This window comes from Kitasatospora sp. NPDC051853 (genome assembly GCF_044452665.1).
Taxonomy (GTDB): domain Bacteria; phylum Actinomycetota; class Actinomycetes; order Streptomycetales; family Streptomycetaceae; genus Kitasatospora.
Genome location: NZ_JBITBY010000010.1, coordinates 111,035 through 167,230, shown reverse-complemented (window position 1 = coordinate 167,230; position 56,196 = coordinate 111,035). Strand labels below are relative to the sequence as shown.

Genomic DNA, 56,196 nt, shown 5'->3' with positions numbered 1-56,196 from the left:
CTCAGGTGAAGGTGGGTGGCCGAGGCAAGGCCGGTGGCGTGAAGCTCGCCACCGACCCGGCCGACGCCGTCGCCAAGGCCGAGGCGATCCTCGGTATGGACATCAAGGGCCACACCGTCAACAAGGTGATGCTGGCTCAGACGGCGGACATCAAGGAGGAGTACTACGTCTCCTTCCTGCTGGACCGCACCAACCGCACCTTCCTGGCCATGGCCAGCGTCGAGGGCGGCGTGGAGATCGAGGTCGTCGCCGAGGAGAACCCCGACGCGCTCGCCAAGATCCCGGTCGACGCCAACGAGGGCTGCACCCCGGAGAAGGCCGCCGAGATCGTCGCCGCGGCCAAGTTCCCGGCCGAGATCGCCGACCAGGTCGCCGACGTGCTGGTGAAGCTCTGGACCGTCTTCATCAAGGAGGACGCCCTCCTCGTCGAGGTCAACCCGCTGATCAAGTCCGGCGACGGCAAGATCATCGCGCTCGACGGCAAGGTCTCCCTGGACGAGAACGCCGAGTTCCGTCAGCCGGAGCACGAGGCGCTCGAGGACAAGGCCGCCGCCAACCCGCTCGAGGCGGCGGCGAAGGCCAAGGGCCTGAACTACGTCAAGCTCGACGGCCAGGTCGGCATCATCGGCAACGGCGCGGGCCTCGTCATGAGCACCCTCGACGTGGTCGCCTACGCCGGTGAGAACCACGGTGGCGTCAAGCCCGCCAACTTCCTCGACATCGGTGGCGGCGCCTCCGCCGAGGTGATGGCGAACGGCCTGGAGATCATCCTGGGCGACGCCGACGTCAAGTCGGTCTTCGTCAACGTCTTCGGCGGCATCACCGCGTGCGACGCGGTCGCCAACGGCATCGTGCAGGCGCTGGCCCTGCTCGAGGAGAAGGGCGAGGCGGTCACCAAGCCGCTGGTCGTCCGCCTCGACGGCAACAACGCCGAGCTGGGTCGCAAGATCCTGACCGACGCCAACCACCCGCTGGTGCAGCAGGTGGACACCATGGACGGTGCGGCCGACCGCGCCGCCGAGCTGGCCAACAAGTAAGGAAGGGGACTGAATCATGGCTATCTTCCTCACCAAGGACAGCAAGGTCATCGTCCAGGGCATGACCGGCTCCGAGGGCATGAAGCACACCCGTCGGATGCTCGCCTCGGGCACCCAGATCGTCGGTGGCGTGAACCCGCGCAAGGCCGGCACCACCGTTGACGTCGACGGCACCGAGGTGCCCGTCTTCGGCTCCGTCGCGGACGCCATCGCGGCCACCGGCGCCGACGTCACCGTGATCTTCGTTCCGCCGAAGTTCACCAAGGACGCCGTGGTCGAGGCGATCGACGCCGAGATCGGCCTCGCGGTCGTCATCACCGAGGGCGTTCCGGTGCACGACACCGCCGCGTTCTGGGCCTACGCCGGTTCCAAGGGCAACAAGACCCGGATCATCGGCCCGAACTGCCCCGGCCTGATCTCCCCCGGTCAGTCCAACGCGGGCATCATCCCGGCCGACATCACCCAGGCCGGCAAGATCGGCCTGGTCTCGAAGTCGGGCACCCTGACCTACCAGCTCATGTACGAGCTGCGGGACATCGGCTTCACCTCGGCCGTCGGCATCGGTGGCGACCCGGTCATCGGCACCACCCACATCGACGCGCTCAAGGCGTTCCAGGACGACCCGGACACCGAGCTGATCGTGATGATCGGTGAGATCGGCGGTGACGCCGAGGAGCGTGCCGCGGCCTTCATCGCCGAGTACGTCACCAAGCCGGTCGTCGGCTACGTCGCGGGCTTCACCGCCCCCGAGGGCAAGACCATGGGCCACGCCGGCGCCATCGTCTCCGGCTCCTCCGGCACCGCCCAGGCGAAGAAGGAGGCCCTCGAGGCCGCCGGTGTCAAGGTCGGCAAGACGCCGTCCGAGACCGCCCGCCTGGCCCGTGAGCTGATCTCCAAGTAAGGCTCACCGCACGGCAGTACGGCAAGCACCGAAGGACCCGCGCCCCCCGGCGTGGGTCCTTCGGCGTTGGCGGGACGGCTGCCCTGCAGGTGCGGCGGTCCCCGGTGGAGAGCCCTGCTGCCCGGTGATCAGGACCAGGTCATGTCGTACTGGACGACGACCTTGGTGGCGGGGGCGGCGGTGGCCGGGGTGCTCTGGGCGGCCAGGGCGGGGAGGGCGGCGGCGAGGGCGAGGGCGATGACCGCGGCAGCCTTGGCGACGGAGGAGCACAGCATGACGAGTCCTTACGGGAGCAGTGGTGTGTGGAGTGGCTCCGGAGTCCTGCGTCCCGCGGTGACGCTTTCGGCCTCCGGGCCGGCCGGCGGGGTGTCCCTTCCGGCGATCACTACTCTCGTCGCAGCTCAGGGCTGGTGGAAGGGGTCCACGGTGGACGGAAAGGGCCTTGGACCGTTCCGTCCACCGAGGCCGTAACCGGCCAGCCCGAGTTCCACGGCGGGGGCGATGAGCGGAGCGGCCGCCCGGCCGGGGCGCCAGCCGAGCAGGGTGGGGTGGGAGTGGACCGCCCGGTCGGCCAGACCGGCGGCCCGCTGCTCGGCCTGGTGCAGGTCATCGGCGATCAGGAAGAGTCCGACCACCGGGTGCGGCACCACCCGTTCGTGCACCACGACGTGCTCCAGCCGGTCCGACGGGCGCGCGGCCGCGCGGATCAGTTCGGCCGTGTCCGGGGGGAGTTCGCCTCCTTGCGCAGATTGCCGGAGTTCGACGTGGATGAGGTACATGGCGCCGACTGTGGCAGTACCTGAATCGGCTGAACAGGGGTGAAAGCTGGACGGTCTGGGCCTTGGCCCGAAGCGTCCAAACGTGATCGTCACATGACGGAGTGCCGTGTAATGATTTGCCGAATACTTCGTGGGAGAGCGATCTAGGTGGGGGAAATGCTCACGACTCTCGGACTCGATGCGGCTTCCGAAGCTGTCTACCGGACCATGTTGATACACCCGCAGGAGGGCGTGGCCGGTCTGGCGATGGCCGCCGGGCTCTCCGAGGAGGCCGTACGGGGAGCACTGGACGTCCTCAGCGAGCTCGCTCTGGTGCGGCCGTCCTACGAGCAGAGCGGGGCCCTGCGTGCCGTCTCGCCGGACGTCGGGATGGAGATCCTGATGTCCCGCCAGCAGGCCGAGCTGGCCGCCCAGCAACTGCGGATCGAGGCCTCCCGGGCAGCTGCCGCCCAGCTGATCGCCGAGTACTCGGAGATCCGCCCGGCCGCCGCGCACCCGGGTGTGGAGCAGTTGGTCGGGCTGGACGCGATCCGGGGCAAGCTCGCCTCGCTCACCAGGGAGGTCCGGGACGAGGTGATGACCTTCGCCCCGGGGGGCGGGCAGCCGCAGGAGAGCATGGTGGCCTCCCGGCCGCTCAACCAGGACCTGCTGGAGCGGGGTGTCCGGATGCGCACCGTCTACCTGGAGAGCTGCCGCAACCACCAGCCGACGGTGGAGCACGTCGAGTGGCTCGCCGAGCGCGGCGGCCAGGTCCGGCTGGCGCCTTCGCTGCCGACTCGGATGATCATCACCGACCGGTCCACCGTGGTGATCCCGGTGCACGGTGAGGACAGCGGAGCCGCCGCGGTGGTGCTCACCGGGCACGGGACGGTGACCGCGCTCTGCGCGCTGTTCGAGAACGTCTGGTCGACCGCCCAGCCGCTCGGCTCCTCCTCCGCCCCGGACGTCAACGGGCTCACCCCACAGGAGGCCACCGCCGTGCGGCTGCTGGCCGAGGGGTTCACCGACGAGGCGATCGGCAAGCGGCTCGGGGTCTCCCAGCGGACCGCCCGGCGGACCGCCACCGAACTGATGGAGCGTCTGGGCGCTCGCAGCCGCTTCGAGGCCGGGGTCAAGGCCGTCCAGCACGGCTGGCTGCCGAGCCGCCCCTGACCGGGGCCGCGCCGACCCGGGGGCCGGGCGGTTCCGGCGCTCCCCGGTGAGCCGCCGTCAGGAAGGCGGCAGCTCGTAGCGGAACGGGGCGTCCGCAGGGCCGCCGGGCCCGGCGGACGGGCAGAGCCGCAGCGGTGGGCAGGGCGCGGCGGGGACCGGTACCGGTACCGGCGGGAGCAGCGGTACGGCCGGGCCCGCCGCCGCGGGCGCCACAGGTGCCACGGGCGTTGCGGAGGCCACGGGTGTGGCGGGCGCGGCGACCGGCGGGGCCGGGGGCAGCACCGCCTCGGCCAGCGGGCCCGGGCCGGGGGTGGCCGGGGCGGCGTCGGCCGCCGGGGCGGGGTCGGGGGCCGGGCCCACTGGCAGTGGGCTGCCCGGCGTCGGGCCGCACCAGTGGCTGAGCAGGCCCGGCCAGACCGTGACGCCCGGCAGGGCGGGCCCCGCGCTCCCGCTGTCGGCGGTGGAGCAGACCGACGGGGGCGCGAGTGCGGGCTCCCGGAAGAGGGCTGACGGTCCGTTGCCCGCCAGGGTGGCCACGATGGCTCCCGTCATGCCCAGCGTGACCACCCCGGCGGCGGCCGTCAGCAGCCCGGACCGCAGCCGTCCGCGGGCCCGGAGCAGCCCGGGGGCGGGCGCCTTCGGCGCGGGGCAGCCGTGCACCGCCGCCCGGTGCAGCAGCCCGCCGAGGTGTTCGCCGAAGTCCTCCGCCGTCGGGTCGGGCCCGACCAGGGCCGGTACCGAGGCGGCCAGGGCGGCCCGCGCGCTGCGCACCCGCCCGGCCGCCGCGGCCGTACTGGACTCCACCTCGGCCGCCACCTCCTCGGCGGGCAGTCCGAGCGCGTCGTGCAGCACCAGGGCCCGCAGTTGAGGGCGGGTCAGGCGGCCGAGCGCCTTGAGCAGGTCGCGGTCGCGCGGGGTGAGGCCGTCCGGCGCGGGGGCCGCGGCGTCCGGGAGCGGGTGCACCCGGATGCGGCGCTTCGGCAGCCGCCACGGGTGGGACCGGCGCGGGCCGCCGCGGTGCCAGAACGCCTGCGCGGCCTCGAAGGCGTACGCGCGGGCCCAGGACTCCGGGTCCGGCAGGGCACCCACCTCCGGCCAGCGGCGGCCGGCCGCCGAGAGGGCCAGGTGCACGGCGTGCACGGCGCGGTGGCGGCAGGCGGTGAGCAGGAAGGTCTGTTGCACCAGCCGGGCGTGGGTGAGCGCGCAGAACTCCTCGAAGCCCTCCGGCCGCGGGTCCCGGACGGTCCCGGATTCGGCCACGGTCCCGGGGACGACCGTGGGTTCGGGGGCGGGTGTGACGGCGGCGGGCGCGGGCGCCGGGGCGAGCAGGGCGGCCGCGGCGGTGGCCTCCGCGCGGGTGTGCACGCCGAGCTTGCGCATCGCCCGGTGCAGGTGGGTGCGGGCCGTGCTGGTGGGGACGCCGAGGGCCTCGGCGATGGCCCGGGTGTCCCGGCCGGAGGCGAGCAGGGCGAGGGCGTGTGCCTCACGGGGCGTCAGCAGCCGGAGCAGCCGGGCCGGATCGGTGTGCGGACGTGCGGGCGCGGGGGAGGTCACCGCGCCTCCCGGGGCGGGGGGCCGGGCTGGACGCGGGCTCGGACCGGGACTAGGCACATAAGGCGATAATCCGGGACACGGCGGAGCTTCGCCTCTTCACGGGGCACAACGGGTGATCTTGGGAGCATGAGGCCCATGACGCAGCTGATGGGCCGTCCGATCCTGGGCCTGCCGGGCGAACTGGGAGTCCGCCCCTTCCTCGCCGACCTGCTGGCCGGAGTCCGCACCGCGCTGCTCACCCTGGCCCTGGTGGCCGTGCCGGTGCTGGCCCTCTGGGTGGTCACCCCGTACGCGGACGACACCGCCGCCGGGGCCGGGCGGGTGGCCGGCGCACTCTGGCTGCTCGGCCACGGGGCCCCGCTCACCCGGGGCCCGGCCGGCGTCCCGCTGACCCTCACCCCGCTGCTGCCCACCGTGGTCACCGCCGTGCTGCTGGTCCGTACGGGGCAGCGCCTGGGGCGGCGCGAACGCCTGCACTGGCGCGCGCCGTTGGCCGTGTGCGCCGGGTACCTGACGGTGGCGCTGGCCGCCGTCGCGCACTGCTCGGGGGAGGGGGAGCTGCGGGCCCGCCCGCTGCCCGACCTGGCGGCGGTCGCGCTGCTGGTGGCGGTCTCGCTCGGGGCGGGGGTCGGCTCGGTGAACGGCCGGCTGCGGCTGCCGGCCCGCCTCGGGCCGTCGGAGCGGTGGACCGGGTGGGTGCCGGAGCGGGCCCGGCCCGGCGGCGGCGGTCCGGCGGTGCTGCGGGCCGTGGCGGCGGGTGTGCTCGGTCTGGTCGGGGCGGGCGGGGCGGTGTTCGGCGGGGCGTTGCTGCTCGGGCTGGGCGCGGCGGGGCGGTCGGCGGCGGACTTCGGCGGCGGGCCCGCGACGGTCGGCGGGCTGACCCTGGCCTGTGCGCTGCTGGTGCCCAACGCGGTGCTCTGGGCCGCCGGTTACGCCCTCGGGCCGGGCTTCGCGGTCGGGACGGGCACGGTGGTCGCGCCGCTCGGGGCCCGGGTCGGGGAGGTGCCGGACTTCCCGCTCTTCGCACTGCTGCCGGAGAGCGGGGCGCCGGGGTGGTGGCCGGTGGTCTGCGTCCTGCCGCTGCTGGCCGGGCTGGTCCCGGCGGCCCTGCTCGGGCGGGCGGCCGTGCAGGGGGGATGGCACCCGGTGGCCACCGCGCTGGCCGCGCTGGGCAGTTCGCTGCTGGCCGGAGCCGCGGTGGGGCTCGCCGCCTGGGCCGCGGGCGGCGCACTGGCCGCCGACCGGATGGCCGACCTGGGGCCGGTCCCCTGGCAGTCCGCCCTCGCCGCCACCGCCTGGCTGGCCGTCACCACCGTCCCCGGAGCCCTGCTGGCCCGCACCTGGCCGGCCCTGACCACCCGTCACCTCCCGCGCGTCCGCCGGACCACCCACGCGGCGGTCGTCCGGCTCTCCGAGCTGGGCGTTCGCAGAACCGGGTGAGCGGCGGCACGTGCGACCGGCTCGCCCGCCCCGATCCAGCGCTGGGCCGCCTGCCGGACCCGCGCAGTGCCCCGGGCCCCCGGGATCACCGCCTCCGCACCGGCCGCGGCAGCACCCTCGGCGGTGGGCTACCGCCCCGGGTTGTACAGGTTGACGATGATGCTCGGGGCGAGGTTGTCGCAGCTGTCGGCGGCCTGGGCGGTCAGGGCCTCGCTGACGCAGGTCACGTAGTCCTGGTAGTAGAGCGTGACGCCCAACGAGGCCAGCACGAAGAGGACCGTGACGCCTCCCGTGACGAGGCCGCCGACCGCGGCGGGGGTCTGCGGGCGGACGGGCTGCGGCCCGGCGGCCGAGGGGGTGGCGTCGGGGTTGGGGCGGTGGTTGGCGCGCAGGGTGCTGATGCCCCAGTAGGCGGCCAGGGCGCCGAGCAGCAGGGCGACGTAGGGGATGCCGAGGACCACGCAGAACAGCCCGCCCATGCCGGCCATCAGCGCGTGCCGGGAGCGGCGCTGGACGGGGTCGTTGGGGTCGAACTTGGGCTGCGGCGGGGCCGGCGGCGGGGTGCCCCAGCCGTTGCCCCGGTGGCCGGGGCTCCAGGGGTGCGGCGGCGGGACCAGGCCGCGGTCGTCCTCGCCCTCGGGGGAGGAGGAGCCGGGCGGCGGGGTGCGCGGCTGCCAGGGCTGGTCGGGGGCATCCGCCGGCGGCGGCGCGAACGGGTTGCGCTCGCCGGTGTCGTCTCCGCTGCTCATCTGTCAGCCAAATCCTTCGTCGTGGTGGTCGGGCCGGGGGTGGAACCGGGGGCGGACCCGGGTGGGCCGGGTCAATGATCCCGCAGGGGTGTGCGGGAGTCACACGGGTGTGGTGGATCAGCGCGCCGCGAGATCCCCGTCTCAACTACGCGCGTAGCGTTGCCGGGCGGTTACGAGGGCCCTCCGACCAGCCGTTATCGTGGTGACGGTCGACGCCCGGACCAGTGCCTCGCCTGGCAGGTCATGACCCGTCGCGCCGCCCGGCACGCACTCTCGCCGCACCGGCCGAAAAGCCAAGTAGCTCCGCTACGAGGCCTCCCGGTCGGCACGCCGAGAGCACGCACCGAACGACGCTCCTCATGGGTCATAACCTGCCAGGCGAGGCACTGGTTCCCGGCCCGACCAGGCGCCGCCCGTAGTGGCCCCACCGACGGTGGACGTACCAGCGGGCACCCGACCGACGGAGATTCGCGCAGTGGCCGCTGCTTCCGCCCAGTCCACCCCGACCGAAGCCCCGACTGACGCCGTGCAGACCTTCCCGCCGCGGACCCCGGGCCCCACCCGTCTCGTGGTGCTGGTCTCCGGATCGGGCACCAACCTCCAGGCGCTGATCGACGCCGTGACCCCCGCCTACGGCGCGGAGATCGTCGCCGTCGGAGCGGACCGGGACGGCATCGCGGGCCTGGAGCGCGCGGAGAAGGCGGGCATCCCGTCCTTCGTGGAACGGATCAAGGACCACCCGGACCGGGCCGCCTGGGACGCCGCGCTGACCGCGGCGGTGGCCGCGTATGCGCCGGACCTGGTGGTCACCGCCGGGTTCATGAAGATCCTCGGCCCGGAGTTCGTGGCCGCCTTCGCCGGACGGATCGTCAACACCCACCCCGCGCTGCTGCCCGCCTTCCCGGGTGCGCACGGCGTGACCGACGCGCTCGCGTACGGGGTGAAGGTGACCGGCTGCACCGTCCACCTGGTGGACGGCGGCGTGGACACCGGCCCGATCATCGCCCAGGGTGTGGTCGAGGTCGAGGAGACCGACCACGCGGACGGCGGGGACGCCCTGCACGAGCGCATCAAGACTGTCGAGCGCCAGCTGCTCGTCGACGTCGTGGGCCGCCTGGCCCGCGAGGGTCACCGCATCGAGGACCGAAAGGTATGGATTCCGGCATGAGTGCCAGCTCCACCACGCCCCCCGTCTCGGAGAACGTCCGCCCGATCCGCCGCGCGCTGATCAGCGTGTACGACAAGACCGGTCTGGAGGAGCTGGCCCAGGGCCTGCACGCCGCCGGGGTCACCATCGTCTCCACCGGCTCGACCGCGGGCCGGATCGCCGCGGCCGGCGTGCCGGTCACCGAGGTCTCCGAGCTGACCGGGTTCCCGGAGTGCCTGGACGGCCGGGTCAAGACCCTGCACCCCCGGGTGCACGCCGGCGTGCTGGCCGACCTCCGCCTGGAGTCGCACCGCGCGCAGCTGGCCGAGCTGGAGATCGAGCCCTTCGACCTGGTCGTGGTGAACCTCTACCCGTTCACCGCCACCGTGGCCTCCGGCGCCACCCCGGACGAGTGCGTCGAGCAGATCGACATCGGCGGCCCGTCGATGGTCCGCGCCGCCGCCAAGAACCACCCCTCGGTGGCCGTGGTGGTCGACCCGGCCCGCTACGCGGACGTCCTGACGGCCGTTCAGGGCGGCGGCTTCGACCTGCTGACCCGCAAGCGCCTGGCCGGTGCGGCGTTCGCGCACACCGCCGCCTACGACGTCGCGGTGGCCTCCTGGTTCGAGGGCTCGGGCTACACCGAGGCCACCGAGGGCTTCCCCGCCTTCCTGGGCGCCACCTACGAGCGCCAGAACGTGCTCCGCTACGGCGAGAACCCGCACCAGCAGGCGGCCCTCTACACCGACGGCACGGGCGGCCTGGCCGGCGCCGAGCAGCTGCACGGCAAGGAGATGTCGTACAACAACTACGTGGACACCGACGCCGCCCGCCGGGCCGCGTACGACCACGCCGAGCCGGCCGTCGCGATCATCAAGCACGCCAACCCGTGCGGCATCGGCACTGGTGCGGACGTCGCCGAGGCGCACCGCAAGGCGCACGCCTGTGACCCGCTCTCCGCCTTCGGCGGCGTGATCGCGGTGAACCGTCCGGTCACCGTCGAGCTGGCCGAGCAGATCGCCGAGATCTTCACCGAGGTCGTCGTCGCCCCGGCGTACGAGGACGGCGCCGTCGAGGTGCTGGCCCGGAAGAAGAGCATCCGGGTGCTGCGCGCCCCCGAGGCCCCGGCCAACGCGGTCGAGGTCCGGCCGATCTCCGGCGGCGCCCTGCTGCAGCAGGTCGACCGGGTGGACGCCGCGGGTGACGAGCCGTCGACCTGGACGCTGGCCACCGGCGAGGCGCTCTCCGAGGCCGAGCTGGCCGAGCTGGCCTTCGCCTGGCGGGCCTGCCGGGCCGTCAAGTCCAACGCGATCCTGCTGGCCAAGGACGGCGCCTCGGTCGGCGTCGGCATGGGCCAGGTCAACCGGGTCGACTCGGCCAAGCTCGCGGTCGAGCGGGCCGGCGAGCGGGCGCAGGGCTCGTACGCCGCCTCGGACGCGTTCTTCCCGTTCCCGGACGGCCTCCAGGTGCTGCTGGACGGCGGCGTCAAGGCCGTGGTCCAGCCCGGTGGTTCGGTCCGCGACGACGAGGTCATCGCCGCCGCGAAGGCGGCCGGCGTGACGATGTACCTGACCGGGACCCGGCACTTCTTCCACTGAGTGCCCCCGGCCCGCCGCGCCGACTGAGCCGGCGACGCGCAACGGCCCCGCACACCGTGAGGTGTGCGGGGCCGTTGCGTGCGGTGCGTCAGTTCGCCTTGACGATCACGGTGCCCATGATCTTGTCGGCGAAGGTCTGCTTCTTCGCGTCCCACAGCGGCCACAGGAAGCCGATGCAGCAGACGTAGTCGAGCAGGTGCAGCGCCTCGCGGCCGAAGGCGGCGCCGAAGCTCAGCTTCTGGCCGTCCGACTCGCGGACCATGCGGATGTTGACGGCCTTCTGGCCCAGGGACTGGCCCATGGAGCTCTTCATCCAGGCCAGGATGGCCCATATGAGGACGGTGAAGAGGAAGTTGAAGGCGTAGTAGGCGCCGCCGCCACCGGTGGTCTCGAAGGTGCGGGTGGCCGCGTTGTACTCGGTCTTCGGCTGCATCGCGAACAGGATGATGGCGGGGATCAGACCGACCACGAGGCTGTCGATGATGCGGGCGACCACGCGGCTGCCCCAGCCCGCGTAGAAGTTCTGCACGTTGCCCGCGTTCGGGTAGCCGCCGCCGGGCTGGCCGTAGCCGGCCTGCGGCTGCTGCGGGTAGCCGTAACCGGGCTGGCCGGCCGGGGGCTGCTGCGGGTAGCCGTAGCCGGGCTGGCCCTGCGGGGCGCCCTGCTGCGGGTAGCCGTAGCCCTGCGGGGGCTGCTGGCCGTACGGGTTGTTCGGGTCGGGCGGGTAGCTCATCAATGCCTCCGTGGGCGGGATGGTGAGGTTGGGACGGGTGCAAGAAACCCTGGGACGGACGGGCAGTTGACGTGCCGACCGGGTGGGAGATTAGCGGAAGGGAGTGACACGATGGAGGTCACTTTCCGTCAGAAAGTCTTGGAACTACGGCAGCAGGAAGTCGTAACGGTGCAACTGCCAGAGCCAGGACACCGTTAAAGCGGTACCGATCAGGACATTCCGGTGACGGTTCGACAGCCCCCACCACCAGCGCCCCGGGCCGAGCGGCGCCAGCAGCAGGCCGAGACCGGCCACCACCGTCACGGGGTTGGCCAGCAGGGCGGCGGCGAGGTCGCCGTGCCCCGCCTCGATGAAGACCGTGGTGGATCCGCAGCCCGGGCAGGGGATCCCGGTGAAGCGGCGCAGCGGGCAGAGCACGCCGGGGTCGTGCGCGTCGTGCAGCAGTGCGACCGCCAGCGCGGCCACCGCCGCCCCGGCCGCGCGCACGGCGACCCGCAGCGCACCGCCGTGCGCCGTGCCGGCCGTGCCCGCCCAGCGGGTCGTCAACTGCTGGATCACTGGATGTAGTTCTCGGCGATGGTCTCGTAGAAGACCAGCCCGGCGATGCCGATCAGCAGGCCGAGGACGGACAGCACCATGCCGCCGATCGCCTGCGTGCGGCCGATGCCGGTGCGCTGGGCGCGGTTGAAGCCGGCGATGCCCAGGCCCAGGCCGACCGGGCCGAGCAGTGCGCCGTAGAAGCAGATGACGATCGAGGCGAAGCCCAGCGCCAGCGAGGCGGTGGCCATGCTGTTCGGCTCCGCCACCGGGCCGACCGGGGCCATCGGCGCCATCGGGTAGCCGGGCTGCTGGTAGGGCTGCTGGTGCTGCTGCGGGTACCCCGGAGCGGGGTACGGCTGGTGCGGGTGCGGCTGCTGCCCGTACCCGCCGTACGGATCAGGCGGCGGCTGCTGGTACGGATTGCTCACTGCTGCGGTCCCCCCGTGTGTCACGTCCCCTCATCGTGGTTGGGGCGTACCCGCCGTGTCCAGCCGTGCTCACCGTCCGTGCCGAAATGTGGCGCAACCGCAACCCGGGTGCCACGCGCCGGGGCACCGCTCCCGATCCGGGAGAATGGCGTCATGACTGCCCAGATTCTCGATGGCAAGGCCACTGCGGCCGCGATCAAGTCCGAACTCGCCGTCCGCGTGGCGGCCCTGAAGGAGCGGGGCGTCGTGCCCGGCCTCGGCACCCTGCTGGTCGGTGACGACCCGGGCAGCCGCTGGTACGTCAACGGCAAGCACCGCGACTGCGCCGAGGTCGGCATCGCCTCGATCCAGCGCGAGCTGCCCGCCGACGCCACCCAGCAGCAGGTCGAGGACGTGGTCCGGGAGCTCAACGCCGACCCGGCCTGCACCGGCTACATCGTCCAACTTCCGCTCCCCAAGGGCCTGGACCCGAACCCGGTGCTGGAGCTGATGGACCCGGCCAAGGACGCCGACGGCCTGCACCCGACCTCGCTCGGCCGCCTGGCCCTCGGCATCGACGGCCCGCTGCCCTGCACCCCGTACGGGATCATCGAGCTGCTCCGCCGTCACAAGGTGGAGATCGACGGCGCCGAGGTGGTCGTGGTCGGCCGCGGCGTCACCGTCGGCCGCTCGATCGGGCTGCTGCTCACCCGCCGCTCCGAGAACGCCACCGTGACGCTCTGTCACACCGGCACCCGGGACCTGTCCAAGCACCTGAAGCAGGCCGACATCATCGTCGCGGCCGCCGGTGTCGGTCACCTGATCAAGGCTCAGGACGTCAAGCCGGGCGCCGCGGTGCTCGACGTCGGCGTCAGCCGGGACGGCGAGGGCAAGATCCAGGGCGACGTGGAGCCCGGCGTCTCCGAGGTGGCCGGCTGGATCTCCCCGAACCCGGGCGGCGTCGGCCCGATGACCCGCGCCATGCTGCTCAACAACATCGTGGTGGCGGCCGAGCGCGCCGCGAACGGCTGACCCCGGTGGCGGCCATGCCAGGCCGGTCGCGACGGCGGCCGGTGAAGACCACGGGCACCCTTCCGCCCGAGGGTTCGGCCGCGGCGCTGGACCGCAGCCACCCGCTGCCGGTCCGGCAGTGGCCGATAACGCTGGTGCTCTGCCTCGCGGCGCTCGGCCTGGGCGTCACCTGGTTCGGCGACTTCAAGTACGGGCTGCTGCTGACCGGGGCCGCGCTGCTGGTCGGCGCCGCGCTCCGGCTGGTGCTGCCGGAGGTCGGCATGCTGGCGGTGCGCAGCCGCTTCACCGACGTCACGGTGCTGGGTTTCCTCGGCGCCGTGATCGTGCTGCTCACGCTGATCGCCCAGCCCGACCCCTGGCTGCGGCTCTCGGTGCTGGACAACTTCGGCCACTTCATCGGCCGTCAGCGCCGCTGAGGCCGCCGACGCGGCCGGACACGAAGGCCCCCGCCACGGCGGGGGCCTTCGTGCGTGCCCGTTGTGACGTATCAGCCAGTGCCGTGCTCACGCCCGGCGGCGGGCTTGCGATAACCTGACGCCCGGATCTCTCGATGTCGAGAGATCGTCCTCGGCTCCAGCGCGGGCGCGCGGTGGGGCGTGGCACCCTGGCGATCGCTGGAGTAGACAGAAAATGACTCGCACCCCCGTCAACGTCACCGTCACCGGCGCGGCCGGCCAGATCGGCTACGCGCTGCTCTTCCGCATCGCCTCGGGCCACCTGCTCGGCGCCGACGTCCCGGTCAACCTGCGCCTGCTGGAGATCCCGCAGGGCGTCAAGGCCGCCGAGGGCACCGCGATGGAGCTCGACGACTGCGCGTTCCCGCTGCTGCGCGACATCACCATCACCGACCAGCCGTCGGTCGCCTTCGACGGTGCCAACGTGGCCCTCCTGGTCGGCGCCCGCCCGCGCACCGCCGGTATGGAGCGCGGCGACCTGCTGCAGGCCAACGGTGGCATCTTCGGCCCGCAGGGCAAGGCCATCAACGACAACGCCGCCGACGACATCAAGGTCCTGGTGGTCGGCAACCCGGCCAACACCAACGCCCTGATCGCCCAGCGCAACGCCCCGGACGTCCCGGCCGACCGCTTCACCGCGATGACCCGCCTGGACCACAACCGCGCCGTCGCCCAGCTGGCCAAGAAGCTCGGCGTCACCGTCAACGACATCCAGCGCCTGACCATCTGGGGCAACCACTCGGCCACCCAGTACCCGGACATCTTCCACGCGCTGGTCAACGGCGAGAACGCCGCCGAGGCCGTCAACGACGAGAAGTGGCTGGCCGAGGAGTTCATCCCGACCGTCGCCAAGCGCGGCGCGGCCATCATCGAGGCCCGCGGCGCCTCCTCGGCCGCCTCGGCCGCCAACGCCGCCATCGACCACGTGCACACCTGGGTCAACGGCACCGCCGAGGGCGACTGGACCTCGATGGGCATCGTCTCCGACGGCTCCTACGGCGTCGAGCCGGGCATCATCTCCTCCTTCCCGGTCACCTGCAAGGACGGCAAGTACGAGATCGTCCAGGGCCTGGAGATCTCCGAGTTCTCCCGCAAGCGGATCGACGCCTCGGTCCAGGAGCTGGTCGAGGAGCGCGACGCGGTCCAGGAGCTCGGCCTGATCTGAGCCGTGCTCACCTGAACGGCCGGGCCGCCCCGCACGGGGCGGCCCGGCCGGCTCGTTTCCGGGAAGCGCGGTCGTATGCTGCCTGCCGTGACCCTCGCCCTGTTCCTGCTCGTCCCGCTGGCCGCCCTGCTCGCCGAACTCTGCCGCCCGTTCGCCCGGCTGCTCGGCTACGTCCGCGGCCTGCGCGGGGAGCAGCCCGGGCCCAGCTCCGAGGAGCTCCGCGACCTGGTCGCCGCCAGCACCGAACTCGGCCACGACGAGCGGGAGTTGATCGCCGACGTGTTCGCCGCCGGGGAGCGCCGGCTGAGCGAGGTGATGGTGCCGCGCACCGAGGTCACCTTCCTGGACGCCGACCGCCCGCTGGCCGAGGTGCGCGAGCAGGCCAGCCGGGCCCCGCACTCCCGCTACCCCGTCACCGAGGGCTCCTACGACGCCGTGGCGGGCTTCGTGCACGTCCGCGACCTCTACGGCGCGCGCGGCGAACAGGCCTGCCTGGTACGGGAGTTGGCCCGGCCGGTGCGGCTCTTCCCGGCCACCAAGCGGGTGCTGGAGGCGATGAGCGAGATGCGCCGCGAGGGCCACCACCTGGCCATCGTGGTCGACGAGTACGGCGGCACCGCCGGGATCGTCACCCTGGAGGACCTGGTCGAGGAGGTGGTCGGCGAGATCCGGGACGAGTACGACGCCCTGGACACCACCGCCACCCGGCGGCTGGCCGGCGGCGGGATGGAACTGGACGGACTGCTCAACCTCGCCGACTTCGCCACCGAGACCGGCGTCACCCTTCCGGAGGGCCCCTACGAGACCGTCGCGGGGTACCTGGTCAGCGAGCTCGGCAGGCTCCCCGGCACCGGCGACCAGGTGGCCACGGAGGCCGGGCTGCGGCTCGCGGTGGCCAAGCTGGACGGCCGCCGGATCGAACGGATCAGGGTGAGCGCGGTCACAGTGTCCGAGGCTCCGGGGGCGGATGTTTCCTGAGCGGTCGGTGAAGCTGGAACAATGGCGCCCATGGTCAACGCAGCGGTCACCGGTCCGGCCAAGGACCGTCCTCGGGTCCTCTCCGGCATCCAGCCCACCTCGGGCTCCTTCCACCTGGGCAACTACCTCGGCGCGGTGCGCCAGTGGGTGGACCTCCAGGAGGCCAACGACGCCTTCTACATGGTGGTCGACCTGCACGCGATCACCGTGCCGCAGGACCCGGCGACCCTGCGCGAGAACACCCGGATCTCGGCCGCCCAGCTGCTGGGCGCGGGCCTCGACCCGGAGCGCTGCACCCTCTTCGTGCAGTCCCACGTGCCCGAGCACGCGCAGCTCGGCTGGGTGATGAACTGCCTGACCGGCTTCGGCGAGGCCAGCCGGATGACCCAGTTCAAGGACAAGTCCTCCAAGCAGGGCGCCGACGGCACCACGGTCGGCCTGTTCACCTACCCGATCCTGCAGATCGCCGACATCCTGCTCTACCAGGCGGACGCCGTCCCGGTCGGTGAGGACCAGCGCCAGCACATCGAGCTGACCCGCGACCTCGCCGAGCGCTTCAACACCCGGTACGCGCCCACCTTCACCGTGCCGAAGCCGTACATCCTCAAGGAGACGGCGAAGATCCAGGACCTGCAGGACCCGACCGCCAAGATGAGCAAGTCGGCCGCCTCGCCCAAGGGCCTGGTGAACCTGCTGGACGACCCCAAGGTCAGCTCGAAGAAGTTCAAGAGCGCGGTCACCGACACCGACACCGTGGTGACCTACGACGAGGAGAAGAAGGCCGGCGTCTCCAACCTGCTGCGCATCCACTCCGCGCTCAGCGGGCAGTCGATCGAGCAGCTGGTGGCCCACTTCGAGGGCAAGATGTACGGCGCGCTCAAGACCGAGCTGGCCGAGCTGTTCGCCGACTGGGTCACCCCGTTCCAGGCCCGCACCCGGACCTACCTGGACGACCCGGCCGAGCTGGACCGCGTGCTGGGCCTGGGTGCCGAGAAGGCCCGCGAGGTGGCCTCGCAGACCCTGGCCACCGTCTACGACCGCATGGGCTTCCTGCCCCCGAAGCGCTGACGGACACCCGGCCGATGGACACCCGGACCGCGCCCGATGGTGACGAGCTCCCCGAGGAGCTCGTCACCATCGGCGTGGCCGTGCACGTGCCGGAGCCCTACGGCACCGCGATCCAGGACGCCCGGGCCGCCCTCGGCGACCCGGCCGCCCGCTCCATACCCACCCACGTCACCCTGCTGCCGCCGACCGAGATAGCCGTCGCCCGGCTGGCCGAGGTCGAGGCCCACCTGCACGAGGTGGCCGCCGGGTACCGGCCGTTCCGGATGCTGCTCCAGGGCAGCGGCTCCTTCCGCCCGGTCTCGCCGGTGGTCTTCGTCAAGGTCGAGGAGGGCGCCCAGGAGTGCCGCGGCCTGGAGGCCGCCGTCCGCTCCGGCCCGCTGGCCCGCGAGCTCGCCTTCCCGTACCACCCGCACGTCACCGTCGCCCACGGCCTGGCCGAGGAGGGGCTGGACGAGGCCCAGGCCAAGGTCCGCTCCTTCCACGCCCGGTTCGCGGTGACCGGCTTCGCGATCTCCCGCTTCGGCGCGGACGAGGTCTGGCGCCCCTGGCGCAGCTACGCCTTCGGCACACCGGAGAGCCGGGGCTGATCCCCCGTCAGCCCCTGTCGGCTCCCGTCAGCCCCCGGCGGCCCCGAGGGCCAGCATCCGGTCCACCACCCGGGCCGCCGCCCCGCCGTCGTCCAGCCGGCAGTGCACCGCCCGGAAGCGCTCGTACGCGGCGGCCTGACGCTCCGTCGGCCCCCGTCCGTCGGCCAGCGCGCGCAGCGCGGCCACCACCTCCGGCGAGGTCGGCAGCAGCGGCCCCGGGGCCTCGGCCTCCAGGTCGAAGTAGAAGCCGCGCAGGGTGTCCCGGTAGTGCTCCAGGTCGTAGGTGAAGAAGAGCACCGGGCGGCCGGTGACGGCGAAGTCGAAGACGATCGAGGAGTAGTCCGTCACCAGCACGTCGGCGGCCAGCAGCAGGTCCTGCGGGTCGGGGTAGTCGCCGACGTCGTACAGGAAGCCGTCCCCGGCGCCGGGCAGCGGCTCCGCCACGTGCGAGTGCGGGCGCACCAGCAGCACGTGGTCCCCGCCGAGCGCGGCCCGGGCGGCCGCCACGTCCAGCCGCAGGCCCAGGCGGAAGCCGTCGCCGTTGGCCCGCTGCTGGTCCTCCCGCCAGGTCGGCGCGTAGAGCACCACCCGCTTGCCGTCGGGGAGGCCGAGGCGGCGGCGGACACCGGCCGGGTCCGTGCCGGCGGCCAGCACGTCGTTGCGCGGGTAGCCGCTCTCCAGCAGCTCGCCGTCGTAGCGGAAGGCCCGGCGCAGGATCGGGGTGGCGAAGGCGCTGGGGGAGACCAGCAGGCTCCACTGCGGCACCTCGCGCTCCAGCGCGGCCAGGTAGCCGGCGTCGGCCAGCCAGGGGTTCGCCACGTCGTGGGCGATCCGCTTGAGCAGCGAGCCGTGCCAGGTCTGCACCACCACCTGGCCGGGGCGGCGCCGCAGGAACGGCGGGAAGTGCGTGTTGCCCACCAGGTAGCGGGAGGTGGCCAGCGCCTCGTACCACTCGGGTCCGTGGGCGCGCACCGGCCGCACCCCGGCGGGCAGCTGGGCCCGGGCGTCGTCCACCACCCAGAGGTGCTCCAACGGCAGCTCCCGGCGGGCGAGTTCGGCGTGCACCGCGCGCGGTGAGTCGGCGTAGCCGCGGCCGCCGAAGACGTCGTAGAGCACCGCCTCGCGCAGCGGCCGGCGGCGGGCGGCCGGGTACGCCCCGGTGCGCAGCCGGTGCTGCGCGTACGCGCTGCGCTCGGCCGGGGCCAGCACCGGGGTGGAGTCCAGGATCAGGGTGTCGTGCCAGCGGCTGCGCAGCCGCACCCGCTTGTCCCCGCCGGCCGGGAAGCCGGCCGCCGGGCCCAGCCGGACCTCGGCGGGCAGTGCGGCCAGGGCGGGGCCGGTGAGCTGGAGCGGCCGCTCGGCCGAGCGGTCGCCGGCCGGCCGCAGCCGCAGCTCCCAGATGCCGCGTCGGAGCGGCCGGCGGGCGCGGTCCGAGCCGGTCACGGTGGCGGGCACGGTGAGGGCGGTGCCGCGCTCCACCGGGGTGCGGACCTCGCCGGTGCCGTTGGCGTGCCGCAGCACCAGCTCCAGCGGGCCGTCCCCGGGCAGCTCGGTGCGGACGGCGAGCCGGAAGCCGTCCTCGACCGGGGTCACCGCGTCCACCAGCACGGCGCCCGGCTGGAGGCAGAACTGCGGGTAGCCGTCGGCCAGTTGCTTGACCGTCAGGGCGCCGCCGGCCGGGTGGGCCAGCAGCAGGCCGCCCGGGGCGGCGCGGTCGTCCAGCACCGGCCGCTCGGTGGAGCCGTCCGGCCGCAGCAGCTCGCCGTCCCAGTGCTCGGTGTCGGCGCCGCCGCCCGGAGTGAGCGCCTCGAACGGCAGCCGGACGGTGAACTCCCGGCCGTGCGGGCTGACGGGGTGCCGGCTCTCGCCGCCGCCCTGCCGGTGGCGCAGCCGGTACACGGTGCCCTCGGGCACGTCGTGCGCCCAGCCGGAGAGCTCCAGGCCGCCCGGCACCGGGCGCAGCCCGGTGAGGCGGCTCCAGACCCGGTGCAGCTTCACGGTGAGGCCCCGCTCGGTGAAGCGCACCAGCAGCCGGACGTCGCGGTCCACCCAGTGCGCGGGCGGGTACTCGCCGGAGCCGCACCAGTGCGGGCCGGGCGAGCCCTGTTCGCGGCGCAGCCCGGTCAGGCCCACCGCGACCGGCAGCACCGCCTCGACCAGCCACTCGGCGTCCGGCCAGCCGCCGTCCGGCTCGCGCAGCCGGGCCGGGTCGAGCTCCGCGGTGAAGGCCGCCCAGTCGTGGTTGTACTCCTCCTGGCCGCTCTCCTCGGTGACCTCGGGGCAGTACAGCTGACGGGTCCTCAGCCGCAGCGGCTCCTGCCCGGGCCGGGTGAGGCGCACGGTGGCCAGCGCGCTCAGGTGGCGTGCGGTGTCCCGGTCCCCCGGGTGGGCGGAGCAGGTCAGCTCCAGCCGGCCGTCGGTCCACCGGACCTCGCGCAGACCGTACGAGGACGGTGCGGGCGGGTACTCCGCGTCCGGCCCGTGGCGGCGCTGGGCGACCACGCCGGCGGTGCGGAGAACGGACAAGGGGGCGCCTTCCGGGAGGGAAGATCCCATCCCATACCGGGCGAAAACCGCAGGTCAACCTCGTCCGGCCGGGGACGCCCCCGATTCACCCGGGGCGGTGGAAAGCGTCGAACCGGCCTTCGACCGAGGTCGAAGGCCGGTTCGAGGTGAGGGGGCGTCAGCCCTTGAGCAGCGCGTCCACCACCCGGGCGGCGGCCTTGCCGTCGTCCAGGTCGGAGTACTTCTGCTTGAAGGTGGCGTAGGCGTCCGCGTACTCCGCGGCCACCGAGTCGACCTTGCCCAGGGCCTCGACCAGCTCCTCGGAGGTCCCCAGCAGCGGGCCGGGCGCGTCCGCCTCGAAGTCGAAGCTGAAGCCGCGCAGGTTGTCCCGGTAGTGCTCCAGGTCGTAGGCGTAGAAGAGCACCGGGCGGCCGGTGTTGACGAAGTCCACCAGCGCCGAGCTGTAGTCCGTCACCAGCACGTCGGCGATCAGCAGCAGTTCGGCCATGTCCGGGTAGGTGGAGACGTCCCAGACGTAGCCGTTCCCGGCGCCCGGGACCTGACCGCACATCACCGCGTGGGTGCGGACCAGCAGTACCTGGTCCTCGCCGAGCGCCGCGCGGGCGGCGTCCAGGTCGATCCGCAGGTCGGGCTGGTACCCGCCCTGCGGGCGGCGGCGGTCCTCGCGGAAGGTGGGCGCGTAGAGCACCACCTTCTTGCCCTCGGGCAGGCCGAGCCGCTCACGGACCTTCTCGGCGGTCTTCTCCCGGTCGGTGGAGAGCAGCACGTCGTTGCGCGGGTAGCCGGTCTCCAGGATCGGGCCCTGGAAGCGGAAGGCGCGGCGCATCACACCGGTGGAGAAGGTGTTCGGCGAGACCAGCATGCTCCACTGGGCGACGTCCCGGTCGAGCTCCTTGAGGTACCCGGCGTCGGTGAACCAGACCTTCTCGAAGTCGTGGCCGATCCGCTTGACCGGGGTGCCGTGCCAGGTCTGCAGGACCACCTGGCCGGGGCGCCGGACGAAGAAGTCGGGCATGTGGGCGCTGGTCACCACGTACTTGGCGGTGGCCAGGGCCTCGAACCACTCCGGGCTCCACTGCCGGACCGCCTCGGCGGTGGACGGCAGGTCGGCCTGGAGGTCGTCGTTGGTCCACAGGTGGCGCAGCGGGGCGCCCCGGTGGACCAGCTCCTCGTGGATCGCCCGCGGCGAGTCCGCGTAGTGGTTGCCGAAGCCCACGTTGTAGAGCACGGTGTCGGTCAGCGGGGAGAGCTGGGCCCGGGCGAAGGCGTTGCGCTGCTGCCGCTGGCGGTAGCCGCTGCGCTCCTCCGGGAGCAGGTCGGGGTGCGACTCCAGCGAGAGGTGGTCGTAGCCGCGGCGCTCCAGCACCACCCGGCGGCCGCGCGCCTCGATCTCCAGCGGGAGCGAGCCGTGGACCTCCGTGGCCAGCATGACGCTGGGCCAGAGCGAGCCGTCGGCGGCGCCGACCGGGCGGAAGAAGACCTCCCAGGTGCCCTTGTGCAGCGGCACGTCACCGGCGAAGGAGGCGGTCGGCACGGCCGGCAGGGTGGCGCGGAACCGGCCGTCGGTGATCTCGACGGGGTAGGCGTGCTCCTCCTCGCGCCAGTTGTGACGGAGCACCAGCTCGTACCGGTGGGTGCCGGACAGCGGCAGGTGACCGCTGAGCAGGAAGCCCTCGGCCTCCCGGGACGGGACGATGCCGTCCACCACCGGCTGGAGCACCTGGTCGGCGAACTGCAGGTGTCCGCCGGGGGAGGACTTGGAGTGGAAGGCCCGGGCGCCGTTCTGGTACGCCACCTCGATGTGCTCGAAGGGCTTCCGGTCGTCCAGCACTATCGGCGCCACCAGCTTGCCGCCCAGGTGGATGTCGCAGCTCCAGCGGTCCCGCAGCCGCTCCTCGGCGGCCGGGTCCAGCGCGTCCCAGGCCTCGCGGACCTCGGCCAGGTCGGAGAGCGGGAAGGTGGAGGAGAACTCCGCCTGGCCGCCGACCGGGGCGGAGAACTCGATCGGGACGAACAGCTCGCGGTCCGACTCGGTGTGCAGCAGCCGCAGCCGGGCCGTGGCCAGGTCGGGGCCGGCCGTCACCCGGCCGGTCACGGTGACCGTGCCGTCGAGCTCACTGACCGTCAGGAGCCGGGCCCGGACCTTCTCCACCTTGAGGTAGAGGTGGCCCTGGTTCAGCCACGGCACGATCCGGACGTCGTGGTCGACCCACTGCGAGGGCGGGTTCTCGGCGCTGTCCGCCCAGCCGCCGGAGATCCGGCCCTTGTAGACGCCGCCCTTGCCGGCCCCGGCGATCAGCACCCGCCAGTGGCCCTCCTTCCACTGACCCCGGTGCTTGAGCCGCTTGGGGTCTATGGCGACGGTGAAGCCGGCCCAGTCGCAGCTGTACAGGTCGTGGGAGGAGGAGGCGGTGGCCTCCGGGCTGTACATGGTCTTGGTGGGCACGGCCACCACCCGGCGGCCCTTGGCCTCGCGCAGCACCAGCACCTTGACCATGTCGTGCCGGTTCTCGGCGCCCAGGTGCTCGGGGAAGGCGTGGCCGGTCAGCCGGAGCCGGCCGGCCTCCCAGGAGGTCTCGTACAGCCGGCTGCGCATCACCAGCGCGTTGTCCAGCCGCAGCACGTCGGCGGGCACGCTCTTGCGGCCGCCGCGCAGGAACGGGTAGTCGGCGTACGGGCGGAGCAGGCCGCGGGCCGGGGCGGCGCCGTTGCTGTCCTTCTCGAACTCCATCTGGTCGATGAACTCGGACATCCGGTTCGCCACCGTCAGGTGGTACTTCAGGCGCAGCGGCGCGCGCAGCTTGCGGACCTGCTCCGGGCCGATCGCCCGCAGCAGCCGGGAGACGTGCACCTGGTAGGCCTCGCGGTACGGCTCGTCGCCGTCCAGCACCGACCAGAAGAACATCGGGATCTCCTCGACGAGGTTGTTCTCGTCGTAGGAGCGCAGGTACTCCTTGAACCGCGGCTCGGGCCGGGCCTGCAGCCAGGCGCGGACCAGCTCCATGGACTTGACCCGATCGATCAGGCCCTTGGGGTTGAAGCGCATCTGGGTGATCGACATCTCGCCGACCTCGCGCTCGCGCCAGTGGTAGATCGGCTCGGAGAGCACGTCCACGCTCTTGGCCAGGTAGTGGTGCGGCACGCTGACCGGGGCGTCCTCGTAGAGGATGCCCTCGGGGTAGAGCACGCCGGCCGCGTCGAAGAAGGAGCGGCGGTAGACCTTGTTCCACGCGGTGCGGTCGGTGACCAGCGCCGGGATCTCGGTGATGTGGGTCTTGAGCCTGGTCTCCCGGAACGGCTTCACGTGCCCGCCGGACTGGTAGTAGCCGACGGCGCGGAAGCGCAGCACGTTGCCGGTGGCGAAGTCCGAGCCGGTCTCGTCCAGGGTGCCGATCATCAGCTCGTAGGCGCTGGGCGGCAGGGTGTCGTCGCTGTCGACGAAGTTCAGGAACTCGCTGTCCGGGTCGATGTGGCGGTAGCCGGTGTTGCGGGCCGCGCCGAGGCCCTTGTTCACCTGGCGGACCAGGCGGAAACGGGAGTCCTTGGCGGCGTACGCGTCCGCGATGGCGGCGCTGCCGTCCTTGGAGCCGTCGTCCACCATCACGCACTCGAAGTCCGTGAAGGTCTGTGCGGCGATGGAGTCCAGGCACTCCTCGAGGTAGCGCTCGACGTTGTAGATCGGGACGACGACGGAGAGGCGGGGGGCCATCGGCTGCGCGGGCCTTTCATCGGGGACGTGCGATCGGCGGGTGCCCGGGGGAGGACAGCAGCCGGGCACACAGCTTCGGCGCGATTCTACCGTCCGGCTGTACGACTCCCGGTTGGGCGGTGCGCGTCGCCCCGTCAATCCGGCGGCCGGAATGTCACCCGTACGGGAGGGTCACCCGGACGGCCCCGGGTCGTTGCTCCGGACAGACCGCCCCCGGCGGTCCGCCGCAGTGTCGCGAGGAGCAGCCGATGAGCACCGTCACCCCCACCGAGCCGGCCCGCCTGGAGGAGGTGCCCGGCTGGTTCTGGGACGAGGACCGGCACTCGTTCGAGTGGCTGCTGGAGCGGCAGGAGCGCACCGGGACGCGCGGGGACCTGCTGGAGCTGGGCGCCTACCTCGGCCGCAGCGCCATCGTGATGGGGCGTCACCTGCGACCGGGGGAGCGGTTCACGGTCTGCGACCTCTTCGACTCCGAGGCCCCGGACGAGGACAACACCGCCGAGATGGCGATGTCCTACCGCCGGACGCTGACCCGGGAGGCCTTCGAGGTCAACTACCTGGCCTTCCACGACGAGCTGCCCGAGGTGGTGCAGGCGCCGACCTCGGTGCTGGCCGACGGCCGGATCCCGGCCGGCAGCTGCCGCTTCGTCCACGTGGACGCCTCCCACCTGTACGAGCACGTGGCCGGCGACATCCAGGTGGCCAGGGCCGCGCTCGCCCCCGAGGGGGTGCTGGTGCTGGACGACTACCGGGCCGAGCACTGCCCGGGCGTGGGCGCGGCGATCTGGGAGGCGGTCTTCGCCCACGGCCTGCGGCCGGTGCTGCTGACGGAGTGCAAGTTCTACGGCACCTGGGGCGATCCGGCGGAGCTCCAGGAGGAGCTGCTGGCCACCGGCGGCGGGGCCGAGGGCTGCTGGCTGAACGTGGACACCATCGGCGGCCACCGGGTGCTGCGGCTCGACGGCAAGCCCACCCGGCTGCCCGCCTTCCCGCTGCCCCGCAACGCGCCGCCCGCCCCGGAGCCGGTGGACCGGGCGGCCGCCGAGGCCGCCGCCGCTGCCGAGGCCGCCGCTGCCGAGGCGCTGCGGGCCGCCCAGGACCTGGCCGAACGCCGGGCCCGGGCCGCCGCCGCCCGCCGGCCCGCCGTGGTGGCCCGGCGGGCGGCGGCCGACCTGCTGCCGCCGGTGGTCACCGCGGCCATCCGCCGTGCCCGGCGGCGCGGCTGACGGGGCGTCGGACCGCCGGACCGGCCGCCGGGCGGGTATACAGGACCCGGCCGTACACGGCCCCGGCCCGGACCGACCGGGGCCGGCGCAGGATGAGGTGGCGGCGTGGACTTCCTGACCAGACTCCCGGTGGTCGGCCCGCTGGTGGCCCGGCTGCTGCGCAGCCGCCCCTGGCTGGCGTACGCGCACATGAACGAGGTGCAGGGCAACCGGCTGGCCGGGGCGGTCACCTTCTTCGGCTTCCTGGCGCTCTTCCCGCTGCTCACGGTGGCCTTCGCGATCGCCGTGAAGACCCTCTCGGACAGCCGGGTGGAGCAGCTCCAGGACGACATCGCCGAGCAGGTGCCCGGCCTCTCCGACGCCCTCGACCTGCCCGCCCTGGTGGCCAACGCCGGCACGGTCGGGGTGATCAGCGGGGTGCTGCTGCTGGTCTCCGGCCTCGGCTGGGTGGACACCATGCGCGGCTCCGTCCGGGAGATCTGGCGGCTGCCCCAGGAGGACGGCAACCCGGTGCTGCGCAAGCTCTGGGACTGCGCCGTGCTGCTCGGCCTCGGCGTGGTGACGGCGGTCTCGCTGGGTGCCTCGGCGGTGGCCACCACGCTGGCCCGGCGGGCCGCCGACTGGCTCGAACTGGACGGCGTGGGCTGGCTGTTGACCGCGATCGGGTTCGTGATCGCGGTCGGCGCCGACTTCGTGCTGTTCAGCTACCTGCTCGGCCCGTTCCCCCGGATCACCGACCACCTGGAGCGCCGCGCCCTGGTCACCGGGGCGCTGATCGGCGCGGTCGGCTTCGAGCTGCTCAAGCTGCTGCTCTCCTCCTACCTGGGCTCGGTGGCCGGGAAGAGCCTCTACGGGGCCTTCGGCGTGCCGGTCGCCCTGCTGCTCTGGATCAACTTCGTCTCCCGGCTGCTGATGTACTGCGCCTCCTGGACGGCGCTGGCCGACCCGGACGCCGCCAGGGCCCGGACCAGGGAACGGGCCGCCGCCCTGCTGGAGTCCGCCGAACCGGCAGGCGCCGCCGAAACCTCCTGAAGGCCCCCTGCCGCAACGGCCGGGATGTGGCTAGGATCACGCCACGCTTGCCCGGCCACCGTGCGGGCGAGCCCCACCTGCAGCGGTTACCCCCGTCCGCGGCATCCCCCTGGAGACATTCGTGATCAGCGCCGATCCAAGCTCCACCAGCACCACCGACGGCACCACCGACACGTCCGAACTCCCACCCCCGCCGAGCAGCCTGGACGACGTGCCGGGCTGGTTCTGGCGGGTCGACCAGGAACTCTTCGGCTGGCTGCTGGCCCGCCAGTCGGCCAACGGCATCAAGGGCGACCTGCTGGAACTGGGCAGCTACCTGGGCCGCAGCGCGATCCTGATGGGCCGTCACCTGCAAGCGGGGGAGCGGTTCACGGTCTGCGACCTCTTCGACTCCGAGGCCCCGGACGAGGACAACACCGCCGAGATGGCGATGTCCTACCGCAAGACCCTCACCCGCCGCGCCTTCGAGGCCAACTACCTGGCCTTCCACGACGAGCTGCCGCAGGTCGTGCAGGCGCCGACCTCGGTGCTGGCCGACGGCCGGATCCCGGCCGGCAGCTGCCGCTTCGTCCACGTGGACGCCTCCCACCTGTACGAGCACGTGGCCGGCGACATCCAGGTGGCCAGGGCAGCCCTGGTCCCCGACGGCCTGGTGGTGCTCGACGACTACCGCTCCCCGCACACCCCCGGCGTCTCGGCGGCGGTCTGGGAGGCGGTCTACGTGCACGGCCTCAAGCCGGTCTGCCTGACCCCGGAGAAGTTCTACGGCACCTGGGGCGACCAGGAGGCCGTCACCCGGGACCTGCTCGCGCGGGACTGGCGGGCCGAGGGCTTCCGCCTGGACGAGGAGCACATCAACGGCCACACGGTCCACCGGCTGGCCTGGGACGACCAGGCCGGACCGTCCGGCTCCAGGGCCGGGGCCACCGGGGCCGGGGCGGCCCGGCAGCAGCGCTCGGCCGTCCGCCGGCTGGCGCTCGACCTGCTGCCGCCGGTGCTCACCCGGGCCGTCCGGCGCGCGCTGCACTGACCCGCCGGTACCGCCACCAGCCGGCCCCCGCCAGCGCGGCCAGCACCACCAGCCCGAGGGTCGGCCAGCCCGGGCCCCCGTCCGTTCCGGCGGGGGCCCCGGCCCGCTCCACCGGCGCGGCCTGCGGCGGCTGGTCCGGCCCCGCGGCCGCCGGGGCGTCCCCGCCGACCAGCTGCCCGACCGGCGTCACCTTCCCGGCCGCCGCGAAGCCCCAGTCGAGCAGCGCCGCGGTCTCCTCGTACACCTTCGGGAGCGAGGCCGGGTGCATCACCGTCACCAGCAGGGTCCGGCCGCCGCGTTCGGCCGCGCCGGTGAAGGTGGCGCCGGCGTTGGTGGTGTAGCCGTTCTTCACCCCGAACAGCCCCGGGTACTTGCCCAGCAGCCGGTCGGTGTTGGCGATCCCGAAGGAACCGCGCTGCCCGGTCGCCTTGTCCACCGCGCCGGGGAACTGCGCGTCCCGGGTGGAGCAGTACGCCCGGAAGTCCGGGTTGCGCAGCCCCGCGCGGGCGAACAGGGTCAGGTCGTAGGCCGAGGAGAGCTGCCCGTCCACGTCGTAGCCGTCCGGGGTGACCACGCTGGTGTCCAGCGCCTGCAGCTCCCGCGCCCGGGCCCGCATCTGGGACACCGTCAGCTCGATGCCGCCGTTCATGTGCGCCAGCACCCGCACCGCGTCGTTGCCCGAACTCAGGAACACCCCGCGCCAGAGGTCGTCCACCCGGTAGTCCAGGTCCTCCTTGATCCCGACCAGGCTGCTGCCGTGCCCGGAGCCGAGCAGCTCGGCGTTGGTGACCCGGTGGACGGCGTTCCGGTCCAGCCTGGGCAGCACCGTGTCGGCGAACAGCATCTTCAGCGTGGAGGCCGGCGGCAGCCGCCAGTGCGGGTTGTTCGCCGCCAGCACCTCGCCGCTGCCGGCGTCCGCCACCAGCCAGGACTGCCCGGTCAGCCCGCCCGGCAGGGCCGGCGCCCCGTCCCGCGGCGCGACCTGCACACCCGTGCGCCCGAGCAGCTCCCCGCCCACCGTCGACATCCCCGGCGGCGGCTCCTGCCCGGGCAGCGCGGCGGTGCAACAGAGCGCGGCGAGGGCCACCGCGGCCAGGCGGTACGTGGACTGACGGACGTTCGGCACCAGCGGAACGTACCCGCCCCGCCCGCCGCCCCGTCCACCACGCCGTCGGCCTCCCCCGAACGGGCACCCGCCGCTGGGCCGTCCGGCCCACTCCGCATACTGGGACCGACCCCCCGAAAGGACGCCCCGTCATGAAGCTCGGCCGCCTCGCCTCCTGGTTCCTCACCGCCTTCGGCGTCTGGTCCCTGTTCATCTGGACCACCTTCGTCAAGAACCTCTGGAAGGACTCCGGCGGCCAGGCCTTCGTCAACGGCGACCACTCCCAGCCCACCGCCTTCTTCTGGGTCCACCTCCTGCTCGCCGTCACCTCGCTGGTCCTCGGCCTCGCCATCGGCACCCTGGGCGTCCGCAGCCTGCGCGCCCTGCGCCGCGGGTAATCGCGTTGCCGCTGTCGTAGGCCGCTGCCAGGATCTCCGCCGGGTGCGTGCACGGCGCACCCCGCCGCTCCTGGGGGAACCTCCGCATGTCCTTTTCCCGACGGTCTCTCGCCGTCGCCACCGTCCTGGCCGCGGCCTTCCCGGCCCCGGCCGCCTTCGCCGCCGGGCACGACACCGTGACGGCCGCCTGCACCGCCGACTGGCTCGACTCCGCCACTCCGACCCTGACCGGCACCACCACCGGGGCCGCAGCCCGCTTCGGCCTGTGGGACGTGACGACGGACCAGAAGCTGGTGGACCGTCAGGTCGACGCCACCGACGGCAAGCTGGCCGTCACCACCGACGCGCTCGCCGACGGGCACCGCTACGAGTGGCGGTTCTGGCCGCAGGGCGGTGGCAGGCCGACCGCCAAGTGCGGCTTCGGGGTCGACACCACCGCTCCGATCGCCTCGGTGGAGTCCACCGACTTCCCGGCCCAGGGCGCCAACAAGTTCGCGGGGCAGAAGGGCGTCTTCACCTTCCGCGCCACCGAGACCGGCTCCGGTGTGGCCTGCTACAAGTACGTGCTGGACGGCAGCCTCGGCGTCGGCGGCTGCGACACCACCTCGGTCCCGGCCGGCCCGGACGGCTCCGCCGCGCTCACCCTCAAGCCCAAGGACTGGGGCACCCACGTCCTGCGGGTCCAGGCCGTCGACCGCGCGGGCAACGTCACCCAGCCGACCGTCTACACCTTCTACGCCCCGTGGAACCCGAACGCCCCCAAGTCCTACGGTGACCTGGACGGCGACGGTGTCCCGGACATCGCGCTCCCCGACGCGGCCGGCAACCTCCAGGTGATCAGCACGGACGCGGCCACCACCGAGCCGACCTTCACCTACCCCGCGTACACCGCCCCGGGCGGCACCGGCAGCTGGGCCGACCTGGAGCTCACCCACGGCGGCTGGGCCGACGGCCGGGAGCCGGTGGACGAGCTGATCGCCCGCAAGCCCGGCAGCACCGGTGGCTACTACCTGTACCGCAACGGGCTCAGCGCCAACCAGCGCTCCCCGATCTACGACTACCTGCCGGACGCCGAGGGGCTCGTCTGGTTCCGGACGGAGCAACTGGTGGCGATCGGCGCGGGCACCCGCTCGGCCCAGGACCGGCAGTTGCTGGCGGTGGTGGAGGGCCGGCTCTGGCGCCTCTCCCCGGACAGCTGGGGCGACCTGGAGGCCACGCCGGTCTCCGCCCCCGGTGCCTGGACCGGCCGGCAGCTGATCGGCCCCGGCCCGGACGCCGCGGGCAACCTCGCCGTCTGGGCCCGGGAGAAGGCCACCGGCACGCTCCGGGCCTACGCCGTCCCGCGCGACGCGGCGGGCACGTACGACTTCGCCGCCCTCGCCGACCCGGCGAACGGCACCGTGCTCGGCAGCTTCCCGCTGGACCGCTACCCGACCCTGGGCAGCGTCGGCGACACCGATGGTGACGGTGCGTCGGACCTCTACGCGGTGACCGCCGACCGACACCTGCTCCTCTTCAGCGGGGTCACCGGCCCCGAGGACCGCGGTCTGCTGAAGTGACGAACGGCTGAGGGCCCGTCCGGTGCGCACCGGACGGGCCCTCAGCCGTTGTTCAGCGGATCAGAAGCGGCGGGTGACCAGCGCCCGCTTCACTTCCTGGATCGCCTTGGTGACCTCGATGCCACGGGGGCAGGCCTCGGAGCAGTTGAAGGTGGTGCGGCAGCGCCACACGCCCTCGCGGTCGTTGAGGATCTCCAGGCGCTGCTCGGCACCCTCGTCGCGCGAGTCGAAGATGAAGCGGTGCGCGTTGACGATGGCGGCCGGGCCGAAGTACTGGCCGTCGTTCCAGAACACCGGGCAGGACGAGGTGCACGCGGCGCACAGGATGCACTTGGTGGTGTCGTCGAAGCGCTCGCGGTCCTCGGCGGACTGCAGGCGCTCCCGGGTCGGGTCGTTCCCCTTGGTGATGAGGAACGGCATGACGTCCTTGTACGCCTGGAAGAACGGGTCCATGTCCACGATGAGGTCCTTGAGGACCGCGAGGCCCTTGATGGCCTCGATCGTGATCGGCTTCTCCGGGTTGACGTCCTTGATCAGGGTCTTGCACGCCAGCCGGTTGCGGCCGTTGATCCGCATGGCGTCGGAGCCGCAGATGCCGTGCGCGCAGGAACGGCGGTAGGTGAGGGTGCCGTCCTGCTCCCACTTGACCTTGTTGAGGGCGTCGAGGACGCGCTCCTTCGGGTCCATCTCCAGCTGGTAGTCGACCCACACCGGGTCCGGCAGCTCCTCCGGGTTGAACCGGCGGATCCGCAGGGTGACGGTGATCAGCTTGGTGCTGCCGGCCTCCACCGCGTCCAGGGCGGCGGAGTGCTGCTCCACGGTCGGAGTGCTCATCAGTACTTACGCTCCATCGGCTGGTAGCGGGTCGTGACGACCGGCTTGTAGTCCAGGCGGATCGAGGTGCTGCCGTCGGCGGCGACCTCGCGGTAGGCCATGGTGTGCTGCATGAACTTCTCGTCGTCGCGGGTCGGGAAGTCCTCGCGGTAGTGACCGCCGCGGGACTCCTCGCGGGCCAGCGCGGAGACGGCCAGGACCTCGGCCAGGTCGAGCAGGTTGCCCAGCTCGATGGCCTCCAGGAGGTCGGTGTTGTACCGCATGCCCTTGTCCTGGATGGCGACGTGCTTGAAGCGCTCGCGCAGCGCGGCGACGTCGGCCACGGCCTGCTTCAGGGTCTCGCCGGTGCGGTAGACCATGGCGTTGGTGTCCATGGTCTCCTGCAGCTCCTTGCGGATCTGCGCGACCGACTCGGTGCCCTCGGACTCGCGGAGGCCGTCCACCATGTCCTGGACGAACTGGCCCGGGTTCTCCGGGAGTTCGACGTAGTCGTGGGCCTCGGCGTACTCCGCGGCGGCGATGCCCGCGCGGCGGCCGAACACGTTGATGTCCAGCAGCGAGTTGGTGCCCAGGCGGTTGGCGCCGTGCACCGAGACGCAGGCGACCTCACCGGCGGCGTACAGGCCGGGGACGATGTCGGTGTTGTTCGACAGCACCTCGCCCTCGACGTTGGTCGGGATGCCGCCCATGGCGTAGTGCGCGGTCGGCTGGATCGGGATCGGGTCCGTGTAGGGCTCGATGCCGAGGTAGGTCCGCGCGAACTCGGTGATGTCCGGGAGCTTGGCGTCCAGCTGCTCCGGCGGAAGGTGCGTCAGGTCCAGGTAGACGTGGTCGCCGTCGGGGCCGCAGCCGCGGCCCTCGCGGATCTCGGTGTAGATCGCGCGCGAGCAGACGTCACGGGACGCGAGGTCCTTCATGACCGGGGCGTAGCGCTCCATGAAGCGCTCGCCGTCCTTGTTGCGGAGGATGCCGCCCTCGCCGCGGGCGCCCTCGGTGAGCAGGATGCCCATCCGCCAGATGCCGGTCGGGTGGAACTGGAAGAACTCCATGTCCTCCAGCGGCAGGCCCCGGCGCCACGCGACGGCCTGGCCGTCGCCGGTCAGGGTGTGCGCGTTCGAGGTGACCTTGAACATCTTGCCGGTGCCGCCGGAGGCGAACACCACGGCCTTGGCCTGGAAGACGTGGATCTCGCCGGTGGCCAGCTCGTAGGCGACCACGCCGGAGGTCTTGCCGTCGACGATGAGCAGGTCGAGGACGTAGAACTCGTTGAAGAACTCGACGCCGTGCTTGACGCAGTTCTGGAACAGCGTCTGGAGGATCATGTGACCGGTGCGGTCGGCCGCGTAGCAGGAGCGGCGGACGGGCGCCTCACCGTGGTTGCGGGAGTGACCGCCGAAGCGGCGCTGGTCGATCCGGCCCTGCTCGGTGCGGGAGAAGGGGAGGCCCATCTTCTCCAGGTCGAGGACGGCGTCGATGGCCTCCTTGCACATGATCTCGGCGGCGTCCTGGTCGACCAGGTAGTCACCACCCTTGACCGTGTCGAAGGTGTGCCACTCCCAGTTGTCCTCCTCGACGTTGGCGAGGGCGGCGCACATGCCGCCCTGGGCCGCGCCGGTGTGGGACCGGGTGGGGTAGAGCTTGGTCAGCACCGCGGTGCGGCTGCGCTGGGTCGACTCGATGGCCGCGCGCATGCCCGCGCCACCGGCGCCGACGATGACGGTGTCGTACTTGTGAATCTGCATCAGGTCTTCGTCGCCTCTGGCCGGCCGATTAGATGTTCGGGTCGAAGGTGAAGATCACCAGGGTGCCGAGCAGGACCGTGAAGACGGTCGCGGCGCCCATCAGGGTCTTCAGCCACAGCCTGGTGGAGTCCTTCTCCGCGTAGTCGTTGATGACCGTGCGCATGCCGTTGCTGCCGTGCAGCATGGCGAGCCAGAGCATCAACAGGTCCCAGCCCTGCCAGAACGGCGAGGCCCAGCGGCCGGCCACGAAGGCGAAGTTGATCTTCGACACGCCGCCGTCGAGCACCAGCATGATCAGCAGGTGACCGAGGATCAGGACGACCAGCAGGACACCCGACAGGCGCATGAACAGCCAGGCGAGCATCTCGAAGTTGGTGCGGGTACGCCGAGGGGTCTTCTTGGTACGCGCACGGGCTGGCTCGACGACGAAGGCGTCGGCCGGGTTGCCGGTGCCCAGGCCCTGGCCCGTGTGGGCCTGGAGCGAGGGGACCACCAGGGTCTCGTTGGTCTCAGCCATCGCCGATCACTTCCCGAACCAGGAGAGGAGGGTGTGCTCGAGGATCGGGTAGAAGGCACCCGCCATCAGCACGACCCAGACACCGACCACGGTCCAGAGCATCTGCTTCTGGAACTTCGGGCCCTTGGACCAGAAGTCCACCGCCACGACCCGCAGACCGTTCAGCGCGTGGAACAGGATGGCGGCGGTCAGGCCGTACTCCATCAGGTTGACCAGCGGGGTCTTGTAGGTCGCGATGACGGTGTCGTACGACTCGGGCGACACCCGAACCAACGCGGTGTCGAGGACATGGGCGAACAGGAAGAAGAAGATGAGGACGCCGGTGACTCGATGAGCCACCCAGCTCCACATGCCTTCCCGGCCGCGGTACAGCGTTCCAGCCGGCACGGAAAAACCCTCCGGAAGCGGATCGGGGGCTCGGCCGGCTTCGGTGTCGGTCAGCCCGGCCGGTACGGTCCCCCGGCCGCCAGCATCCTATCGACGCCGTGTCGTGAACCGCCTCCGGGGGTGTCAGGTGTGATCGATCAGGCACGCACGGCCTAATCCGAGGCCCTCCGGGCGGTCCTCCTGACGCCCCGTCTCGTTCCCGGCCTCCCGCCCCCGCGCCCCGGATCCTGAGGCGGACCGGGCGCGGGCGGGGCGCGGACGGGGCGGCGTCACCCTGACGGATGAATCGCCGGGCGGTTCGGCCGGGGCCGGCGGCTCAGGCGCCGACCAGGTGCTCCAATCGGGTCAGGGCGATCCGCCGGAGCTCCTCGGCGGCGACCAGCCGCTCCTCGTCCGGCTCGTTGGCGAGCCGGGTGCGGACGGAGGTGAGCACGGTGTCCAGCATCTCCTCGGGGGCGATGCCGTCCAGGCAGACCACGAAGACGTGCCCGTACCGGGCCTCGTACGCGGCGTGCGCGGCCCGCAGGGCGGTGTGCGCCGCCTGGCTGCCGGGGGCCCGCATGCCGAGCAGCGGCTGCGGCATCCAGCTCTCGTCCGCCAGGGCCTCGGCCAGGTCGGCCGGACGCAGGTCGTAGGAGGCCTCGCTGGCGGCGGCCAGCAGGGACTCTATGTCGGGGTACGGGCGGTGGGCGGTGAGCCGCAGCGCCCAGCGGTGGCTGCCGCAACAGGCCAGCAGGGCCTCCTCGGCAGCGCCGGGGTCGGCCTCGTTGAAGCGGTGAAGCCCGAGCAGGGACGGCACCAGCAACGGCTGTTCGAGCTGTTGCGGCGGGATGTCGCTGGCCAGCGGGTCCTCCTCGTGAGGGCGGGAAGGGGGGATGCTCCAGAGACGAAACGTAGGTGCTCAGCGGCCCTTGACAGGACCAGCCGGCCGGGCCCGGAGGCTGGCGTCTCGTGGACCGCCCGGGCAGCGGCACCACGGTAGTTGAGGGTTCGTCAGTTGAGGAGAGGTCGCGTCGAATTCACCCGATCGAGCTATCAAGTCGTAACGTTGTCATGCTCGTTGAGGAGAGCCGCCAGCGCCCGCCCGGCGCCGGGCGGCCCTCCCGTGCTGGTCATGAGCGGTTCAGGACGTCCGGTGCACCTTGTGGTTGGCCGCCTGGGCGCGCGGCCGGACCACCAGCAGGTCGATGTTGACGTGCGAGGGGCGGGTGACCGCCCAGGACACGGTGTCCGCGATGTCCTCGGAGGTGAGCGGCTCGGCCACGCCCGCGTAGACGGCCGCCGCCTTGGACTCGTCGCCCCGGAAGCGGGTGACCGCGAAGCCCTCGGACTTCACCATGCCGGGCGCGATCTCGATCACCCGGATCGGCTCGCCGTTCAGCTCCAGCCGCAGGGTCGCGGCGATGGTGTGCGCGGCGTGCTTGGCGGCCACGTAGCCGCCGCCGCCCTCGTACGCGGTCAGCGCGGCGGTCGAGCTGAGCACCAGCACGGTGCCGTCGCCGCTGGCCCGCAGCGCGGGCAGCAGCGCCTGGGTCACGTGCAGCACGCCGAGCACGTTCACCTCGTACATCGCCAGCCAGTCGGCCGGGTCGCCGGCCTCCACGCTCTCGGCGCCGATCGCGCCGCCCGCGTTGTTCACCAGCACGTCCACCGGGCCGACCTCGGCGGCGAAGGCGTCCACCTGCGCGCGGTCGGTCACGTCCACGGTGTAGGCGCGGCCGCCGATCTCCTTGGCCAGCGCCTCGATCCGCTCGGTCCGGCGGGCGGTCACCACCACCTCGAAGCCGTCCGCCGCCAGCCTCCGGGCCGTCGCCGCACCGATGCCGCTGCTGGCACCGGTGACCACGGCCACCTTCCGCTCGGTCATGTCCACTCCCTACTGGTCCGGTCGTCTGCCGGTCGGATCATGTCAAAGGGGGCCGCTGCGCCGCTCGGTGGATCAGGGGGTGGATAGGGGGTGCGCCCCCTTGGGGTAGGGGGTGCTGGTGCGCCACCGTTGCACTGCCCGCGTCCGAGCCCCTGGAGGTAACCCGTGGCAGACCGTCACACCGAGTCCGGCATCCCGATCCGGCCGGTCTACGGCCCCGAGGCGCTGGAGGGCTGGAGCGCGCGGGAGCGCCTCGGCGAGCCCGGGCGGTACCCCTTCACCCGCGGCGTCTACCCGACGATGTACACCGGGAAGCCGTGGACCATGCGGCAGTACGCCGGCTTCGGCACCGCCGCCGAGTCCAACGCCCGCTACCGCCAGCTGATCGCCAACGGCACCAACGGCCTCTCGGTCGCCTTCGACCTGCCGACCCAGATGGGCTACGACTCGGACGCCCCGCTCGCGGCCGGCGAGGTCGGCAAGGTGGGCGTGGCGGTCGACTCGGTCGAGGACATGGCGGTGCTGTTCGGCGGCATCCCGCTGGGCGAGGTCTCCACCTCGATGACCATCAACGCGCCCGCCTCCGTCCTCCTGCTGCTCTACCGGCTGGTCGGCGAGAGCCAGGGGGTGGCCCCCTCCGCGCTCACCGGCACGATCCAGAACGACGTGCTGAAGGAGTACATCGCCCGGGGCACCTACATCTTCCCGCCCAAGCCCAGCCTGCGGCTGGTGGCGGACGTGTTCCGCTACTGCCGGGCCGAGATCCCGCGCTGGAACACCATCTCCATCTCCGGCTACCACATGGCCGAGGCGGGCGCCGACCCCGTGCAGGAGATCGCCTTCACCCTGGCCAACGGGATCGAGTACGTCCGCACCGCCGTCGCGGCCGGGATGGCGGTGGACGACTTCGCGCCCCGGCTCTCCTTCTTCTTCGTGGCCCGCACCACGCTGCTGGAGGAGGTGGCCAAGTTCCGTGCCGCGCGCCGGATCTGGGCCCGCGTCATGCGCGAGGAGTTCGGCGCCGAGAACCCCAAGTCGCTGATGCTGCGCTTCCACACCCAGACCGCCGGGGTCCAACTCACCGCCCAGCAGCCGGAGGTGAACCTGGTCCGGGTCTCCGTGCAGGCGCTGGCCGCGGTCCTCGGCGGCACCCAGTCGCTGCACACCAACAGCTTCGACGAGGCCATCGCGCTCCCCACCGAGAAGGCGGCCCGGCTGGCCCTGCGCACCCAGCAGGTGCTGGCGTACGAGAGCGACGTGACCTCCACCGTGGACCCGTTCGCCGGCTCCTACGTGGTGGAGTCGCTGACCGACGAGGTGGAGGCGGCGGCGCTCCAACTGATGGGCCGGATCGAGGACATGGGCGGCGCGGTGGCCGCCATCGAGCGCGGCTTCCAGAAGGCCGAGATCGAGCGCACCGCCTACCGGGTGCAGCAGGAGACCGACTCCGGCGAGCGCACCGTGGTCGGGGTCAACCGCTTCCAGCTGGACGTGGAGGAGCCGTACGAGCCGCTGCGGGTGGACCCGGCGATCGAGGCCGAGCAGGCCGCCCGGCTGGCCAAGCTCCGTGCGGGGCGCGACAGTTCGGCGGTGGAGCGCGGGCTGACGGCGCTGCGCAGGGCGGCCGCCGGGAGCGAGAACGTGCTCTACCCGATGCGGGAGGCGCTGGCCGCGCGGGCCACCGTCGGGGAGGTGAGCGACGCGCTGCGCGAGGTCTGGGGCACCTACACGCCGTCCGAGCGGTTCTGAGGCCGGGCGCCTGAGGGTGGGTCAGGCGCCGTGTCCCGTGCCGGGGTCGGGTCGTTGCACAGGACAGTGATCACCGGGAAGGCGGAAACGGTATGTCATACCCACCTGTGCGGCCGGTATGCACCCATCCGGGGACCGATCTGACAGAAGTCGGGCCAAAAGCCGTTCACCGGCCTAGTCTTGTTGAGGTGAACGATCCTCAGCCCGGCGCCCGGGCCACCCTCACGCCTGCCCGTCCCGGCTCCGATCTGCGGGCGCGGGTACGGGCCTACCAGGCGGAGTTGATCGCCTTCCGGCGCGACCTGCACCGGCACCCCGAGCTCGGCCGGCAGGAGTTCCGCACCACCCGGCTGCTCCGCGAGCGGCTGCTCGCCGCCGGGCTGACCCCGAAGGTGCTGCCGGGCGGTACGGGCATGACGGTGGACATCGTGCCGCCGGGCACCAAGTCGGGCACCCCGTTCCTGGCCTTCCGCGCCGACATCGACGCACTGCCGATCGACGACGCCAAGACCGAGGCCCCCTACCGCTCCACCCTGCCGGGCCGGGCGCACGCCTGCGGGCACGACGTGCACACCTCGGTGGTGCTGGGCACCGCGCTGGTGCTGGCCCAGGCCGCCCGCACCGGCGAGCTGACCCAGCCCGTCCGGCTGGTCTTCCAGCCGGCCGAGGAGGTCATGCCGGGCGGGGCGCTGGACGTGATCGAGGCCGGCGGGATGAAGGACGTCGGGCGGATCTTCGCGGTGCACTGCGACCCCAAGGTCCAGGTCGGCCGGATCGGCCTCAAGGTCGGCGCCATCACCTCCGCCTGCGACCGGCTCACCCTCCACCTGGACGGCCCCGGCGGTCACACCGCCCGCCCGCACCTGACCACCGACCTGGTCACCGCGGTCGCCCGGCTCGCCGCCGACCTGCCGCCCGCCCTGTCCCGCCGGATGGACCCGCGCTGGGGCGTCAGCCTGGTCTGGGGCCGGATCGCCTCCGGCTCCGCGCCCAACGTCATCCCCCAGCACGCCGAACTCGAGGGCACCGTCCGCTGCCTGGAGCTGGCCGGCTGGCGCGAGGCCCCCGACGCCCTGGAGGAGCTCACCGGCAGGCTCGCCGAGACCTACCGCGCCAAGTGGTCCCTCGACTACCACCGCGGCGTCCCCCCGGTGGTCAACGAGCAGGTTTCGATCGCCCAGCTCGAAGCCGCCATGACCGGCCGCTTCGCCGCCGGCAGCGGCCCCGTCGTGGAGGACACCGAGCAGAGCCTCGGCGGCGAGGACTTCTCCTGGTACCTCGAACACGCCCCCGGCGCCCTCGCCCGCCTCGGCGTCCGCGCCCCGCACGAGACCACCGTCCGCGACCTCCACCAGGGCCGCTTCGACGTGGACGAACGCTCCATCGCGGTCGGCGTCGAACTCTTCTGCTCCCTCGCCCTGGAGTACGGGCGAGTCTGAGACGGAGGTCACTCCGGCGGCGTAGAGTGGCCGCCTCACTACCACCGGGTAGTGACATGAGGGTGCGTCAAGCGTGGTCTTTTGTCCGGTTCGTCCTGACATAGGACCACGTTTTGATAACAACCCGAATGCTCGTTGGAGCCGTGACACAACCGTGTTCTACGCGCGTTACGGTGGCGCTCGACCACGCCAAACGGGTGTGTGAGAAGGAGATACTCCCTTGCGCCGTTCCATGAAGCTCGCCGCGGTTGTGCTCACGGGTTCCCTGGGCATCGCCTCGCTCGCCGCTTGCGGCGCAAAGAGCACCGACAACAACACCTCCAGCAGTGCCGCTGCCGGTGCCTCCGGCATCAAGGTCGGCATGGCCTACGACATCGGCGGCCGTGGCGACCAGTCGTTCAACGACTCCGCCGCCCGTGGCCTGGACAAGGCCAAGTCGGACCTCGGCGTCGCGGTCACCGAGGCCGAGGCCAAGACCGGTGAGGCGGAGGCCGACAAGGAGACCCGCCTGAAGAGCCTGGTCTCCTCCGGCTACAACCCGGTCATCGCGGTCGGCTTCGTCTACCAGGCCGCCGTCGAGAAGGTCGCCAAGGACAACCCGAACGTCAAGTTCGCGATCATCGACTCGGGCTCGGCCACCCAGCCGGCCAACGTCACCTCGCTGACCTTCTCGGAGCAGGAGGGCTCGTACCTCGCGGGCGTCGCCGCCGCTTCGAAGAGCCAGACCAAGAAGGTCGGCTTCATCGGTGGCGTGCAGTCCGAGCTGATCAAGAAGTTCGAGGCCGGTTACCGCGCCGGTGTCGCCTCGGTCGACCCGAAGACCGAGGTCCTCACCACCTACCTCACCACCCCGCCGGACTTCTCGGGCTTCAACGACCCGGGCAAGGGCAAGGACGCCGCCCAGGGTCAGCTCGACAAGGGCGCGGACGTCATCTACACCGCCGCCGGCTCCTCCGGCAACGGCGCCATCGAGGCCGTCTTCAACGCGAAGAAGTGGGCCATCGGCGTCGACTCGGACCAGGCCGCCCAGCCGGCCCTGGCCAAGTACAAGGACCGCATCCTCACCTCGATGGTGAAGAACGTCGACACCGCGGTGTTCACCTACATCAAGTCCATCAAGGACGGTTCGCCGCTCACCGGGACGAAGAACTTCGACCTGAAGGAGAAGGGCGTCTCGCTGGCCACCACCGGCGGCTTCATCAACGACATCCAGGCGAAGCTGGACGCGGCCACCGCGCAGATCACCTCGGGTGCCACGAAGATCCCGACCACCGTCGGCTGACACCCCCTCAGCCTGCCGCCGGTCCACGCGTCCGGCGCGCATGATTGAGCATCAGGGTGGGGCCCGGCGGGGCGCGCGAACGCGCTCTGCCGGGCCCTGTCCCGTTCCACCCGCACGTACGCGCGCCCCCGCCCGCGTACGCACGCCATCTCCAGCGCAACGACGCGCCCCGTGACCTCCAGGAGATCGCCATCACCGCTTCCGACCCCGCCCCGACCCCCCAGGGCGGCAACCCCAGCGCGGGGACGGCGTCACCGGCCGTCGAACTGCGCGGCATCACCAAGCGCTTCCCGGGCGTCGTGGCCAACCACGACATCGACATCACCGTCGCCCGCGGCACCGTGCACGCCCTGATGGGTGAGAACGGTGCCGGCAAGTCGACCCTGATGAAGATCCTCTACGGCATGCAGAAGCCGGACGAGGGCACCATCGCCATCAACGGCGAGCAGGTCGAGTTCAACACCCCCGGCGACGCCATCGCGCGCGGCATCGGCATGGTGCACCAGCACTTCATGCTGGCCGACAACCTGACGGTCTGGGAGAACGTGGTCCTGGGCGGCGAGAAGCTGCACGGGATAGGAGCCAAGGCCAAGGCGAAGATCCGCGAGATCTCCGACCAGTACGGCCTGGGCGTGCGCCCGGACGCGCTGGTCGAGGACCTCGGCGTGGCGGACCGTCAGCGCGTCGAGATCCTCAAGGTGCTCTACCGGGGCGCCAAGATCCTCATCCTGGACGAGCCCACCGCCGTCCTGGTGCCGCACGAGGTGGACGCGCTCTTCGACAACCTGCGCGAGCTCAAGGCCGAGGGCGTCACCGTCATCTTCATCTCGCACAAGCTGCACGAGGTGCTCTCGGTGGCCGACGCGATCAGCGTGATCCGCCGCGGCACCACCGTCGGCGACGCCGACCCGCGCACCGTGACGGCCCGTCAGCTGGCCGAGCTGATGGTCGGCGCCGAGCTGCCCTCGCCGGAGAGCCGCGAGTCCACCGTCACCGACACCGTGATGCTGGAGACCGCGGGCCTGCGGATCGCCAAGCGCGACGCCGAGGGCATCGAGCGCGTGGTGCTGGACGACGTCTCGCTGCGCATCCGCAAGGGCGAGGTGCTCGGCATCGCCGGTGTCGAGGGCAACGGCCAGGCCGAGCTGGTCGAGGCCATCATGGGCATGCTGCCGCTGGACGCGGGCACCGTCGCGCTGGACGGCCAGGACCTCAGCCGGACCCTGACCCGGGCCCGCCGCGAGGCCGGCATCGGCTACATCCCGGAGGACCGGCACAAGCACGGCCTGCTGCTGGAGGCCCCGCTCTGGGAGAACCGGATCCTCGGCCACGTCACCGAGGCCCCCAACTCCAAGGGCGTGCTGCTGGACCCGGCCGCCGCCCGCAAGGACACCCAGCGGATCGTCGAGGAGTACGACGTCCGCACCCCCGGCATCGAGGTCACCGCGGCCTCGCTCTCCGGCGGCAACCAGCAGAAGCTGATCATCGGCCGCGAGATGAGCCACGCCCCCAAGCTGCTGATCGCCGCCCACCCCACCCGTGGCGTGGACGTCGGCGCGCAGGCGCAGATCTGGGAGCAGATCCGCTCCGCCCAGCGCGAGGGCCTCGCGGTGCTGCTGATCTCCGCCGACCTGGACGAGCTGATCGGGCTCTCCGACCACATCCGGGTGATCTACCGCGGCCGCCTGGTCGCCGACGCCGACCCGGCCACCGTCACCGCCGAGGACCTGGGCACCGCGATGACCGGTGCGGCCAGCGGCCACATCGAGTCGGACCCGGAGGCCGTCGCCGAGGCCCAGGCCTTCGCGGCCGAGATCACCGACGCCGCGCCGCCCACCACAGAGCAGCCCAGCGACGACACCGCCACCGACGACGCGCAGGCGGGGGAGTAACCCACATGACCAGTCCCAACCCCGTGGCCGCGAAGCCCGCGGCCAAGCGGTTCGACGCCGAGAAGATCCTGCTCGGCCTGGCCGCCCCCGTGCTGGCCATCCTGCTCTCGATGCTGATCTGCGTCGTCCTGCTGGCGGTCTCCGGCAAGGAGCCGTTCAAGGCCTTCCAGGTGATGTTCGACTACGGCACCGCCTCCGACGGCCAGGTGCTGACGCTGAACCGCGCCACCGTGTACTACCTCGCCGGTGCCGCCGCCGCGTTCGGCTTCCGGATGAACCTCTTCAACATCGGCGTCGACGGCCAGTACAAGCTGGGCGTGCTGTTCGCCGCCTTCGTCGGCAGCCAGGTCGACCTGCCGTCCTTCCTGCAGATCCCGCTGCTGCTGGTGACCGCGATGCTGGTCGGCGGCATGTGGGCGAGCATCGCCGGTCTGCTCAAGGTCTACCGGGGCGTCAGCGAGGTCATCTCGACCATCATGCTGAACGCCATCGCCACCGCGGTGGTCGGCCTGCTGCTGGTGCCGGGCGTCTTCGCGCCGGACAAGGGCAGCACCACCAACTCGATCCAGACCGAGCCGATCTCGCAGTCCAGCCACTTCGTCACCTTCGAGACCGCCGGTGGCACCCTCTGGGGCTTCATCGTCATCGCGGTCCTGGTGGGCGTGCTGTTCCAGTTCACCCTGAACCGCACCCGCTTCGGCTTCGACCTGCGCGCCACCGGCCGCTCGGAGTCCGCGGCGACCGCCTCGGGCGTGAACGTCAAGCGCATGATCATCACCTCGATGGTGGTCTCCGGTGCCATCGCCGGACTCATCGGCCTGCCCGAACTGATGTCCAGCTCCTACTACTTCGGGCAGGGCATCCAGCCCGGCCTCGGCTTCATCGGCATCTCGGTCGCCCTGCTCGGCCGCAACTCGCCGATCGGCGTCGCCTTCTCGGCGCTGCTGTTCGCCTTCCTCGACGTCTCCGGCACCCAGCTGCCCCTCCAGGGCGACTACCCGCAGGAGATCGTCAACGTCATGCAGGGCACCATCGTCATCTGCGTCGTCGTCGCCTACGAGCTGGTGCGCCGCTACGGCCTGAAGCGCCAGCAGCAGAAGGTCGGCGCCGAGCTCGCCGCCCAGGCCGCCGCTGCCAAGAAGGAGGTGGCCGCATGAGCACCGCCACTGCCGCCCGGCCGAAGTCGCCGGGCGCCTCGCCCGCCAAGAAGTCCAAGCTGACCTGGCCGGTCGTGCTGCTGCTGCTGGCCGGCGCCCTGGTGCTGTTCTCCGCCGTGGGCATGGCCACCGGCAACCACGGCCTCACCTCCTCCGGGCAGATCACCGCCGCGCTCGGCGCGGCCGTGCCGATCGCGATGGCCGGTCTCGGCGGTCTCTGGTCCGAGCGGGCCGGCGTGGTCAACATCGGCCTCGAAGGCATGATGGTGGCCGGCACCTTCTGCGGTGCCTGGGCCGGTTACCTGGTCAACCCGTGGGTCGGCCTGCTGGCCGGCATGGCGGGCGGCGCGCTCGGCGGTCTGCTGCACGCGCTGGTCACCGTGACCTTCGGCGTGGACCACATCGTCTCCGGCGTCGGCATCAACCTGCTGATCCCCGGCATCTGCGCCTACGTCAACCGGATCTACTACCGCGACTACGTGGCCTTCGGCGCGGGCGCCAACCAGTCCCCGCCGGCCGACCCGCTGCCGTACATCACCGTCCCCGGCCTGTCCGGCTGGCTGGACGGGATCGAGGAGCACCACTGGTTCCTGGTCTCCGACGTGGCCGGCATCCTGGGCGGCATGGTCACCAACCTCTCGGTGGTCGTGGTGATCGCCGCCGTCTTCCTGGTGGCCTCGTACTTCATCCTCTGGCGCACGGTCTTCGGCCTGCGGCTGCGCTCCTGCGGCGAGAACCCGACCGCCGCCGAGTCGCTGGGCGTCAACGTCTACAAGTACAAGTACCTGGCGGTCATCGCCTCCGGCGCCTTCGCCGGTCTGGCCGGTGCGTACCTCTCGCTGGTCGCCGCCCACTTCTACAAGGACGGCATGACCCAGGGCCGCGGCTTCATCGGCCTGGCCGCGATGATCTTCGGCAACTGGATGCCGGGTGGTCTGGCCATGGGCGCGGGCCTGTTCGGCTTCACCGACAGCCTCCAGCTCCGTGACCCGGACTCGGTGCACGTGCTGATCCTGACGGTCTCCATCGCGATGGCCCTGCTGGCGCTCTGGAAGCTGTACCGCCGTCAGTTCAAGGGCGCGGGCATCACCTTCGCGGTCGCCGCCGGCCTGGCGCTCTGGTTCGCCACCACCGACACGGTGCCGCGCGCGCTGATCGTCGCCACCCCGTACGTGATCACCCTGGTGGTGCTCGCGATGGCCTCCCAGCGACTGCGGATGCCGAAGGCGGACGGGCAGATCTACCGACGGGGCCAGGGCAAGTGACGACGGCTCAGGAGATCGACTGGCAGGCGCTGCGGGCGGCCGCCCGGGAGGCGATGGGGCACGCGTACGCGCCCTACAGCAAGTACCCGGTCGGCGCCGCCGCCCTGGTCGACGACGGTCGCACGGTGACCGGCTGCAACGTGGAGAACGCCTCGTACGGGCTCTCGCTCTGCGCCGAGTGCGGGCTGGTCTCGGCGCTGCAGCTCGGCGGCGGCGGCCGGCTGGTGGCCTTCACCTGTGTGGACGGCGCCGGTCAGCTGCTGATGCCGTGCGGCCGCTGCCGCCAGCTGCTGTACGAGCACGGCGGGCCCGAGCTGCTGGTCGAGCTGCCCTCCGGGGTACGCCCGATGAGTGAAGTCCTGCCGGACGCCTTCGGGCCGGAACGGCTCTAGCTGGAAAGCTTGTTACGCGCGTAGAGTGTCGCGGGGGAATGCTCCCCCGCGGCACTCTTTTTCTGCTCTCGAACCACCTGGAGACACCCTCATGGACGCCATCTCCGTCATCCGGACCAAGCGTGACCGTGGCGAGCTGACCGACCCTCAGATCGACTGGGTCATCGACGCCTACACCCGGGGCGAGGTCGCCGACGAGCAGATGTCCGCGCTGGCGATGGCGATCCTGCTGAACGGCATGAACCTGCGCGAGATCAGCCGCTGGACCGACGCGATGATCCGCTCCGGCGTCCGGATGGACTTCTCCGCCCTCCCGCTGCCCACCTCCGACAAGCACTCCACCGGTGGCGTCGGCGACAAGATCACCCTCCCGCTGGCCCCGCTGGTCGCCGCCTGCGGCGCCGCCGTCCCGCAGCTCTCCGGCCGCGGCCTCGGCCACACCGGCGGCACCCTCGACAAGCTGGAGTCCATCCCCGGCTGGCGGGCGCTGCTCTCCAACGAGGAGATGATGGCCGTGCTGCGCGACGCGGGCGCCGTCATCTGCGCGGCCGGCGACGGCCTGGCCCCCGCCGACAAGAAGCTCTACGCCCTGCGCGACGTCACCGGCACCGTCGAGGCCATCCCGCTGATCGCCTCCTCGATCATGTCCAAGAAGATCGCCGAGGGCACCGGCGCGCTGGTCCTGGACGTCAAGGTCGGCTCCGGCGCCTTCATGAAGAACCTCGACGACGCCCGCGAGCTGGCCCGCACCATGGTCGGCCTCGGCACCAACGCCGGCGTCAACACCGTCGCCCTGCTCACCGACATGTCCACCCCGCTCGGCCTCACCGCGGGCAACGCGCTGGAGGTCCGCGAGTCCGTCGAGGTGCTGGCCGGCGGCGGCCCCGCCGACGTGGTCGAGCTGACCGTCGCGCTGGCCCGGGAGATGCTGGCCGCCGCGGGCGTGCACGGCAAGGACCCGGCCGAGGCGCTGCGCGACGGCTCCGCCATGGACCACTGGCGCCGCATGATCACCGCCCAGGGCGGCGACGTCGACGCCCCGCTCCCGGTCGCCCGCGAGCAGCACGTCATCACCGCCACCGAGTCCGGCGTCCTCACCGGCCTGGACGCCTACGCCGTCGGCGTCTGCGCCTGGCGCCTGGGCGCCGGCCGGGCCCGCAAGGAGGACCCGGTGCAGGCCGGCGCCGGCGTCGAGATGCACGCCAAGCCCGGCGACAAGGTGACGGCCGGTCAGCCCCTGCTGACCCTCCACACCGACACCCCCGAGCGCTACGACTACGCCATCGAGGCCCTCACCGGCGGCGTCACCATCGCCCCCGAGGGCACCCCCTTCACCGCCAACCCGATCGTCCTGGACCGCATCGCCTGACCGCGCACGGAGGCCGGGCACCCCTGGGCGGGGTGCCCGGCCTCACGCGTCGTCAGGGATAGGTCAGCAGCCCGGAGGTGTCGAGCCGCCAGGGGCCCACGGTGACGGTGTCGCCGAAGACGAACTTCTCGCGCAGTGCGTAGCTTGGCTGGGAGTGCACGATGCCGGTGCCGTCCCGGGGGTCGACCAGCAGGTAGTGCGGGATGCCCATCGCGGCGTAGTCGTGGACCTTGGCGTCGTAGTCGTTCTCGGGATTGGAGCGGGAGACGATCTCGACCACCAGCAGGACCTCGTGGGGGAGGAGTGCGGGCTGCTCGCTCTCCATGGCCGTCTCGGCGAAGACCATCAGGTCCGGGCGGCGCAGACGACCCAGGCCAACATCCTCCAGGTCGGCGCCGGCGTGGGCGATGTAGCCCGGATGTGTCGCGGACAGTTGGGTGTTGAGTTGCCGTGACAGGCGGATCACGGCGAGTTCGTGACGGCGCACCGGCGACATCATCATGACGATCTCGCCGTTGGCGATCTCGATCTTCCCTATGCCTGGCATCTGCGGTAGCTGGTCGGCGATCTCGCGCAGCTTCATGTAGGTGGCCGGGTCGATGCTCATACTCGGACTGTACTGGCCGTCATCGCCCGGCGGGTGGCGTAGAGGGTGACGCCGGCGGCGAGGGTCATGGCGAGGAGGGCGACGGCGGCGGCGCCGGGCCAGCCGGTGGCGTGGTAGGCGTCGGCGCCGAGGGTGCCGCCGAGGCTGTTGCCGAGGTAGTAGGCGATCAGGTAGAGGGCGGTGGCCTGGGCGCGGCCGGTGGTGGCGGTGCGGCCGACGGCGGCGGAGGCGGTGGCGTGGCCGGCGAAGAAGCCGGCGGTGATCAGGACCAGGCCGAGCAGGACGGCGGCCAGCGAGTCGGCGAGGGAGAGCAGCAGGCCCGCCGTGGTGGTGCCGATGGCGACGTAGAGGGTGCCGCGGCGGCCGAGCCGGGCGGTCAGGCGGCCGGCCGTGGCGGAGGAGACGGTGCCGACCAGGTAGACCACGAAGATCGAGGCGGCCACCGACTCGGGGAGGGAGAAGGGCGCGGCCACCAGGCGGTAGCCGACGGTGTTGTAGACCGCGCCGAAGACGGCCATGAAGAGCAGGCCGAGCAGGTAGAGCCGGAGCAGCAGCGGATCGCGCAGGTGCCCGGCCACGGTGCGGGCCAGCGCCCGGGCGTCCACCGGGGTGCGGCGGAACTGCCGGGCGGCCGGGATCAGCAGCCGGAAGACCAGCACGGCCAGCAGGGCGAGGACGGCCGAGACGGCCAGCCCCCAGCGCCAGCCCCAGGCGGCGGCCGCCCAGCCGGAGACCAGCCGCCCGCCCATCCCGCCGATGCTGTTGCCCGCCACGTACAGGCCCATCGCCGAGCCGAGCGCGCTCGGGTGCACCTCCTCCGCGAGGTACGCCATCGCGGTGGCCGGCAGCCCGGCGAGCGCGGCGCCCTGGAGCCCGCGCAGCACCACCAGGGTGGTGAGGTCGGGGGCGAAGGGCAGGGCCACCGCGAGCAGCGTGGCGGCCAGCACCGAGCCGGTCATCACGGCGGTCCGCCCGTAGCGGTCGGAGAGGGCGCTGGCCGGGAGCAGGGCGAGGGCCAGTCCGAGGGTGGCCACCGAGGCGGTCCAGCTGGCCTGACCGGGCGTCAGGCCGAGGTCGGTGGAGAGGACCGGCAGCAGGCCCTGGGTGGAGTACAGCAGTACGAAGGTGGCGACCCCGGCGGCGAACAGCGCCAGGTTGGCCCGGCGCAGGGTCCGGTCCCCGGTGAGGAGGCGGGTGTCGGTGGCGGGGGACGACTGGGGGAGGGCACCCGGCAGCTCGGCTGCGGATGCCCCGGTACTGGCAGGCGGCATGACGACGACGCTAGACCCGCCGCCGCTGATGCGTCCAATACATGGAACGGCGAGAATCCATGCCATGGAGCATGAGAGCAGTTCAGTGCCGGTGACCCTCGCCGAACTCGGCCCGGAGGGTGATCTCGCGGCGCTGGCACCGCAGTTGGCGCAGTTCGCCGCGGTGGCCCGGCTGGAGCACGTGACCCGGGCCGCCGAGCTGCTCGGCATGCCGCAGCCCACCCTCTCCCGCTCGGTGGCCCGGCTGGAGGCCGGGCTCGGGGTGCGGCTGCTGGCCCGGCAGGGCCGGACGGTGCGGCTGACCAGGGCGGGGAGGCTGCTGCTCGGCTCGGTGGAGCGGGCGCTGGCCGAGCTGGAGCGCGGGGCCGAGGCGGCCCGGGCGGAGGCCGATCCGGCGGCCGGGCGGGTGGCCTTCGGCTTCCTGCACACCATGGGGTCGGACGCGGTGCCCGCGCTGCTGCGCGGCTTCCGGGCCGGGCACCCGCAGGTCCGGTTCCAGCTGGTGCAGGACTACGGCGCGGCGATGCTGGAGCGGCTGCGGGCCGGGGAGCTGGACCTCTGCCTGGTCTCCCCGCTGCCGGAGGCGCCGGACCTGACGGCCCGTCCGCTGGACGAGCAGCGGCTGCACCTGGTGGTGCCGGCCGACCACCGGCTGGCCGGGCGGCGGCGGATCCGGCTGGCCGAGGCGGCCGAGGACCCGTTCGTGGTGGTGGAGCGGGGCTACGGCCTGCGGGTGATCACCGAGGGGTTCTGCGCCGAGGCGGGCTTCACGCCCCGGATCGCCTTCGAGGGCGAGGAGGCGGAGACCCTGCGCGGCCTGGTGGCGGCCGGGCTCGGGGTGGCCCTGCTGCCGCCCGCCCTGGTGCCCAGGCCGGGCGTGGTGGAACTGGAGGTCAGCTCCCCGCGCACCCGCCGGGCGATCGGCCTGGCCTGGGTGACGGGCCGTCCGCTCACCCCGCCGGTGGCGGCCTTCCGCGACTTCGTGCTCTCCCGCCGCGGCCGCCTGCTCGACCACGACTGACCCGGCGGTGCCGCGCGGGCGACGGCTACGCTGGGGCCGGGGCGGCCGGGGGTGTCCCAAAGCTGTTGGGGGCCGGGTGAGTTGACGGATGCGCTCCGTTTTCCGTGGCGGTTCCGCCGCACCACCGTCACCAGGTCTTCACCGATGCGGTCCAGCCCGATCGGGTCCGGCCCGGATCGTTCCCGCACCTCAGTGCGGCGGCATCGGATTTCGGTCAGGAGCGATTGAAGTTCCCGAACTTATACCGCTCTTTACCAAACTGAGGGATATTGATGGGGGGAGGCAGTCATGCCTGCGGGGAACGGATCAGGGGGAAACGTGTCGGAGCAGGACACGGTCACGCGCCTCGGCGCCAAGGCCGGGCCGGGCGAGGCCCGGCGGCAGCGGATCGACACCGTGCTGCGGCGCTCGCCGCTGCAGCCGCTGTTCCGGGTGCGGGCCGCGCAGCGGCTCTCCGTCCTCGCCTACCACGGCGTGGACGACCTGCCGAGCTTCACGGCCCAGATGGAGCGGCTGGTGCGGACGGCCGTGCCGGTCTCGCTGGCCACCGTCGAGCGCGCCGTGCGGGAGCGGCGCCCGCTCCCGCCGCGCAGCGTGCTGGTCACCTTCGACGACGGCGACCGCACCCTGCTCACCCGGGGCGCCCCGGTGCTCGCCCGGCTGGGCATCCCGGCCGCCGCCTTCGTGGTGGCCGAACTCATCGACGGGGACCAGCCGTTCTGGTGGACCGAGGCCCCCGCGCTGGCCGCCGCCGGCGGTACCGCCCAAGCACTGGCCGGGCTGGCCCCCGGGGCCGTCGTCCGCCACCTCAAGAGCCTGCCCGACGTCGAACGGCGGCGCAGCATCGAGGAGTTGCGCGAGACCGCGACCACCCAGGCCCCGCGCCAGCAGCAGCTGAGCGCCCTGGAGCTGCTCGACCTGCAGGCCGCCGGGATCGCCGTCGGCAACCACACCCTCGGGCACCCCTGCCTGGACCGCTGCGAGGAGCCGGTGATCCGGGTCGAGCTGATCCGCGCGCACCAGCTGCTCACCGGCTGGCTCGGCAGCGAGCCGACCGCCTTCGCCTACCCCAACGGCAACTTCGACCCCCGGGCCGACGCCGTACTGCGCGAGCTCGGCTACCGGCTGGGCTTCCTCTTCGACCACCGGCAGGACCAGCTGCTCCCCGCGAACCCGCTGCGGATCAGCCGACTTCGGGTGAACTCCGACACCGGCCCGGCCCGGTTCGACACAATCCTCTCGGGGCTGCACCCGGCGGTGCACCGGCTGCGCGGCGGCTGCTGACGCCCCTGGGGGTCCGAGCTGTGGGGGTGGGGTTGGTGCCTGAGCTGTACGCGCCGGGGGAGCTGACGACCGAACTGGTCGACGGCTGGCGGGAGTTGGCGGAGGAGGATCCGGGGGCCTCGTGGTTCGCCACGCCCGACTGGGTGCTCGCCTGGTGGGAGACGCTCGGGCGGCGCGGCCCGGCCGAGATCGCCTTCTGGCGGGCCGCCGACGGCACCGTCGAGGCGGTCGCCCCGCTGCACCGCACCACCCTGCGGCTGCACCCCCGGCTGCCGGTCACCGTCCGCTGCCTCACCCCGCTCGGCAGCGGGCCCGGCGCGGCCGACCACGGCACCTTCGCCTGCCGCCCCGAGCGGCGGGCCGAACTCCGCGCCTGGCTCGGCGAGTCGGCCCGCCGGGAGACCCTCTGGCTGCCCGACCTCGACCCCGGCGCGGCCGACCTGCTGCCGGCCGGGGCCCGGCGGGTGGCGGGCCAGTCCTGCCCCCGGGTGGGGCTGACGGACGGGTTCGACGCGCTCGGGTCCAAGCAGTTCCGCTCCGACCTCCGGCGGTACGGACGGAAGCTGGCGGCGGCGGGGGTGACGTTCCGCTGGGTCCCGCCGGGGGAGGCCGGCACGGAACTGCTGCCGGCGATCGTGCGGCTGCACCGGCTCCGGCGCGACGCCCTCGGCAAGGGCACCACCTTCGACGCGGACCGCCTGCCGCTCCATCAACTCCTGGTCTCCCGCGGCGGCCCCGGCGGGGGGCCGGCCTTCCTGGTCGCCGAGCACGAGGGCGCGGTGATCGGCGGGCTCTACGGCTTCCTCTGGCGCGACACCTTCGCCTACTACCAGATCGGCTGGGACCCGTCCTGGGCCCCGCTCCGGCTCGGCACCGCGATCATCGCCGAGGCGGTCCGGGCCTGTGCCGACCAGAAGCTCGCCACCTTCGACTTCCTCCGCGGCACCGAGCCGTACAAGTACCGCTTCGACGCCACCGACCGCGAGGACACCACCTGGCTCGCCCCCCACGGCCCCGGCGGCTCCCTCCTCACCCTGAAGCACCGCCTCAAGGGTTAGGGCCGCGGCGGGCGGTCGCCTGCGGCGGGCTTCGGGGGCGGGGTGTCGGGCGAGCCTGCGTGCGGCGGTCGCCTGCGGCGGGGTCCGGGGTGCTGCGAGGCGGTGCGCTCTGCGGGACCGGGGTGTCGGGCGAGCCTGCGTGCGGGTGGCGCCTGCGGCGGGCTTCGGTGGCGTGCCGAGGGGCGTGTTTCTCGGCGCCGGCTCGCTGCGCAGCGCCTGCCCACCTGCTCGCGCGCGGGGCCGGGTCCGTGTGGGCCGTTCGGTGGAATCCGGGATTCTACGTGGTGGATCTACGCGCGTAGGGGCTACACTCCCGCAATGGAGAAGCAGACTGCCATCACGGGCACCACAGGCCCCCGCGTCCCCACCGCCGACCAGATCGCCCGCGCACCGAAGGTGCTGCTGCACGACCACCTGGACGGCGGTCTGCGTCCCGAGACCATCGTCGAGCTGGCCGCCGCCGTCGGGTACGAGGGGCTGCCGACGACCGACCCCAAGGAGCTGGGGGTGTGGTTCCGCGAGGCGGCCGACTCCGGTTCGCTGGTGCGGTACCTGGAGACCTTCGCGCACACCTGCGCGGTGATGCAGACCCGCGAGGCGCTGGTGAGGGTCGCCGCCGACTGTGCGGAGGACCTGGCCGCCGACGGCGTCGTGTACGCCGAGGTGCGGTACGCGCCGGAGCAGCACCTGGAGAAGGGCCTGACCCTCGACGAGGTCGTGGAGGCGGTCAACGAGGGCTTCCGCCTCGGTGAGGCGAACGCCCGCGAGAAGGGCCACCGGATCCGGGTCGGCACGCTGCTCACCGCGATGCGGCACGCGGCCCGTTCGCAGGAGATCGCCGAGCTGGCCAACCGTTACCGGGACCAGGGCGTGGTCGGCTTCGACATCGCCGGTGCCGAGGCGGGCCACCCGCCGACCCGGCACCAGGGCGCCTTCGACTACCTCAAGGGCGAGAACAACCACTTCACCATCCACGCCGGCGAGGCCTTCGGCCTGCCGTCGATCTGGGAGGCGCTGCAGTGCTGCGGCGCCGACCGCCTCGGCCACGGCGTCCGGATCATCGACGACATCACCGTCAACGAGGACGGCTCCGTGGAGCTGGGCCGGCTGGCCGCGTACGTGCGTGACAAGCGCGTCCCGCTGGAGATGTGCCCGACCTCCAACCTGCAGACGGCGGCGGCGAGTTCGTACGCCGAGCACCCGATCGGCCTGCTCAGCCGGCTGAAGTTCCGGGTCACCGTCAACACCGACAACCGGCTGATGAGCGGGACGTCGATGAGCCAGGAGTTCGGCCACCTGGTGGAGGCCTTCGGCTACACCCTGGCGGACATGGAGTGGTTCACCGTGAACGCGATGAAGTCCGCGTTCCTGCCCTTCGACGAGCGGCTGGCGATGATCAACGACGTGATCAAGCCGGGCTACGCCGAGCTCAAGTCGGAGTGGCTGTTCGGCGCCGGCGCCTGACATCCGCTCGAATGGCCGAACGGACGAGCGCGGAACCGTGACCAGCGGTTCCGCGCTCATCTGACAAATGGGCCAAGTGAGTTACCCGTCTTTGATCCGCGTGCGACGCAGTCACTACGGTGTGCCAGTCACAGCTGACACGGCGTAGCGGTGGGCACCCCTGGGTGCGTGCCGTCGCGTCGGCCACCGACGAGGACACGAGGACCAACTCATGAAGCAGGCCACTCTGAAGGCTGCCGGGACCGCTGCGCTCGGCGTCGCGATCGCGGCCGTTGCTGCCGGTTCCGCCTCCGCTGCCGCCCCGGGTGGGCTCGGGGGCCCGACCAGCTTGCTCACCAACTCCGGTGCGCTGACCGGTGCGGCCACCAGCACCGTCGGCAAGCTGCCCGCCACCGCCCCGGTCACCGAGGCCGTCGGCAACCTCAACCCGGACGTGGCCGGCCCGGTCGCGCAGGCCCCGGAGTCGGCCCAGCCGATGACCGCCCCGGTCACCGAGCAGACCGCCCCGATGGTGGACGCGGCTGCCGCCCCGGTCGCCGACGCCGCCGCGCCGCGCGCCCTGCCGGTGCCGCTGCCCGGCGCCGAGGGCCTGGCCCAGGCGCCCGGCGTCTCCACCGTGACCGGCGCCCTCGGCGGCGGCCTGCCCGGTGGCAGCAGCCTCCCGGGCATCGGCGGCTGACACCCGCGACGCATCCCGCCCGGCGCCGGGGCCGCCGTCCGCACCACTTCCGCGGACGGCGGCCCGGGCGCACCGGGTCCGGCCCGCTCCCCGTCCGGCGCGGGCCGTTCCCCGTCTCCGGGTGCCGCCGTCCTCTGACGCACCGTCACGCACGGGAGCCCCCGGCCGACCCCTCCAGGGGTCGGCCGGGGGCTCCCGGCGTTCGGTCGTGGGTCAGCGGGTGGTCAGTGCGGAGCGGGTGCTCACGGCTCCTGGGGGAGCAGCAGCCAGAGCGCCAGGTAGATCAGGAACTGCGGGCCGGGGAGCAGGCAGGAGGCGATGGCGATGATCCGGACCGTCCAGGGGGCCAGCCCGAATCGCTTGGCGAGCCCGGCGCAGACGCCGGCGATGACGCGGTTGTGGCGGGGGCGGGCGAGGGCCATTCTGATCAGCTCCGTCTGACTGGTGCCCGGTTCCGGTCCCTCCGGCGGGCATGACTCCATGGTGCCGTTCCGGTCCCGCCGGGCCGTCCGTCTGGATGCCGATCCCCGACCCCGCCTTCTCACCGGGCAGGCGTACTCCCGGGGTCAGGGTTCCCCTCGGGGTTACCCCGAGGCGGACGGTGCGAAAGTGTTCGATCCGGCGCGTCCGTGTTCGGTAGGGTGCACAGCCCCCCTCGGCCGGTGAGGGGGCGTCAGCTCCCGCTCCCGCACACACCCGAGGACCCCACACATGCGCACTGCCCGTGGCCTGGCAACGGCCCTGCTCTCCGCCGCGATCGTCACCGGCGCGGCCGGGTGCGACGCGGACGGGGGCACCACCCCCGGTGCGGTCCCGGCGTCCGGTGCGGCGTCCGGCGTGGTGGCGGACGGGGGCCGGCTCGGGCAGAGCGAGGCGGCCACGGCCCGGGCCAACTCGGCCACCGTCACGCTGGACCTCACGGTGGACGGCCGCCCGCTGGCCGGGGAGGTGCTGGCCGGCGCCGACGGCCGCTGCCTGGGCAGGCTCACGTCCGGCAACGGCCGGGCCGACCTGCTGCGGACCGAGGACACCCTCTGGATCCACCCGGACGCGGCCTTCGCCGCCGACTGGTTCGCCCCGGGCAAGGAGCCGGCGGCCGGGAAGTACCTGCAGTTCAAGAACGGGACGGCGCCGAAGGCGATGGCCGGGGCCTGCGCGGCGTTCCCGGCGAACGGCGAGGTCCGGGCGGCCCTGCTGGCCGGGGTCACCGAGGCGGGGGAGCGGAAGGTCGGGACGGAGGCCGCGAAGCTCTACGCCGCCCGGCTGGCCGACGGCGCGGCCGAGTTCGCGGTCGCCGCGGAGGGGGAGCCGCTGCTGCTCCAGGTGGTCCGCACCGAGGGCGGGGCCACCGGCTCGCAGACCTTCGCGTACTTCTCCTCGCCGGTCGAGGTGGCGAAGCCGCCGGCCGCCGAGGTGGTCGACGGGACGGTCTACCTCAAGGGCTGAGCCCCGGTCAGACCGCCGCGCCGGCCCGTCTCCAGCGGTCGCAGCGGGCGCGGGGCCTGCAGCGGGTTCTGCCGTGGGTTCTGGAACGGGGACGGGAACGGGGTCTGGAGCGGGGAGGGGGCGGGCGCCGGGACGGCGGTGCGGTCCCGGCGCCCGAGCGCGGCGGCCCGGGCCCGGGCGGCCGGGACCACGGCGAGGTGGACCAGGCCCGCACCGAGGGTGCCGAGCATCAGGTTGTCCACGTTCAGCACGTGGCCGGGCGCCCAGCTCTTGAGGATCTCCAGCGCGGTGGCGATCAGCGCCGTGCTGCCCGCCGTCCGCAGCAGCGAGGGCAGCCAGCGGGCCCGGGTCCGGCCGCCGGCCAGCGGCAGCAGCACGCCGAGCGGGGCCAGCGGCAGCAGCCCGCCGGCCAGCTGCCGGGCGCCCTCGGGCCACCCCAGGGCGAAGGCGTACCGGACGGAGTCGAACGGGGTCAGGTTGGCCGGGGTGGTCCAGCCGACGTCCACCGGCCGCAGCACCACCCAGCCGACCAGTCCCAGGTACGCCGCCAACAGCAGCACGCCCACCAGCCGCAGCCGGGCCGACACCTCCGGCCCGCCACGTCCCGTCTCCGCCTGATCGGTCACACCCCCCACGACGTGGGCGCCGGACCGAACGGTTCCACGGCCGGTCGGGTGACGCTCGTTACGGGCGGGGCGGCGTCACGGGCAGCGCGAGGGGTTCGACGTGGGGGTGGGCGTGGGCGTCGGGGCGGCGCTGAACAGCGGGGCGGGGGAGACCGCCGGGGCCTTGGCGGCGGCGGAACCGGACGCCTGGCCGGAGGGGGCACCGGGGACGGTGACCGAGGGCTTGGGGGTGGGCGCCTCCGGGATGTGCACCGGGGTCGGGCAGGCGGTGCGGCTGGCCGGGGCGCCGGCGTCGACCGGGACGGCGGTCGGGCGGATGCCGCAGCCGGTCAGGGCGAGGGCGAGGAGGGCACCCGCCAGGAGCTGACGGGGGGTCACTGGGTGGCCTCCTCGGGGCGGATCGGGAGGGTGAGGGTGAAGACGGCGCCGCCGTCGGGGGAGTTGGCGGCGGTGATGGTGCCGCCGTGGATCTGCGCGTTGGCCATCGCGATGGACAGGCCCAGGCCGCTGCCCTCGGACCGGGCCCGGCCCTTGTCGGCCTTGTAGAACCGGTCGAAGACGTGCGGCAGCACGTCCTCCGGGATGCCGGGGCCGCTGTCGGAGACGTCGATGACCACGTGCCCGCCGTCCTGACGGACCTTCACCCGCACCGGCGAGCCGCCGTGCTTGAGGGCGTTGCCGATCAGGTTGGCGAAGACCACGTCCAGGCGCCGGGGGTCCACCACCGCGAGGATGCCGCGCGGTGCGTCCACCTCCACCGCGTCGTACCAGGCCCGGCCGTCGATGCAGGCCATGATCAGGTCCGCCACGTCCACCTCGTCGGCGACCAGCTTGGCGGTGCCCGCGTCGAAGCGGGTCACCTCCATCAGGTTCTCCACCAGGTCGGACAGGCGCCTGGTCTCGCTGACCACCAGCCGGACGGCCGGCTCGATCATCGGGTC

At 72.8% G+C, this 56,196-nt stretch carries 53 protein-coding genes (2 of these 53 only partly in view); 31 read left to right on the top strand and 22 right to left on the bottom strand.

Annotation, left to right across the window (positions count from 1 at the left end):
• A protein-coding gene (gene sucC / locus ACIA8O_RS27835) for an ADP-forming succinate--CoA ligase subunit beta (RefSeq protein ID WP_396296728.1) crosses the window boundary here: on the top strand, positions 1-1,037 show its 3' portion. The gene continues 136 nt to the left of window position 1, outside the view; only the last 1,037 of its 1,173 coding nucleotides appear in the window; its start codon lies beyond the left edge, outside the window; the stop codon is at positions 1,035-1,037.
• Positions 1,038-1,053: 16 nt separating this feature from the next.
• Complete coding sequence (gene sucD, locus ACIA8O_RS27830; RefSeq protein ID WP_396296727.1) at positions 1,054-1,938, top strand: succinate--CoA ligase subunit alpha; 885 nt, start codon at positions 1,054-1,056, stop codon at positions 1,936-1,938.
• A gap of 128 nt (positions 1,939-2,066) precedes the next feature.
• On the opposite strand, the gene ACIA8O_RS27825 is transcribed toward sucD, so the two are convergent.
• A complete protein-coding gene (locus tag ACIA8O_RS27825; protein WP_396296726.1) occupies positions 2,067-2,213 on the bottom strand; it encodes a hypothetical protein in 147 nt (48 codons plus the stop codon).
• 126 nt (positions 2,214-2,339) lie between these two features.
• Positions 2,340-2,717: a hypothetical protein gene (locus ACIA8O_RS27820; protein WP_396296725.1), complete on the bottom strand. Its 378-nt coding sequence runs from the start codon at positions 2,715-2,717 to the stop codon at positions 2,340-2,342.
• Positions 2,718-2,873: 156 nt separating this feature from the next.
• Between ACIA8O_RS27820 and ACIA8O_RS27815 the strand changes: the two genes are divergently transcribed.
• Complete coding sequence (locus ACIA8O_RS27815) at positions 2,874-3,869, top strand: LuxR C-terminal-related transcriptional regulator (protein WP_396296724.1); 996 nt, start codon at positions 2,874-2,876, stop codon at positions 3,867-3,869.
• Between the two features lie 57 nt (positions 3,870-3,926).
• On the opposite strand, the gene ACIA8O_RS27810 is transcribed toward ACIA8O_RS27815, so the two are convergent.
• Entirely contained in the window at positions 3,927-5,423 is a 1,497-nt protein-coding gene (locus ACIA8O_RS27810; protein ID WP_396296723.1) for a sigma factor-like helix-turn-helix DNA-binding protein, read from the bottom strand.
• A 135-nt stretch (positions 5,424-5,558) separates the two neighbouring features.
• Here ACIA8O_RS27810 and ACIA8O_RS27805 point away from each other — a divergent pair, with 135 nt between their 5' ends.
• Positions 5,559-6,863, top strand: a complete 1,305-nt coding sequence (locus tag ACIA8O_RS27805) for a DUF6350 family protein (protein ID WP_396296722.1) — start codon at positions 5,559-5,561, stop codon at positions 6,861-6,863.
• A gap of 128 nt (positions 6,864-6,991) precedes the next feature.
• Here the strand turns inward: ACIA8O_RS27805 and ACIA8O_RS27800 are convergent, their stop codons facing one another.
• Complete coding sequence (locus ACIA8O_RS27800; RefSeq protein WP_396296721.1) at positions 6,992-7,612, bottom strand: hypothetical protein; 621 nt, start codon at positions 7,610-7,612, stop codon at positions 6,992-6,994.
• Positions 7,613-8,138: 526 nt separating this feature from the next.
• Between ACIA8O_RS27800 and purN the strand changes: the two genes are divergently transcribed.
• Positions 8,139-8,780 carry a phosphoribosylglycinamide formyltransferase gene (purN, locus tag ACIA8O_RS27795; protein WP_396296916.1) on the top strand — a complete coding sequence of 214 codons (642 nt, stop codon included), beginning with the start codon at positions 8,139-8,141 and terminating at the stop codon, positions 8,778-8,780.
• The gene (gene purH / locus ACIA8O_RS27790; RefSeq protein WP_396296720.1) at positions 8,777-10,357 is read left to right on the top strand and encodes a bifunctional phosphoribosylaminoimidazolecarboxamide formyltransferase/IMP cyclohydrolase; all 1,581 of its coding nucleotides are present in this window, start codon (positions 8,777-8,779) and stop codon (positions 10,355-10,357) included. Before purN ends, purH begins: the two co-directional genes overlap by 4 nt.
• Positions 10,358-10,445: 88 nt before the next feature.
• Here the strand turns inward: purH and ACIA8O_RS27785 are convergent, their stop codons facing one another.
• From ACIA8O_RS27785 to ACIA8O_RS27775, 3 genes are all read right to left on the bottom strand, one after another.
• Positions 10,446-11,090, bottom strand: a complete 645-nt coding sequence (locus ACIA8O_RS27785) for an RDD family protein (protein WP_396296719.1) — start codon at positions 11,088-11,090, stop codon at positions 10,446-10,448.
• A 144-nt stretch (positions 11,091-11,234) separates the two neighbouring features.
• Positions 11,235-11,648 (bottom strand): DUF2752 domain-containing protein, encoded by a 414-nt coding sequence (locus ACIA8O_RS27780; protein ID WP_396296718.1) that lies wholly within the window; start codon positions 11,646-11,648, stop codon positions 11,235-11,237.
• Entirely contained in the window at positions 11,645-12,058 is a 414-nt protein-coding gene (locus ACIA8O_RS27775) for a hypothetical protein (RefSeq protein ID WP_396296717.1), read from the bottom strand. Before ACIA8O_RS27775 ends, ACIA8O_RS27780 begins: the two co-directional genes overlap by 4 nt.
• A gap of 153 nt (positions 12,059-12,211) precedes the next feature.
• Between ACIA8O_RS27775 and ACIA8O_RS27770 the strand changes: the two genes are divergently transcribed.
• The 6 genes from ACIA8O_RS27770 to ACIA8O_RS27745 all read left to right on the top strand — a co-directional run bounded on the left by ACIA8O_RS27770 (position 12,212) and on the right by ACIA8O_RS27745 (position 17,322).
• The gene (locus ACIA8O_RS27770; RefSeq protein WP_396296716.1) at positions 12,212-13,069 is read left to right on the top strand and encodes a bifunctional methylenetetrahydrofolate dehydrogenase/methenyltetrahydrofolate cyclohydrolase; all 858 of its coding nucleotides are present in this window, start codon (positions 12,212-12,214) and stop codon (positions 13,067-13,069) included.
• Positions 13,070-13,110: 41 nt separating this feature from the next.
• Positions 13,111-13,485 carry a DUF3017 domain-containing protein gene (locus ACIA8O_RS27765; RefSeq protein ID WP_396296715.1) on the top strand — a complete coding sequence of 125 codons (375 nt, stop codon included), beginning with the start codon at positions 13,111-13,113 and terminating at the stop codon, positions 13,483-13,485.
• Positions 13,486-13,699: 214 nt separating this feature from the next.
• Complete coding sequence (locus ACIA8O_RS27760) at positions 13,700-14,689, top strand: malate dehydrogenase (RefSeq protein WP_396296714.1); 990 nt, start codon at positions 13,700-13,702, stop codon at positions 14,687-14,689.
• Between the two features lie 87 nt (positions 14,690-14,776).
• Positions 14,777-15,667 (top strand): hemolysin family protein, encoded by an 891-nt coding sequence (locus tag ACIA8O_RS27755; protein WP_396296713.1) that lies wholly within the window; start codon positions 14,777-14,779, stop codon positions 15,665-15,667.
• A gap of 30 nt (positions 15,668-15,697) precedes the next feature.
• On the top strand, positions 15,698-16,735 hold the full coding sequence (gene trpS / locus ACIA8O_RS27750; RefSeq protein ID WP_396296712.1) for a tryptophan--tRNA ligase: 1,038 nt from the start codon (positions 15,698-15,700) through the stop codon (positions 16,733-16,735).
• A gap of 14 nt (positions 16,736-16,749) precedes the next feature.
• Positions 16,750-17,322, top strand: coding sequence for a 2'-5' RNA ligase family protein (locus tag ACIA8O_RS27745; protein ID WP_396296711.1), 573 nt, complete (start codon positions 16,750-16,752; stop codon positions 17,320-17,322).
• A gap of 27 nt (positions 17,323-17,349) precedes the next feature.
• Here the strand turns inward: ACIA8O_RS27745 and ACIA8O_RS27740 are convergent, their stop codons facing one another.
• Both ACIA8O_RS27740 and ACIA8O_RS27735 read right to left on the bottom strand, forming a co-directional pair.
• Complete coding sequence (locus ACIA8O_RS27740; RefSeq protein ID WP_396296710.1) at positions 17,350-19,848, bottom strand: CDP-glycerol glycerophosphotransferase family protein; 2,499 nt, start codon at positions 19,846-19,848, stop codon at positions 17,350-17,352.
• 157 nt (positions 19,849-20,005) lie between these two features.
• The gene (locus ACIA8O_RS27735; RefSeq protein WP_396296709.1) at positions 20,006-23,557 is read right to left on the bottom strand and encodes a CDP-glycerol glycerophosphotransferase family protein; all 3,552 of its coding nucleotides are present in this window, start codon (positions 23,555-23,557) and stop codon (positions 20,006-20,008) included.
• Between the two features lie 248 nt (positions 23,558-23,805).
• On the opposite strand from ACIA8O_RS27735, the gene ACIA8O_RS27730 reads away from it, so the two are divergent.
• The 3 genes from ACIA8O_RS27730 to ACIA8O_RS27720 all read left to right on the top strand — a co-directional run bounded on the left by ACIA8O_RS27730 (position 23,806) and on the right by ACIA8O_RS27720 (position 26,845).
• Entirely contained in the window at positions 23,806-24,783 is a 978-nt protein-coding gene (locus ACIA8O_RS27730) for a class I SAM-dependent methyltransferase (RefSeq protein ID WP_396296708.1), read from the top strand.
• A 105-nt stretch (positions 24,784-24,888) separates the two neighbouring features.
• Positions 24,889-25,815 carry a YihY/virulence factor BrkB family protein gene (locus ACIA8O_RS27725; protein ID WP_396296707.1) on the top strand — a complete coding sequence of 309 codons (927 nt, stop codon included), beginning with the start codon at positions 24,889-24,891 and terminating at the stop codon, positions 25,813-25,815.
• Between the two features lie 124 nt (positions 25,816-25,939).
• A complete protein-coding gene (locus tag ACIA8O_RS27720) occupies positions 25,940-26,845 on the top strand; it encodes a class I SAM-dependent methyltransferase (RefSeq protein ID WP_396296915.1) in 906 nt (301 codons plus the stop codon).
• Here the strand turns inward: ACIA8O_RS27720 and ACIA8O_RS27715 are convergent.
• Positions 26,814-27,971, bottom strand: coding sequence for a D-alanyl-D-alanine carboxypeptidase family protein (locus tag ACIA8O_RS27715; RefSeq protein ID WP_396296706.1), 1,158 nt, complete (start codon positions 27,969-27,971; stop codon positions 26,814-26,816). The genes ACIA8O_RS27720 and ACIA8O_RS27715 overlap by 32 nt on opposite strands.
• A gap of 131 nt (positions 27,972-28,102) precedes the next feature.
• Here ACIA8O_RS27715 and ACIA8O_RS27710 point away from each other — a divergent pair, with 131 nt between their 5' ends.
• Both ACIA8O_RS27710 and ACIA8O_RS27705 read left to right on the top strand, forming a co-directional pair.
• Entirely contained in the window at positions 28,103-28,348 is a 246-nt protein-coding gene (locus ACIA8O_RS27710; RefSeq protein ID WP_396296705.1) for an SCO4848 family membrane protein, read from the top strand.
• Positions 28,349-28,434: 86 nt separating this feature from the next.
• Positions 28,435-29,907 carry a hypothetical protein gene (locus tag ACIA8O_RS27705; RefSeq protein WP_396296704.1) on the top strand — a complete coding sequence of 491 codons (1,473 nt, stop codon included), beginning with the start codon at positions 28,435-28,437 and terminating at the stop codon, positions 29,905-29,907.
• Between the two features lie 60 nt (positions 29,908-29,967).
• On the opposite strand, the gene ACIA8O_RS27700 is transcribed toward ACIA8O_RS27705, so the two are convergent.
• From ACIA8O_RS27700 to ACIA8O_RS27675, 6 genes are all read right to left on the bottom strand, one after another.
• Complete coding sequence (locus ACIA8O_RS27700; RefSeq protein WP_396296703.1) at positions 29,968-30,741, bottom strand: succinate dehydrogenase iron-sulfur subunit; 774 nt, start codon at positions 30,739-30,741, stop codon at positions 29,968-29,970.
• A complete protein-coding gene (gene sdhA / locus ACIA8O_RS27695; RefSeq protein WP_396296702.1) occupies positions 30,741-32,483 on the bottom strand; it encodes a succinate dehydrogenase flavoprotein subunit in 1,743 nt (580 codons plus the stop codon). Before sdhA ends, ACIA8O_RS27700 begins: the two co-directional genes overlap by 1 nt.
• A gap of 28 nt (positions 32,484-32,511) precedes the next feature.
• On the bottom strand, positions 32,512-33,000 hold the full coding sequence (gene sdhD / locus ACIA8O_RS27690) for a succinate dehydrogenase, hydrophobic membrane anchor protein (protein WP_345286045.1): 489 nt from the start codon (positions 32,998-33,000) through the stop codon (positions 32,512-32,514).
• Between the two features lie 6 nt (positions 33,001-33,006).
• Complete coding sequence (gene sdhC, locus ACIA8O_RS27685) at positions 33,007-33,387, bottom strand: succinate dehydrogenase, cytochrome b556 subunit (protein ID WP_396296701.1); 381 nt, start codon at positions 33,385-33,387, stop codon at positions 33,007-33,009.
• Positions 33,388-33,703: 316 nt separating this feature from the next.
• A complete protein-coding gene (locus ACIA8O_RS27680) occupies positions 33,704-34,186 on the bottom strand; it encodes a 2-oxo-4-hydroxy-4-carboxy-5-ureidoimidazoline decarboxylase (RefSeq protein ID WP_396296700.1) in 483 nt (160 codons plus the stop codon).
• A 324-nt stretch (positions 34,187-34,510) separates the two neighbouring features.
• Positions 34,511-35,254, bottom strand: a complete 744-nt coding sequence (locus ACIA8O_RS27675; protein ID WP_396296699.1) for an SDR family oxidoreductase — start codon at positions 35,252-35,254, stop codon at positions 34,511-34,513.
• Positions 35,255-35,419: 165 nt separating this feature from the next.
• Here ACIA8O_RS27675 and ACIA8O_RS27670 point away from each other — a divergent pair, with 165 nt between their 5' ends.
• The 8 genes from ACIA8O_RS27670 (at position 35,420) to ACIA8O_RS27635 (ending at position 45,799) form a co-directional block, all read left to right on the top strand.
• Entirely contained in the window at positions 35,420-37,003 is a 1,584-nt protein-coding gene (locus ACIA8O_RS27670) for a methylmalonyl-CoA mutase (protein ID WP_396296698.1), read from the top strand.
• Positions 37,004-37,191: 188 nt separating this feature from the next.
• The gene (locus ACIA8O_RS27665) at positions 37,192-38,442 is read left to right on the top strand and encodes an amidohydrolase (protein WP_396296697.1); all 1,251 of its coding nucleotides are present in this window, start codon (positions 37,192-37,194) and stop codon (positions 38,440-38,442) included.
• 220 nt (positions 38,443-38,662) lie between these two features.
• Positions 38,663-39,724, top strand: a complete 1,062-nt coding sequence (locus ACIA8O_RS27660) for a BMP family protein (protein ID WP_396296696.1) — start codon at positions 38,663-38,665, stop codon at positions 39,722-39,724.
• 50 nt (positions 39,725-39,774) lie between these two features.
• Positions 39,775-41,616, top strand: coding sequence for an ABC transporter ATP-binding protein (locus ACIA8O_RS27655; protein WP_396296914.1), 1,842 nt, complete (start codon positions 39,775-39,777; stop codon positions 41,614-41,616).
• 5 nt (positions 41,617-41,621) lie between these two features.
• Positions 41,622-42,773, top strand: coding sequence for an ABC transporter permease (locus ACIA8O_RS27650; RefSeq protein WP_396296695.1), 1,152 nt, complete (start codon positions 41,622-41,624; stop codon positions 42,771-42,773).
• Positions 42,770-44,038 (top strand): ABC transporter permease, encoded by a 1,269-nt coding sequence (locus ACIA8O_RS27645; protein WP_396296694.1) that lies wholly within the window; start codon positions 42,770-42,772, stop codon positions 44,036-44,038. The genes ACIA8O_RS27650 and ACIA8O_RS27645 overlap by 4 nt, the downstream gene beginning before the upstream one ends.
• Complete coding sequence (locus ACIA8O_RS27640; RefSeq protein ID WP_396296693.1) at positions 44,035-44,430, top strand: cytidine deaminase; 396 nt, start codon at positions 44,035-44,037, stop codon at positions 44,428-44,430. Before ACIA8O_RS27645 ends, ACIA8O_RS27640 begins: the two co-directional genes overlap by 4 nt.
• Before the next feature lie 91 nt (positions 44,431-44,521).
• Positions 44,522-45,799: a thymidine phosphorylase gene (locus ACIA8O_RS27635; protein ID WP_396296692.1), complete on the top strand. Its 1,278-nt coding sequence runs from the start codon at positions 44,522-44,524 to the stop codon at positions 45,797-45,799.
• A gap of 52 nt (positions 45,800-45,851) precedes the next feature.
• Here the strand turns inward: ACIA8O_RS27635 and ACIA8O_RS27630 are convergent, their stop codons facing one another.
• Complete coding sequence (locus ACIA8O_RS27630) at positions 45,852-46,406, bottom strand: Uma2 family endonuclease (protein ID WP_396296691.1); 555 nt, start codon at positions 46,404-46,406, stop codon at positions 45,852-45,854.
• The gene (locus ACIA8O_RS27625) at positions 46,403-47,677 is read right to left on the bottom strand and encodes an MFS transporter (protein ID WP_396296690.1); all 1,275 of its coding nucleotides are present in this window, start codon (positions 47,675-47,677) and stop codon (positions 46,403-46,405) included. Before ACIA8O_RS27625 ends, ACIA8O_RS27630 begins: the two co-directional genes overlap by 4 nt.
• 64 nt (positions 47,678-47,741) lie before the next feature.
• Here ACIA8O_RS27625 and ACIA8O_RS27620 point away from each other — a divergent pair, with 64 nt between their 5' ends.
• From ACIA8O_RS27620 to ACIA8O_RS27600, 5 genes are all read left to right on the top strand, one after another.
• Entirely contained in the window at positions 47,742-48,698 is a 957-nt protein-coding gene (locus ACIA8O_RS27620) for a LysR family transcriptional regulator (RefSeq protein WP_396296689.1), read from the top strand.
• Between the two features lie 318 nt (positions 48,699-49,016).
• Positions 49,017-49,982 (top strand): polysaccharide deacetylase family protein, encoded by a 966-nt coding sequence (locus ACIA8O_RS27615; protein ID WP_396296688.1) that lies wholly within the window; start codon positions 49,017-49,019, stop codon positions 49,980-49,982.
• A gap of 35 nt (positions 49,983-50,017) precedes the next feature.
• Positions 50,018-51,040 carry a GNAT family N-acetyltransferase gene (locus ACIA8O_RS27610; protein ID WP_396296687.1) on the top strand — a complete coding sequence of 341 codons (1,023 nt, stop codon included), beginning with the start codon at positions 50,018-50,020 and terminating at the stop codon, positions 51,038-51,040.
• 318 nt (positions 51,041-51,358) lie between these two features.
• Positions 51,359-52,504 carry an adenosine deaminase gene (locus tag ACIA8O_RS27605; protein WP_396296686.1) on the top strand — a complete coding sequence of 382 codons (1,146 nt, stop codon included), beginning with the start codon at positions 51,359-51,361 and terminating at the stop codon, positions 52,502-52,504.
• Between the two features lie 211 nt (positions 52,505-52,715).
• Positions 52,716-53,183 carry a hypothetical protein gene (locus ACIA8O_RS27600; protein ID WP_396296685.1) on the top strand — a complete coding sequence of 156 codons (468 nt, stop codon included), beginning with the start codon at positions 52,716-52,718 and terminating at the stop codon, positions 53,181-53,183.
• A 242-nt stretch (positions 53,184-53,425) separates the two neighbouring features.
• On the opposite strand, the gene ACIA8O_RS27595 is transcribed toward ACIA8O_RS27600, so the two are convergent.
• Positions 53,426-53,605, bottom strand: coding sequence for a PspC domain-containing protein (locus ACIA8O_RS27595; RefSeq protein WP_345291063.1), 180 nt, complete (start codon positions 53,603-53,605; stop codon positions 53,426-53,428).
• A 289-nt stretch (positions 53,606-53,894) separates the two neighbouring features.
• Here ACIA8O_RS27595 and ACIA8O_RS27590 point away from each other — a divergent pair, with 289 nt between their 5' ends.
• Positions 53,895-54,629 (top strand): hypothetical protein, encoded by a 735-nt coding sequence (locus ACIA8O_RS27590; RefSeq protein WP_396296684.1) that lies wholly within the window; start codon positions 53,895-53,897, stop codon positions 54,627-54,629.
• Here the strand turns inward: ACIA8O_RS27590 and ACIA8O_RS27585 are convergent.
• The 3 genes from ACIA8O_RS27585 to ACIA8O_RS27575 form a co-directional block, all read right to left on the bottom strand.
• Positions 54,614-55,255 carry a VanZ family protein gene (locus tag ACIA8O_RS27585; RefSeq protein ID WP_396296683.1) on the bottom strand — a complete coding sequence of 214 codons (642 nt, stop codon included), beginning with the start codon at positions 55,253-55,255 and terminating at the stop codon, positions 54,614-54,616. The two genes, ACIA8O_RS27590 and ACIA8O_RS27585, sit on opposite strands and share 16 nt — an antisense overlap.
• 75 nt (positions 55,256-55,330) lie before the next feature.
• On the bottom strand, positions 55,331-55,633 hold the full coding sequence (locus ACIA8O_RS27580; RefSeq protein WP_396296682.1) for a hypothetical protein: 303 nt from the start codon (positions 55,631-55,633) through the stop codon (positions 55,331-55,333).
• Positions 55,630-56,196 carry the final stretch of an ATP-binding protein gene (locus ACIA8O_RS27575; protein ID WP_396296681.1) on the bottom strand. It continues 915 nt past the right edge of the window, so 567 of the gene's 1,482 nt are visible here — the last part of the coding sequence; its start codon lies beyond the right edge, outside the window; the stop codon is at positions 55,630-55,632. The genes ACIA8O_RS27580 and ACIA8O_RS27575 overlap by 4 nt, the downstream gene beginning before the upstream one ends.

What these genes read in the sequence shown, in the direction of transcription:
- sdhD (WP_345286045.1), bottom strand. Translation starts at nt 33,000, where the DNA reads ATGGCTGAGACCAACGAGACCCTGGTGGTCCCCTCGCTCCAGGCCCAC.
- ACIA8O_RS27805 (WP_396296722.1), top strand. Translation starts at nt 5,559, where the DNA reads ATGACGCAGCTGATGGGCCGTCCGATCCTGGGCCTGCCGGGCGAACTG.
- trpS (WP_396296712.1), top strand. Translation starts at nt 15,698, where the DNA reads ATGGTCAACGCAGCGGTCACCGGTCCGGCCAAGGACCGTCCTCGGGTC.
- ACIA8O_RS27590 (WP_396296684.1), top strand. Translation starts at nt 53,895, where the DNA reads ATGCGCACTGCCCGTGGCCTGGCAACGGCCCTGCTCTCCGCCGCGATC.
- ACIA8O_RS27595 (WP_345291063.1), bottom strand. Translation starts at nt 53,605, where the DNA reads ATGGCCCTCGCCCGCCCCCGCCACAACCGCGTCATCGCCGGCGTCTGC.
- ACIA8O_RS27820 (WP_396296725.1), bottom strand. Translation starts at nt 2,717, where the DNA reads ATGTACCTCATCCACGTCGAACTCCGGCAATCTGCGCAAGGAGGCGAA.
- ACIA8O_RS27770 (WP_396296716.1), top strand. Translation starts at nt 12,212, where the DNA reads ATGACTGCCCAGATTCTCGATGGCAAGGCCACTGCGGCCGCGATCAAG.
- ACIA8O_RS27650 (WP_396296695.1), top strand. Translation starts at nt 41,622, where the DNA reads ATGACCAGTCCCAACCCCGTGGCCGCGAAGCCCGCGGCCAAGCGGTTC.
- sucD (WP_396296727.1), top strand. Translation starts at nt 1,054, where the DNA reads ATGGCTATCTTCCTCACCAAGGACAGCAAGGTCATCGTCCAGGGCATG.
- ACIA8O_RS27800 (WP_396296721.1), bottom strand. Translation starts at nt 7,612, where the DNA reads ATGAGCAGCGGAGACGACACCGGCGAGCGCAACCCGTTCGCGCCGCCG.
- ACIA8O_RS27730 (WP_396296708.1), top strand. Translation starts at nt 23,806, where the DNA reads ATGAGCACCGTCACCCCCACCGAGCCGGCCCGCCTGGAGGAGGTGCCC.
- ACIA8O_RS27735 (WP_396296709.1), bottom strand. Translation starts at nt 23,557, where the DNA reads ATGGCCCCCCGCCTCTCCGTCGTCGTCCCGATCTACAACGTCGAGCGC.
- ACIA8O_RS27760 (WP_396296714.1), top strand. Translation starts at nt 13,700, where the DNA reads ATGACTCGCACCCCCGTCAACGTCACCGTCACCGGCGCGGCCGGCCAG.
- ACIA8O_RS27700 (WP_396296703.1), bottom strand. Translation starts at nt 30,741, where the DNA reads ATGAGCACTCCGACCGTGGAGCAGCACTCCGCCGCCCTGGACGCGGTG.
- sdhA (WP_396296702.1), bottom strand. Translation starts at nt 32,483, where the DNA reads ATGCAGATTCACAAGTACGACACCGTCATCGTCGGCGCCGGTGGCGCG.
- ACIA8O_RS27635 (WP_396296692.1), top strand. Translation starts at nt 44,522, where the DNA reads ATGGACGCCATCTCCGTCATCCGGACCAAGCGTGACCGTGGCGAGCTG.
- ACIA8O_RS27645 (WP_396296694.1), top strand. Translation starts at nt 42,770, where the DNA reads ATGAGCACCGCCACTGCCGCCCGGCCGAAGTCGCCGGGCGCCTCGCCC.
- ACIA8O_RS27825 (WP_396296726.1), bottom strand. Translation starts at nt 2,213, where the DNA reads ATGCTGTGCTCCTCCGTCGCCAAGGCTGCCGCGGTCATCGCCCTCGCC.
- ACIA8O_RS27630 (WP_396296691.1), bottom strand. Translation starts at nt 46,406, where the DNA reads ATGAGCATCGACCCGGCCACCTACATGAAGCTGCGCGAGATCGCCGAC.
- ACIA8O_RS27710 (WP_396296705.1), top strand. Translation starts at nt 28,103, where the DNA reads ATGAAGCTCGGCCGCCTCGCCTCCTGGTTCCTCACCGCCTTCGGCGTC.
- ACIA8O_RS27785 (WP_396296719.1), bottom strand. Translation starts at nt 11,090, where the DNA reads ATGAGCTACCCGCCCGACCCGAACAACCCGTACGGCCAGCAGCCCCCG.
- ACIA8O_RS27815 (WP_396296724.1), top strand. Translation starts at nt 2,874, where the DNA reads ATGCTCACGACTCTCGGACTCGATGCGGCTTCCGAAGCTGTCTACCGG.
- ACIA8O_RS27600 (WP_396296685.1), top strand. Translation starts at nt 52,716, where the DNA reads ATGAAGCAGGCCACTCTGAAGGCTGCCGGGACCGCTGCGCTCGGCGTC.
- ACIA8O_RS27675 (WP_396296699.1), bottom strand. Translation starts at nt 35,254, where the DNA reads ATGACCGAGCGGAAGGTGGCCGTGGTCACCGGTGCCAGCAGCGGCATC.
- ACIA8O_RS27745 (WP_396296711.1), top strand. Translation starts at nt 16,750, where the DNA reads ATGGACACCCGGACCGCGCCCGATGGTGACGAGCTCCCCGAGGAGCTC.
- purH (WP_396296720.1), top strand. Translation starts at nt 8,777, where the DNA reads ATGAGTGCCAGCTCCACCACGCCCCCCGTCTCGGAGAACGTCCGCCCG.
- ACIA8O_RS27605 (WP_396296686.1), top strand. Translation starts at nt 51,359, where the DNA reads ATGGAGAAGCAGACTGCCATCACGGGCACCACAGGCCCCCGCGTCCCC.
- ACIA8O_RS27705 (WP_396296704.1), top strand. Translation starts at nt 28,435, where the DNA reads ATGTCCTTTTCCCGACGGTCTCTCGCCGTCGCCACCGTCCTGGCCGCG.
- ACIA8O_RS27625 (WP_396296690.1), bottom strand. Translation starts at nt 47,677, where the DNA reads ATGCCGCCTGCCAGTACCGGGGCATCCGCAGCCGAGCTGCCGGGTGCC.
- ACIA8O_RS27620 (WP_396296689.1), top strand. Translation starts at nt 47,742, where the DNA reads ATGGAGCATGAGAGCAGTTCAGTGCCGGTGACCCTCGCCGAACTCGGC.